General features: G+C 61.7%; 56 protein-coding genes (2 of these 56 running past the window's edge). 30 read left to right on the top strand and 26 right to left on the bottom strand.

Translation table 11 applies throughout. From position 1 onward, the window contains the following. The 4 genes in view from ABD013_RS14495 to ABD013_RS14480 are tightly spaced (at most 59 nt apart) and all read left to right on the top strand, a layout consistent with a single transcriptional unit that may run on beyond the window. A protein-coding gene (locus ABD013_RS14495; protein WP_343807347.1) for an alpha/beta hydrolase crosses the window boundary here: on the top strand, positions 1–692 show its 3' portion. The gene continues 211 nt to the left of window position 1, outside the view; 692 of the gene's 903 nt are visible here — the last part of the coding sequence; its start codon lies beyond the left edge, outside the window; it ends in the stop codon at positions 690–692. Positions 693–702: 10 nt separating this feature from the next. Further along, positions 703–1,293, top strand: coding sequence for a phosphatase PAP2 family protein (locus ABD013_RS14490; protein WP_343807344.1), 591 nt, complete (start codon positions 703–705; stop codon positions 1,291–1,293). Further along, on the top strand, positions 1,293–2,336 hold the full coding sequence (locus tag ABD013_RS14485; RefSeq protein ID WP_343807341.1) for an MJ1255/VC2487 family glycosyltransferase: 1,044 nt from the start codon (positions 1,293–1,295) through the stop codon (positions 2,334–2,336). Before ABD013_RS14490 ends, ABD013_RS14485 begins: the two co-directional genes overlap by 1 nt. A gap of 59 nt (positions 2,337–2,395) precedes the next feature. Continuing rightward, positions 2,396–3,298 carry an EamA family transporter gene (locus ABD013_RS14480; RefSeq protein WP_343807338.1) on the top strand — a complete coding sequence of 301 codons (903 nt, stop codon included), beginning with the start codon at positions 2,396–2,398 and terminating at the stop codon, positions 3,296–3,298. Between the two features lie 338 nt (positions 3,299–3,636). On the opposite strand, the gene elbB is transcribed toward ABD013_RS14480, so the two are convergent. Then, a complete protein-coding gene (gene elbB, locus ABD013_RS14475) occupies positions 3,637–4,290 on the bottom strand; it encodes an isoprenoid biosynthesis glyoxalase ElbB (RefSeq protein ID WP_343807334.1) in 654 nt (217 codons plus the stop codon). Positions 4,291–4,487: 197 nt separating this feature from the next. On the opposite strand from elbB, the gene hemB reads away from it, so the two are divergent. Next, positions 4,488–5,498: a porphobilinogen synthase gene (hemB, locus tag ABD013_RS14470; protein ID WP_343807331.1), complete on the top strand. Its 1,011-nt coding sequence runs from the start codon at positions 4,488–4,490 to the stop codon at positions 5,496–5,498. A 49-nt stretch (positions 5,499–5,547) separates the two neighbouring features. Then, a complete protein-coding gene (gene ppk1 / locus ABD013_RS14465; RefSeq protein WP_343807328.1) occupies positions 5,548–7,722 on the top strand; it encodes a polyphosphate kinase 1 in 2,175 nt (724 codons plus the stop codon). On the opposite strand, the gene ABD013_RS14460 is transcribed toward ppk1, so the two are convergent. Further along, a complete protein-coding gene (locus ABD013_RS14460) occupies positions 7,723–8,556 on the bottom strand; it encodes an SDR family oxidoreductase (protein ID WP_343807325.1) in 834 nt (277 codons plus the stop codon). A gap of 51 nt (positions 8,557–8,607) precedes the next feature. Between ABD013_RS14460 and ABD013_RS14455 the strand changes: the two genes are divergently transcribed. The 3 genes from ABD013_RS14455 to ABD013_RS14445 are packed head-to-tail and all read left to right on the top strand — an operon-like array spanning position 8,608 to position 12,161. Next, positions 8,608–9,525: a hydrogen peroxide-inducible genes activator gene (locus ABD013_RS14455; RefSeq protein WP_343807322.1), complete on the top strand. Its 918-nt coding sequence runs from the start codon at positions 8,608–8,610 to the stop codon at positions 9,523–9,525. Continuing rightward, on the top strand, positions 9,512–11,638 hold the full coding sequence (gene recG, locus ABD013_RS14450) for an ATP-dependent DNA helicase RecG (RefSeq protein WP_343807319.1): 2,127 nt from the start codon (positions 9,512–9,514) through the stop codon (positions 11,636–11,638). The genes ABD013_RS14455 and recG overlap by 14 nt, the downstream gene beginning before the upstream one ends. Next, positions 11,625–12,161, top strand: a complete 537-nt coding sequence (locus ABD013_RS14445; RefSeq protein ID WP_343807316.1) for a DUF501 domain-containing protein — start codon at positions 11,625–11,627, stop codon at positions 12,159–12,161. The genes recG and ABD013_RS14445 overlap by 14 nt, the downstream gene beginning before the upstream one ends. 89 nt (positions 12,162–12,250) lie before the next feature. Here the strand turns inward: ABD013_RS14445 and ABD013_RS14440 are convergent, their stop codons facing one another. Further along, entirely contained in the window at positions 12,251–12,499 is a 249-nt protein-coding gene (locus ABD013_RS14440) for a YfhL family 4Fe-4S dicluster ferredoxin (RefSeq protein WP_343807313.1), read from the bottom strand. Between the two features lie 32 nt (positions 12,500–12,531). Beyond that, the gene (coaD, locus tag ABD013_RS14435; RefSeq protein WP_343807310.1) at positions 12,532–13,014 is read right to left on the bottom strand and encodes a pantetheine-phosphate adenylyltransferase; all 483 of its coding nucleotides are present in this window, start codon (positions 13,012–13,014) and stop codon (positions 12,532–12,534) included. Between the two features lie 276 nt (positions 13,015–13,290). Here coaD and ABD013_RS14430 point away from each other — a divergent pair, with 276 nt between their 5' ends. After that, on the top strand, positions 13,291–13,908 hold the full coding sequence (locus ABD013_RS14430; RefSeq protein WP_343807308.1) for a TetR family transcriptional regulator: 618 nt from the start codon (positions 13,291–13,293) through the stop codon (positions 13,906–13,908). Here ABD013_RS14430 and rsmD read toward each other — a convergent pair. Together rsmD and ABD013_RS14420 are read right to left on the bottom strand one after the other, a co-directional pair. Continuing rightward, entirely contained in the window at positions 13,870–14,502 is a 633-nt protein-coding gene (gene rsmD, locus ABD013_RS14425) for a 16S rRNA (guanine(966)-N(2))-methyltransferase RsmD (RefSeq protein WP_343807305.1), read from the bottom strand. The genes ABD013_RS14430 and rsmD overlap by 39 nt on opposite strands. 11 nt (positions 14,503–14,513) lie before the next feature. Next, positions 14,514–15,689, bottom strand: a complete 1,176-nt coding sequence (locus ABD013_RS14420) for a hypothetical protein (RefSeq protein ID WP_343807303.1) — start codon at positions 15,687–15,689, stop codon at positions 14,514–14,516. 853 nt (positions 15,690–16,542) lie between these two features. Between ABD013_RS14420 and ftsY the strand changes: the two genes are divergently transcribed. From ftsY to ABD013_RS14370, 10 genes are all read left to right on the top strand, one after another. Next, positions 16,543–17,784 (top strand): signal recognition particle-docking protein FtsY, encoded by a 1,242-nt coding sequence (ftsY, locus tag ABD013_RS14415; protein WP_343807435.1) that lies wholly within the window; start codon positions 16,543–16,545, stop codon positions 17,782–17,784. Between the two features lie 8 nt (positions 17,785–17,792). Next, positions 17,793–18,458 (top strand): cell division ATP-binding protein FtsE, encoded by a 666-nt coding sequence (gene ftsE, locus ABD013_RS14410; RefSeq protein WP_343807300.1) that lies wholly within the window; start codon positions 17,793–17,795, stop codon positions 18,456–18,458. Beyond that, positions 18,451–19,569, top strand: a complete 1,119-nt coding sequence (gene ftsX, locus ABD013_RS14405) for a permease-like cell division protein FtsX (RefSeq protein WP_343807297.1) — start codon at positions 18,451–18,453, stop codon at positions 19,567–19,569. Before ftsE ends, ftsX begins: the two co-directional genes overlap by 8 nt. 189 nt (positions 19,570–19,758) lie before the next feature. Further along, positions 19,759–20,616: an RNA polymerase sigma factor RpoH gene (gene rpoH, locus ABD013_RS14400; RefSeq protein ID WP_343807294.1), complete on the top strand. Its 858-nt coding sequence runs from the start codon at positions 19,759–19,761 to the stop codon at positions 20,614–20,616. A gap of 96 nt (positions 20,617–20,712) precedes the next feature. Next, the gene (locus ABD013_RS14395) at positions 20,713–21,090 is read left to right on the top strand and encodes a DUF423 domain-containing protein (RefSeq protein WP_343807291.1); all 378 of its coding nucleotides are present in this window, start codon (positions 20,713–20,715) and stop codon (positions 21,088–21,090) included. A gap of 1 nt (position 21,091) precedes the next feature. After that, complete coding sequence (gene thiS, locus ABD013_RS14390; protein WP_343807288.1) at positions 21,092–21,292, top strand: sulfur carrier protein ThiS; 201 nt, start codon at positions 21,092–21,094, stop codon at positions 21,290–21,292. 52 nt (positions 21,293–21,344) lie between these two features. Then, complete coding sequence (locus ABD013_RS14385) at positions 21,345–22,145, top strand: thiazole synthase (protein ID WP_343807285.1); 801 nt, start codon at positions 21,345–21,347, stop codon at positions 22,143–22,145. Positions 22,146–22,207: 62 nt separating this feature from the next. Then, a complete protein-coding gene (gene trmB, locus ABD013_RS14380; protein WP_343807432.1) occupies positions 22,208–22,900 on the top strand; it encodes a tRNA (guanosine(46)-N7)-methyltransferase TrmB in 693 nt (230 codons plus the stop codon). 21 nt (positions 22,901–22,921) lie between these two features. Beyond that, positions 22,922–23,359: a GlcG/HbpS family heme-binding protein gene (locus ABD013_RS14375; protein ID WP_343807282.1), complete on the top strand. Its 438-nt coding sequence runs from the start codon at positions 22,922–22,924 to the stop codon at positions 23,357–23,359. 9 nt (positions 23,360–23,368) lie between these two features. After that, positions 23,369–24,244 carry a DMT family transporter gene (locus ABD013_RS14370; RefSeq protein ID WP_343807279.1) on the top strand — a complete coding sequence of 292 codons (876 nt, stop codon included), beginning with the start codon at positions 23,369–23,371 and terminating at the stop codon, positions 24,242–24,244. A 58-nt stretch (positions 24,245–24,302) separates the two neighbouring features. Here ABD013_RS14370 and ABD013_RS14365 read toward each other — a convergent pair whose 3' ends face one another. Then, the gene (locus ABD013_RS14365; RefSeq protein ID WP_343807276.1) at positions 24,303–24,779 is read right to left on the bottom strand and encodes a Spy/CpxP family protein refolding chaperone; all 477 of its coding nucleotides are present in this window, start codon (positions 24,777–24,779) and stop codon (positions 24,303–24,305) included. A 138-nt stretch (positions 24,780–24,917) separates the two neighbouring features. Between ABD013_RS14365 and ABD013_RS14360 the strand changes: the two genes are divergently transcribed. Both ABD013_RS14360 and ABD013_RS14355 read left to right on the top strand, forming a co-directional pair. Then, positions 24,918–25,640, top strand: coding sequence for a response regulator transcription factor (locus tag ABD013_RS14360; protein WP_343807273.1), 723 nt, complete (start codon positions 24,918–24,920; stop codon positions 25,638–25,640). After that, positions 25,637–26,911, top strand: a complete 1,275-nt coding sequence (locus tag ABD013_RS14355) for a sensor histidine kinase (RefSeq protein ID WP_343807270.1) — start codon at positions 25,637–25,639, stop codon at positions 26,909–26,911. Before ABD013_RS14360 ends, ABD013_RS14355 begins: the two co-directional genes overlap by 4 nt. Here ABD013_RS14355 and astA read toward each other — a convergent pair. Next, positions 26,883–27,920 carry an arginine N-succinyltransferase gene (astA, locus tag ABD013_RS14350; protein WP_343807267.1) on the bottom strand — a complete coding sequence of 346 codons (1,038 nt, stop codon included), beginning with the start codon at positions 27,918–27,920 and terminating at the stop codon, positions 26,883–26,885. The genes ABD013_RS14355 and astA overlap by 29 nt on opposite strands. Positions 27,921–28,035: 115 nt before the next feature. On the opposite strand from astA, the gene ABD013_RS14345 reads away from it, so the two are divergent. After that, complete coding sequence (locus tag ABD013_RS14345; RefSeq protein ID WP_343807264.1) at positions 28,036–28,194, top strand: entericidin A/B family lipoprotein; 159 nt, start codon at positions 28,036–28,038, stop codon at positions 28,192–28,194. A gap of 54 nt (positions 28,195–28,248) precedes the next feature. Here ABD013_RS14345 and glnK (ABD013_RS14340) read toward each other — a convergent pair whose 3' ends face one another. From glnK (ABD013_RS14340) to glnK (ABD013_RS14330), 3 genes are all read right to left on the bottom strand, one after another. Beyond that, entirely contained in the window at positions 28,249–28,587 is a 339-nt protein-coding gene (gene glnK / locus ABD013_RS14340) for a P-II family nitrogen regulator (RefSeq protein WP_106591655.1), read from the bottom strand. Between the two features lie 141 nt (positions 28,588–28,728). Continuing rightward, positions 28,729–30,003, bottom strand: coding sequence for an ammonium transporter (locus tag ABD013_RS14335; RefSeq protein ID WP_343807261.1), 1,275 nt, complete (start codon positions 30,001–30,003; stop codon positions 28,729–28,731). Between the two features lie 43 nt (positions 30,004–30,046). Next, positions 30,047–30,385, bottom strand: a complete 339-nt coding sequence (glnK, locus tag ABD013_RS14330; protein ID WP_343807258.1) for a P-II family nitrogen regulator — start codon at positions 30,383–30,385, stop codon at positions 30,047–30,049. Positions 30,386–30,679: 294 nt separating this feature from the next. Here glnK (ABD013_RS14330) and ABD013_RS14325 point away from each other — a divergent pair, with 294 nt between their 5' ends. Both ABD013_RS14325 and ABD013_RS14320 read left to right on the top strand, forming a co-directional pair. Further along, complete coding sequence (locus ABD013_RS14325) at positions 30,680–30,973, top strand: accessory factor UbiK family protein (protein ID WP_343807256.1); 294 nt, start codon at positions 30,680–30,682, stop codon at positions 30,971–30,973. A 33-nt stretch (positions 30,974–31,006) separates the two neighbouring features. Continuing rightward, a complete protein-coding gene (locus tag ABD013_RS14320; RefSeq protein ID WP_343807253.1) occupies positions 31,007–32,521 on the top strand; it encodes a YifB family Mg chelatase-like AAA ATPase in 1,515 nt (504 codons plus the stop codon). Here ABD013_RS14320 and ABD013_RS14315 read toward each other — a convergent pair. Continuing rightward, positions 32,490–33,716 (bottom strand): two-component system response regulator, encoded by a 1,227-nt coding sequence (locus ABD013_RS14315; protein ID WP_343807250.1) that lies wholly within the window; start codon positions 33,714–33,716, stop codon positions 32,490–32,492. The two genes, ABD013_RS14320 and ABD013_RS14315, sit on opposite strands and share 32 nt — an antisense overlap. Positions 33,717–33,954: 238 nt before the next feature. Here ABD013_RS14315 and rep point away from each other — a divergent pair, with 238 nt between their 5' ends. Continuing rightward, a complete protein-coding gene (gene rep, locus ABD013_RS14310; protein ID WP_343807247.1) occupies positions 33,955–35,970 on the top strand; it encodes a DNA helicase Rep in 2,016 nt (671 codons plus the stop codon). Here rep and ABD013_RS14305 read toward each other — a convergent pair. The 4 genes from ABD013_RS14305 to ABD013_RS14290 form a co-directional block, all read right to left on the bottom strand. Further along, positions 35,945–37,852, bottom strand: coding sequence for an ATP-binding protein (locus tag ABD013_RS14305; RefSeq protein ID WP_343807244.1), 1,908 nt, complete (start codon positions 37,850–37,852; stop codon positions 35,945–35,947). The genes rep and ABD013_RS14305 overlap by 26 nt on opposite strands. Then, a complete protein-coding gene (locus tag ABD013_RS14300) occupies positions 37,853–40,033 on the bottom strand; it encodes a putative bifunctional diguanylate cyclase/phosphodiesterase (RefSeq protein ID WP_343807241.1) in 2,181 nt (726 codons plus the stop codon). A gap of 111 nt (positions 40,034–40,144) precedes the next feature. Then, positions 40,145–41,524: a TRAP transporter large permease gene (locus ABD013_RS14295; protein ID WP_343807238.1), complete on the bottom strand. Its 1,380-nt coding sequence runs from the start codon at positions 41,522–41,524 to the stop codon at positions 40,145–40,147. Next, complete coding sequence (locus tag ABD013_RS14290; RefSeq protein ID WP_343807235.1) at positions 41,521–42,072, bottom strand: TRAP transporter small permease subunit; 552 nt, start codon at positions 42,070–42,072, stop codon at positions 41,521–41,523. Before ABD013_RS14290 ends, ABD013_RS14295 begins: the two co-directional genes overlap by 4 nt. Before the next feature lie 136 nt (positions 42,073–42,208). On the opposite strand from ABD013_RS14290, the gene ABD013_RS14285 reads away from it, so the two are divergent. The 3 genes from ABD013_RS14285 (at position 42,209) to ABD013_RS14275 (ending at position 43,701) form a co-directional block, all read left to right on the top strand. Continuing rightward, positions 42,209–42,814 carry a YjaG family protein gene (locus ABD013_RS14285; protein WP_343807232.1) on the top strand — a complete coding sequence of 202 codons (606 nt, stop codon included), beginning with the start codon at positions 42,209–42,211 and terminating at the stop codon, positions 42,812–42,814. Between the two features lie 2 nt (positions 42,815–42,816). Then, on the top strand, positions 42,817–43,077 hold the full coding sequence (locus ABD013_RS14280) for a hypothetical protein (RefSeq protein ID WP_343807228.1): 261 nt from the start codon (positions 42,817–42,819) through the stop codon (positions 43,075–43,077). Positions 43,078–43,215: 138 nt separating this feature from the next. Further along, a complete protein-coding gene (locus tag ABD013_RS14275) occupies positions 43,216–43,701 on the top strand; it encodes a hypothetical protein (RefSeq protein WP_343807225.1) in 486 nt (161 codons plus the stop codon). Here the strand turns inward: ABD013_RS14275 and ABD013_RS14270 are convergent. Further along, positions 43,690–44,628, bottom strand: a complete 939-nt coding sequence (locus ABD013_RS14270) for an NADP-dependent oxidoreductase (RefSeq protein ID WP_343807222.1) — start codon at positions 44,626–44,628, stop codon at positions 43,690–43,692. The genes ABD013_RS14275 and ABD013_RS14270 overlap by 12 nt on opposite strands. 111 nt (positions 44,629–44,739) lie before the next feature. On the opposite strand from ABD013_RS14270, the gene cysZ reads away from it, so the two are divergent. Beyond that, complete coding sequence (gene cysZ / locus ABD013_RS14265) at positions 44,740–45,507, top strand: sulfate transporter CysZ (RefSeq protein ID WP_343807219.1); 768 nt, start codon at positions 44,740–44,742, stop codon at positions 45,505–45,507. Here the strand turns inward: cysZ and phoR are convergent. The 9 genes from phoR to ABD013_RS14220 form a co-directional block, all read right to left on the bottom strand. Continuing rightward, complete coding sequence (gene phoR, locus ABD013_RS14260) at positions 45,479–46,792, bottom strand: phosphate regulon sensor histidine kinase PhoR (protein ID WP_343807213.1); 1,314 nt, start codon at positions 46,790–46,792, stop codon at positions 45,479–45,481. The two genes, cysZ and phoR, sit on opposite strands and share 29 nt — an antisense overlap. A 49-nt stretch (positions 46,793–46,841) precedes the next feature. After that, positions 46,842–47,537: a phosphate regulon transcriptional regulator PhoB gene (phoB, locus tag ABD013_RS14255; protein WP_343807205.1), complete on the bottom strand. Its 696-nt coding sequence runs from the start codon at positions 47,535–47,537 to the stop codon at positions 46,842–46,844. A gap of 123 nt (positions 47,538–47,660) precedes the next feature. Continuing rightward, the gene (gene ubiA, locus ABD013_RS14250) at positions 47,661–48,536 is read right to left on the bottom strand and encodes a 4-hydroxybenzoate octaprenyltransferase (RefSeq protein ID WP_343807429.1); all 876 of its coding nucleotides are present in this window, start codon (positions 48,534–48,536) and stop codon (positions 47,661–47,663) included. Between the two features lie 28 nt (positions 48,537–48,564). Further along, on the bottom strand, positions 48,565–49,107 hold the full coding sequence (locus ABD013_RS14245) for a chorismate--pyruvate lyase family protein (protein WP_343807203.1): 543 nt from the start codon (positions 49,105–49,107) through the stop codon (positions 48,565–48,567). Positions 49,108–49,340: 233 nt separating this feature from the next. Continuing rightward, on the bottom strand, positions 49,341–50,102 hold the full coding sequence (gene phoU / locus ABD013_RS14240) for a phosphate signaling complex protein PhoU (RefSeq protein WP_343807199.1): 762 nt from the start codon (positions 50,100–50,102) through the stop codon (positions 49,341–49,343). Between the two features lie 32 nt (positions 50,103–50,134). Then, entirely contained in the window at positions 50,135–50,968 is an 834-nt protein-coding gene (pstB, locus tag ABD013_RS14235; protein WP_343807197.1) for a phosphate ABC transporter ATP-binding protein PstB, read from the bottom strand. 38 nt (positions 50,969–51,006) lie between these two features. After that, a complete protein-coding gene (gene pstA, locus ABD013_RS14230; RefSeq protein ID WP_343807190.1) occupies positions 51,007–52,695 on the bottom strand; it encodes a phosphate ABC transporter permease PstA in 1,689 nt (562 codons plus the stop codon). A gap of 24 nt (positions 52,696–52,719) precedes the next feature. Then, on the bottom strand, positions 52,720–54,984 hold the full coding sequence (locus tag ABD013_RS14225; protein ID WP_343807188.1) for an ABC transporter permease subunit: 2,265 nt from the start codon (positions 54,982–54,984) through the stop codon (positions 52,720–52,722). Positions 54,985–55,119: 135 nt separating this feature from the next. Continuing rightward, a protein-coding gene (locus ABD013_RS14220) for a PstS family phosphate ABC transporter substrate-binding protein (protein WP_343807186.1) crosses the window boundary here: on the bottom strand, positions 55,120–55,422 show its final stretch. The gene runs 666 nt beyond the window's last position; 303 of the gene's 969 nt are visible here — the last part of the coding sequence; the start codon falls outside the window, past its right edge; it ends in the stop codon at positions 55,120–55,122.

Genomic DNA, 55,422 nt, shown 5'->3' with positions numbered 1-55,422 from the left:
CTGGTCTTTGTGAACAGGGCTTTAATGTTGTCGGTGTGGATCTGCGCGGGCACGGCTATTCAGGCGGTCCAAGGGGGCTTTATACCGTGGATCAGGTGGTGGCAGACTGCCGGGACGTGATCGATCATTACCGGCAGACAGTGCGTGGCCCGGTCTATATCTACGGATACTCCATCGGTGCGCTGCTCGCCGTGGCTGCGGCCGAACAGGACCCGCGAATCGAGGCCGTGGTCTGCGGTACGCTGCTGGTGCCTGATGTGGCACCGGACATGATGCATCAGCTGGGCTGGTCGTGGATCTGGGGCAGTGCGCTGCTGATGCCGGGCATGCCGCTGCCGATGAAAAGTTTTATCGACTATGACCGCCTGCTGGCCGGGCACCCCGCCGGCGAGGAGATCAATGCCGATCCGCGCATCGTATTCGATTACCCGCTGAAAACCCTGTCCAGCCTGTTTACCCATAGCCTGGGCGTCCTGCGTGAGCAGTACGGCTTTCGGGGGCTGATTGTTCATGGCGACCGCGATGAGGTATTGCCACTGAGTTACTCAACGCGGGTTCAGGAGGCGCTGGCGCACCCCTTCAGGCTGCAGCCGGTGGCGGGCGAGGGGCATATGCTGCCCTGGGACAACCCCGCTGAGCTGGTTCGGGTCATCAGCGACTGGTTGCAACCGGGGGCTGTCACCAAAGCTTAAAAGGGCGGTCATGGGGCTGTCACTCCCGACTGGCGACAATGCGGTTGAAGCCAAGTCAGAGGTGGTTGCCATGAACCGTCTGCAGAAACTCAGTGCCTTCGATACCCGCGCTTTTCACTGGTGTAACGGCTACGGTCGTTCCTCGCCGGTACTGGTCAGCAGCCGCTGGATCTCCCGGCTTGGCGATGGTGGCCTCTATCTGGTGCTGGGCATCGGCCTGGCGCTCTGGGAGGAACAGGACGGGGAAGCCTTCCTGTTGGCCGGATTACTGGCGTATGCCATTGAGCTGCCCCTCTACCTGCTGCTGAAAAACACTATCCGTCGTGATCGTCCCTGCCACCGTCTGGAAGACTTCCAGGCGGCGATCGAGCCGTCGGACAAGTTCAGTTTCCCGTCCGGTCATGCGGCGGCCGCATTCGTCTTTGCTATGCTGGTGGCCGAATTCTATCCATCACTGATGCTTCCGGCCTTCATGCTCGCCGGACTGGTGGGAGCATCCCGGGTGATGCTGGGCGTGCACTATCCCACCGACATCGCGGCCGGGGCCCTGCTGGGTATTACCACTACGCTGCTGGGGCTCAACCTCTGGGAGGTGCTTTGATGCGCATCCTCTACGGGGTACAGGCGACCGGTAATGGCCATATTACCCGGGCACGGGTGCTGCTGCCGGCGTTGCGAGCCGCCGGGGTCGAGGTCGACATGCTGTTCAGCGGCCGGCAGCCGGACAGACTGTTCAATATGGAGCCCTTCGGTGACTACCGGACCTGCCGGGGCTTTACCTTTGTGACCGATGCGGGGCGGGTGCGTCGGCTCGGCACCCTGAAGCAGAGTCGCCCGCTGCAGTTTTTCCGTGACTACCGCTGCCTGGATCTGAATGGCTATGATCTCGTGCTGAGCGACTTCGAGCCGGTCACGGCCTGGGCTGCGCGGCGGCAACAGGTGCCCTCGCTGGGGATCGCTCATCAGTATGCGTTTTACCACCGTATTCCAGGTACCGGGTCTGCGCCCTTGCTGAAATGGTCGCTGCAGCTGTTTGCGCCGGTGGATGAGGCGGTTGGTGTTCACTGGCACCATTTCAATGCACCCGTGCTGCCGCCGCTGGTGGCGCCATCCCCCTATCCGTTGACGGAAGAAGAGGGCAAGATTCTGATCTATCTGCCGTTTGAATCCATGGACGAGATTCGCTATCTGTTGCGGGCCTTCCCCGAATACCGCTTTCGCATCTACTGCAATATCCCGGCGCCGGAAACACAGGGGCATCTGGAGTTTGAGCCGTTTTCCCGTGAGGGCTTCCAGCAGGACTTGTGCAGCTGCGCCGGAGTGATTGCCAATGCCGGCTTTGGTCTCTGCAGCGAGGCCATTCAGGCGGGCAAGAAACTGCTGGTCAAGCCACTGCAGAGCCAGATCGAACAGCGTTCCAATGCGGTGGTGCTGGAGCAGATGGGGCTGGGCAGGGTAATGCCCAGTCTGGAAACCGAAGCAGTGGAAGACTGGCTGGCCCTGGGGTCAGGAACGCCATCTCCCTGGCCCGATGTGGCGACGGCACTGGCGACCTGGATCAGCACCGGGCGCCAAGTGCCGATTCAGGTACTGACCCGTGAGCTCTGGCGTGCTGAAAGCGGAAACATGCTGTCCCTCTGCTGAACTGGAACTGCCGGCCAGGAGTCGTCAGAATGACGGCTTTTGGCCGGGGGAAAAGCACCATGGCAGCGGGGATCATACTGGGGTTGATGGCGGCCACGTTGCAGGCCCTGAGCTACCTGTTCTCGGCCCGCTTCGGCCTGCGCCATCAGGCCTCCCCGGTGACCCTGCTGGTGCTGATGCATGTCTGGATCGGCATTGTCGCACTGCTGTCATTGCCGTTCCTCTGGCATCCGCAAATCCTGGCCAGCACCGACTGGCTGCTGCCGCTCGGGGTCATGACGCTGTCCTACCTGATTGCCCAGCTGTCCCTGTTTCAGTCCTTGCGGCATGCCGAAAGCTCCAGGGTTTCACCGCTGCTGGGCCTGAAAATTCTGGTGCTGATTCTATTGGGCAGCAGCTGGCAGGGAGAACACTATTCACTGCTGCAATGGGGGGCGGCCGGGCTTTGCGCTCTGGGCGGTGTCTGGCTCAGTCGCTGCGGGGGATCCATTCCCTGGCAGGCAAGCGGCTGGATCGCACTGGCCTGCGTAGGCTATGCCCTGTCTGACCTGTCTGTGGTCTATCTGGTCCGGGCCTTTGATCAACTGCCATTGCTGCAGGCTGCCGGGCTCAGTGTGGCGTTGAGTTATCTGCTCTGTGGGCTGGGGTGCCTGCTCTTTTGGCCGCGGCTAAGGCAGCGCCGGCTGTTGCTGCAGAGCACGCCTGTCGCGCTGAGCTGGCTGCTGGCGATGATCTGCCTGTTCAGCTGCTTTGCCCTGTTGGGGGCTGTGTTTGGTGGTATTGTTCAGTCTGGCCGAGGTTTGATCTCCATCCTGCTGGGGCTGCTGGTGGTGCGCCTGGGCTGGAGTGCAGGGGAGCGGGCTCCGGCATTTGCGGTATTAGTGCAACGGATGCTGGCGGCAGGCCTGATGTTGCTGGCCATCGTACTTTTTGCGCTGGGTGGTAATCCCGGGCCGGCCTGATGGCTGGTTAAGCAGTTTGTCTGGAAGCAGGCGGAAAGAGCAGATGGTGATGGCTGCGCATGGGGGCGCTCGGTGGACAGAAAGAAAGAGGACAGTCAGGCCAGAAAGGTGGGGGCCATCTGAAGAGCTTAAAGCGAAAGAAGCACGTTGATCCTTCAACGCACTTCTTCCTCTGGCTGTCCTATCCGTGCGGTCGAGAGGCGTCCTGCCTGATGCATCCTGTCTTCCTGTACCGCTGCGAGGCCATCCGAGTATTCATTCCCTGAACAGGAGATCCACACTGGTAATTATGACCATCAGGGAAATTCTGGATATAGGAATTTTTCCTATTTTTCACCTCAGGCCAGTTTGACCACCTCATCGACCAGTCGGTTGATGCCTGAGGCCGCTTCGGAAATAGAGCCGGCCAGCATATAGGCCGGCGTACTGACCACCTTGTTGGACTGGTCAACGATGATCTGGTCGACACCACAGTTCTGGTGCTGGCCGCCCATGGCATTAATGGCCCCTGCTACCCCTTCGTCGTTACCGATGGTGCACTGGATGCCGCTGCCGAGCAGCTTGGGCGTCATCGCCGGTGCGATACAGATCAGGCCCACTGGCTTGCCGGCCTGGTGGATGGCGCGAGCAAAGCTCACCAGTTCCTCGTTGATGCTGCAATCGACACCGTTGACGGCAAAGTCACTCAGGTTCTTGGCGGCGCCGAAACCGCCGGGGATGATCAGCGCATCGAATTCGTCGGGGTTGGCCTCGGCCAGATCCTGGATGTCACCACGGGCCAGGCGGGCCGCCTCAACCAGAACATTGCGTTTCTCGCCTTCGGCTACTTCGCCGGTCAGGTGGTTGATAACATGCAGCTGCTCGATATTGGGCGCGAAGCACTGGTAACGGACACCGTTGTGTTCCAGGCGCAGGAAGGTCAGCACCGACTCGTAGATTTCCGAGCCGTCGAACACACCGCTGCCGGACAAGATCACCGCAATATTTTTCATGGCCTCGTATCTCCTCAGTTCCTGACCTTTATGGGGCTGACGGGCATTGCCAAGCGTCATGTCGAAGTTGTCACAGATTACGTTAAGATGGAAAGCAATACCAAATGAAGTGGTGACGCCTGAATGTTGTCAGTTGCCGACTGTCACATAAGTGTCACATATCTATCGTCCAATACTGCCGAGAAAGGAAGTGAGCCGTGGCCTTTACCAATAGCCAGCGTTTCTACCCGGAAACCCGGATGCGCCGCATGCGTGCGGATGAGTTCTCCCGCCGTCTGATGCGTGAGAATACCCTGACCACCGATGACCTCATCTATCCGGTGTTCGTACTCGAGGGTGAAGGGCAGATCGAGGAGGTGCCGTCGATGCCGGGCGTCAAGCGTTACAGCATCGACCTGCTGGTGGAGAAGGCACGCGAATGGCACGCGCTGGGCATTCCGGCACTGGCGCTGTTTCCGGTGACCCCGGCCAGTGCCAAGAGCGAGTTCGCCGAGGAATCGTACAATCCGGATGGCCTGGTACAGCGCACCGTACGTGCGCTCAAGGCGGCATTGCCGGAGCTGGGCATCATGACCGATGTGGCGCTGGATCCGTTCACCACCCATGGTCAGGACGGCATCATTGACGAGGACGGTTATGTACTCAATGACCGTACCGTCGATACGCTGGTCAAGCAGGCGCTGTCCCATGCCGAAGCCGGTGCCGATATCGTCGCGCCCAGCGACATGATGGACGGCCGCATTGGCGTGATTCGCGACGAGCTGGAGAGCCAGGGCTTCGTCAATACTCGCATCATGGCCTATTCTGCCAAGTATGCGAGTGCTTACTACGGTCCTTTCCGTGATGCTGTGGGCTCGGCGGGTAACCTGGGCAAGGGGAACAAGTACAGCTACCAGATGGACCCGGCCAACAGTGATGAGGCGCTGCATGAAGTTGCCATGGACCTGGCTGAAGGAGCCGACATGGTAATGGTCAAGCCGGGGATGCCCTATCTGGACATCGTGCATCGCGTTAAAACGGAATTGAAAGCGCCGACCTTCGTCTACCAGGTCAGTGGAGAGTACGCCATGCATGTGGCGGCGTTCCAGAACGGCTGGCTGGATGAGGAAGCCATCATCATGGAGAGTCTGCTCAGCTTCAAGCGAGCCGGCGCCGATGGCATCCTGACCTACTTTGCGGTCAGAGCGGCGGAGATACTTAACCGCTAATAGAGAATATACTCGGATGGATGACAGCTTGGACCTGGGAGGTTACATCATGAGCGCGACCCCAATGGATCAGGAGATGGTGGTGGAGCAGAGCGAGGCTACGGCTGCGCTGCTGGAGAGCCGTGAGATCCTGCCGACCATCGACCCGATCGAGGAGGTGCCGGTCGATCTCAAGGCACCCGAGCTGTACATCAACCGAGAGCTCAGCCATCTGCAGTTCAACGTGCGGGTGCTGGAACAGGCGCTGGATGAAAGCTATCCGCTGCTGGAGCGGCTGATGTTCCTGCTCATTTTTTCCAGCAATCTGGATGAGTTTTTCGAGATCCGGGTCGCTGACCAGCTGCGCCAGCTCAAGTATGGCCGTGAGGCGGTGGGCCCGGATGCGATGTACCCACAGAAGGTACTGGAGAAGATCAGCGAAATCTGCGCGATCAACGTGGACCGTCAGTACAAGATTCTCAACGACATCATGTTTCCGGCACTGGAAGCGGAGAACATCCGCTTTATCCGTCGTGCCGAATGGACCGAGGCTCAGCTGGCCTGGGTGCAGGAGTATTTCGAGGATCAGGTGCTGCCGGTGATCAGCCCCATCGGGCTGGACCCTTCGCACCCCTTCCCGCGCCTGGTTAACAAGAGCCTCAACTTCATTGTCGAGCTGGACGGCAAGGATGCCTTCGGACGCGAGACCGGCATGGCGATCATCCCGGCGCCGCGTTCGTTGCCGCGCCTGATCCGTTTGCCGGATGAGCTCTGCGAGGGTGGTGACAACCTGATCTTCCTGTCCTCGATCATTCACGAGTTTGCCGAAGACCTGTTTCCGGGGATGAAGGTGGATGGCTGCTTCCAGTTCCGCATCACCCGTAATGCCGACCTGAGCTTCGACTTCGAGGAGATCGAGGACCTGGCGCGTGCCCTGCGGGGTGAGCTGCATTCACGCAAATTTGGTGATGCGGTCCGCCTGGAGGTCGACAGTCGAACGCCGGAGGCGTTGATTGGCTTTCTGCAGGCCGAGTTCAACCTGCTGGACAGTCACGTTTATCGCGTCAACGGCCCGGTCAACCTGACCCGGCTGATGGCGGTGCGTGACTTGGTCGACCGTCCCGAGTTGCGCTGGAAACCGTTTACGCCGGGTATGCCGAACAAGCTCAAGAGTACCGACGATATCTTCAGTGCTCTGCGCAAGAATGACCAGCTGTTGCAGCATCCGTTCCAGTCGTTCACCCCGGTGGTGGACCTGCTGCGCCAGGCCGCCAAGGACCCTCAGGTGCTGGCGATCAAGCAGACCCTGTACCGTACCGGCGTCAATTCCGATATCGTCAATGCGCTGGTAGAGGCCGCACGTAACGGCAAGGAAGTCACCGTGGTGATCGAGCTGCGGGCGCGCTTCGACGAGGAGAGCAACCTGCAGCTGGCCAGCCGCCTGCAGGAAGCCGGCTGTCTGGTGGTCTACGGCGTGGTTGGCTACAAGACTCATGCCAAGATGATGCTGGTGGTGCGCCGTGAAGGCAGTGAACTGGTGCGCTACAGCCATCTGGGTACCGGCAACTACCACTCAGGTACCGCACGCCTGTACACCGACTACAGCTTCATGACCGCCGACCCCGAGATCGGCGAGGATGTACACAAGATCTTCCAGCAGCTCACCGGCATGGGCAAGATCCAGAAGCTGCAGAAACTCTACAACGCGCCCTTCACGCTGCATGCCAAGATGCTGGAGCTGATGCAGAACGAGATTCGCAACGTCAAGGCGGGCAAAAAGGGCCACATCATCATCAAGGTCAACGGACTGACCGAACCCAAGCTGATCCGCGGCCTCTACGAGGCCTCCCAGGCGGGGGTACAGGTCGACCTGATCATCCGCGGCATGTGTCGCCTGCGGCCGGGCCTGGAGGGCGTATCTGAGAATATCCGGGTGCGCTCGATCATTGGCCGCTTCCTAGAGCATACCCGGGTGTACTGGTTCGCCAACGAGGGTGGCAAGCCGGTGGTGATCGGCTCCAGCGCCGACTGGATGGAGCGCAACATGCTCAATCGAGTCGAGACCGGTTTCGAGCTGTCCGGCAAGCACGCCGAACGGATCCGCCGTGAGCTGGATTACTACCTCAGGGATAACACGGGGGCCTGGGAGCTGCACTCCGACGGCAGCTACACCCTGGTGCAGCCGGCCGAAGGCGAAGAACGTTTCAGTGCCCAGCAGGCCCTGCTGGACGGCCTGGCAACCTGATTACTCACGCAGCAGGGCGGCATAGCCACTGCGGTAATCCGGATAGCTGAAGCGGTAGCCGCTGGCCCTGAGTCGGCGGTTGCTACAGCGCTTGCTGCCGCCACGGCGCACCGGCTGGCGCGTTTCGATCTCGACACCCAACTGCTCGGCCAGCCATTCCATGACCTCGTGAATCGGTGTCGGGCTATCGTCACTGGCAAGGTACAGCGGCTTCAGAGCGACGCCATCCTCCGCCAGCTGCAACAGATGCTGCAACACCCCGACACAATCATCCCGATGAATGCGATTGCTGTAATGCAGCGGTTCGGCCGGTGCGGCGATGCCGGCCTGCACCTGACGTTGCAGATGCGTACGGCCAGGGCCGTAGATGCCGCTGAAGCGCACCACCGTAGCGGGAATGCCGCTGTGCAGGGCCAGCTGCTCGCTCTCCAGCAGGATGCGGCCGCGCTCGCTGTCCGGCTGAACCGGTGACTGTTCGTCGACCCAATCGTGCTCGTGCTGGTGGTAGACCCCTGTGCTGCTGGTCAGGAACAGATGGCGTGGCGGTTCCGGCAGGGCGGCCAGCAGGTGCTTCAGGCCATCGACGTAGGTGGCACGGTAAACTTCCGGGTCCGCACTCTTGGCGGCGGCGGTATAAAACAGGTAGTCACAGGCCGGCAGCTCTTGCAGGCTGTCTGGATTGGACAGATCCGCCGCAATGCCATGGATGCCATCGGGCAGCTGGTTTATAGTACGGCGAAGCCCGAACACCTGTGCCCCGGCGGCACTGAGCCGGAGCCCCAGCCGGGTTCCGATATCGCCGCAGCCGGCGATCAGCACTCGTTGTTCCTGCATGTCGACCCCTTATCAATCTGGTTTTGATCATCCTAACAGAGGTACGCCCCGATGACGCTGACGGAGCTTCGATACATTGTCACCCTGGCCCAGGAGCAGCATTTCGGTCATGCCGCCGAGCGCTGTTTCGTCAGCCAGCCGACATTGTCGATTGCGGTCAAGAAGCTGGAAGAGGAGCTGGGCGTCGCCCTGTTTGAGCGCAGCAAGAATGCCGTGCGCGTCACCCCGGTGGGCGAGAAGGTGGTGCGCCAGGCGCAAACGGTGCTGGAACAGGCCGAGGCGGTGAAGGAGCTGGCGCGCGAAGGCAAGGATCAGCTGGCCAGCCCGCTGCGTATCGGCGCCATCTACACCATCGGCCCCTATCTGTTCCCGCAGCTGATCCCGCAGATTCAGCGCCTGGCACCGGATATGCCGCTGTATATCGAGGAAAACTTCACCGACAACCTGCGTACCAAGATCCGCAATGGTGAGCTGGATGCGATCATTATCGCACTGCCGTTCCACGAGGCGGATGTGCTGACTAGGCCGCTCTATGACGAGCCTTTCCTGATGGTGATGCCCAAGGGGCATGAGCTGGCGCAGCAGGACGAGATCGACTCGCACCAGATGAACGAGATCCGCATGCTGCTGCTGGGCGAAGGGCACTGTTTCCGTGACCAGGTGCTTGAGGCCTGTCCGACGCTGAACCAGTCGTTCCATGATCAGCATACGGTCACCGAAGGCAGCTCGCTGGAGACGATTCGCATGATGGTTGCGTCCGGCCTGGGCACCAGTGTGCTGCCGTTGTCGGCGATCGATAACCACCCGACCAGCGACCTGATCGAGATCCGTCCGTTCAAGCAGCCACAGCCGACGCGGACCGTGGCAGTGGCCTGGCGGGCCAGCTTCCCGCGTCCCCAGGCGATCGATGTGCTGGTCGAAGCGATCAATCACTGTCAGGTAAAGGCTGGGAGCGATGCCCAGCACTGAGCAGGACGCCGCGACACAGGGTGTCCCAATACAGGGCGTCCCAGTACAGGGCGTCCCGGTCACCGAACTCAAGGGGGTGGGTACCGCGCTTGAGCTCAAGCTGGAGCGGCTCGGTATCCGTACCGTTCAGGACCTGATCCTGCACCTGCCGTTGCGCTACCAGGATCGCACCCGGGTGGTGCCGATCGGCAGCCTCAGGCCCGGTGACGAGGTCGTGATCGATGCCAGCATTCGTGCCGCTGATGTGGTTCAGGGGCGCCGGCGCAGCCTGCTGTGCCGGGTGCAGGATGGCAGTGGCGCTACCCTGACCCTGCGCTTCTTTCACTTCAATGCCGCGCAAAAAAACAGCTTCCGTCCCGGTAAACGCCTGCTTTGCTTTGGCGAGGCCCGTCCCGGCCCTGGTGGGCTGGAGATGGTGCACCCCGAATACAAGTTGCTCAAGACCGAGGCATCGGCCGTGATGGCCGATCGCCTGACGCCGGTCTACCCGCTGACCGAGGGCATGACCCAGAATCGGATTCGATCACTGATAACATTGGCGCTGGAATGGATGGATAGAGAGGGACTGGAAGACCTCTTGCCAGCCGCGCTCTTGAGCAAGTGGAAGCTGCCTGATCTGCAGCGCTCGCTGTACTACCTGCACCACCCGCCGGTGGATGCTGATCAGACATTGCTTCTGGAAGGTAAGCACCCGGCGCAGCGTCGACTGGCGATGGAAGAGCTGCTGGCGCACCACCTGTCATTGCAGAAAATCCGTCAGCAGGTGCAGCAGCAGGGTGCTCCCGAGCTGAAAGCAACCGGCGAATTGAGTCGGCCTTTTCTGGCGGCCTTGCCGTTCGAACTGACCGGAGCCCAGCTGCGTGTGGCCCGCGAAGTAGCACGTGATCTGCAGAAGCCGGTGCCCATGCTGCGGCTGGTGCAGGGCGATGTGGGCTCGGGCAAGACGGTAGTGGCGGCGCTGGCGGCACTGCAGGCGGTGGAGAACGGTCTCCAGGCGGCAGTCATGGCGCCCACCGAGATCCTTGCCGAGCAGCACCATATCAACTTCAGCAGCTGGCTTGAGCCGCTGGGCATCAAAGTGGCCTGGCTGGCCGGCAAGGTGAAGGGCAAGGCACGGGAAGCCCAGCTGGCAGCGATTCGCAGTGGCGAAGCACAGATTGCGGTCGGCACCCATGCGCTGTTTCAGGACGAGGTGACCTTTGCCGATTTGGGCGTGGTGGTGATTGACGAGCAGCATCGCTTTGGCGTGCATCAGCGCCTGAGCCTGAAAGAGAAAGGACGCAACGGCGAGCGCAGCCCACATCAGCTGATCATGACCGCCACGCCGATCCCACGCACCCTGACCATGAGTGCCTATGCCGATCTGGACTGCTCCATCATCGACGAGTTGCCGCCGGGGCGCACCCCGGTGCAGACGGTGGTGATTGCCGATTCCCGTCGCGATCAGGTGATCGAGCGGGTGCGTCAGGCCTGTGAACAGGGTCGTCAGGCCTATTGGGTCTGCACCCTGATCGAAGAATCGGAAGCGCTGCAGTGTCAGGCGGCCGAAGTGGCGGCCGAGAGTCTCAAGGAAGCCCTGCCGCAGCTGCGCATCGGCCTGGTCCATGGCCGCATGAAACCGGCGGAAAAGGCCGAGATCATGGCCCGCTTCAAGGCCGCTGAGCTCGATTTGCTGGTGGCGACTACGGTGATCGAGGTCGGCGTTGATGTGCCCAACGCCAGCCTGATGATCATCGAGGATCCGGAGCGGCTGGGGCTGGCGCAGCTGCACCAGTTGCGCGGCCGGGTGGGCCGTGGCAGTGTCGAAAGCTTCTGCGTGCTGATGTACCATGCCCCCCTTTCGAAGCAGGGGCGCGAACGGCTGGCGGTGATGCGTGAAACCACCGACGGCTTCCGCATCGCCGAGAAGGATCTGGAGCTGCGTGGCCCGGGCGAAGTGCTGGGCACCCGCCAGACCGGCATGATGCAGTTCCGCATCGCCGATCTGCAGCGTGATGCCGACCTGCTGCCCAAAATTCATCAGGTGGCCGCCGAGCTGCAGCAGCTGCCGGCCCTCAACGAAGCCCTGATCCGACGCTGGCTGGGCAATGGAGACATCTATGCACAGGTTTGATACCCGGCGTCAGCCGCCGACGCCGGCCCAGCTGGAACTGATTGAGCAACAGATCGGCCGTGAGCCGCGTGGTATCGAAGCGGTGGCATGTGCCACCGCCGAGGGCCTGCCACTGGTGCTGCAGATGCGCACTCTGGTGGCGGATCAGCCTTTTCCCACGTTGTACTGGCTCAGCTGTCGTGACCTCTGCCGGGCGATCGGCCGCATCGAGGACAGTGGCTGGGTCAAGCAGATCGAGCAGGAGCTGCAGGATAACGATGAACTGCGCGCCACCTATCTGGCCCAGCAGCAGCGCTATGTAGACCTGCGCTGGCGGTTGATGCGCGACGAGGATCGGCAGCGGATCGAGCAGCTGGGTTTCACTGAACTGTTTGATCGTTACGGTATCGGCGGTATCGCCCAGTGGGACAAGGTCCGTTGTCTGCACATGCAGTATGCGCACTGGCTGGCGGATGGTGACAACGTGATTGGCGAGCGTCTGGAGCAGGAGTTCGAACTGAGCGGTACCGACATCCGGCTCTGAGCGTGATGCGGCTCCGAGCGAGAGACTCGGGGCTTCGCAAACAGAAACGGCGGCCCAGGGGCCGCCGTTTCGGGTCAAGCTGGTCGCAATTACTTGCCGGTCAGCTTGTGATACTTGTCCATCAGCATCTCTTCGCTTTCGACATGATCCGGATCTTTCGGAATACAGTCGACCGGGCAGACTTCCACGCACTGCGGGGTATCATAGTGACCGACGCACTCGGTGCACTTGTTCGGGTCGATCTCGTAGATCTCGTCACCCGGAGCGATCGCTTCGTTGGGGCATTCCGGTTCACATACATCACAGTTGATGCATTCGTCGGTAATCATCAAAGCCATGACTGGCTACCTCACTCAATCTGACAGGTTCTTTATTTCTGGCTCAGGTGCTGCTTTAGCGCACTGGCGACGGCTGGATGCACGAATTCGCTGACATCACCGCCCAGGGACGCGATTTCGCGGATCAGCGTCGACGAGATGAACGACAGGTGCTCCGCTGGCGTCAGGAACAGGCTTTCGGCCTGAGGCGCAAGCTTGCGGTTCATGTTGGCCAGCTGGAATTCGAATTCGAAGTCGGACACGGCGCGCAGCCCACGCAGAATAATGTTGGCATTCTGCTCGCGGACCAGGTCGGCCAGCAGGCAGTCGAAGCCGATCACCTCGACATTGGGCAGGTGTGCCAGTGTGGTCCGGGCCAGCTCGATACGCTGTTCCAGCGGCAGCATCGGCTGCTTCTTGGGGCTGGCCGCCACGGCAAGCACGATACGGTCGAACATGCGCGATGCGCGTTCGACCAGGTCGGAATGGCCGTTGGTGATCGGGTCAAAGGTACCGGGGTAGATCGCCGTATTCATAGCGGTTCAGCTGACCTTGTTGGGGCTAATGAGCAACACTGTTGAGCGGATGTTAGCCGAATTGGCCAAGTGGCACAAATAGATTAGAGGAATGGTAAATATCAAAATGGTTATTAAAAACAAAAACCTTATTTTGATAGGTTATATTTGATTGTGACATATTTGTGACGTTTATATTAAGGTTGGTCTATCGACCTTGAGCTGCAGGGATCAGCTCACTAAGGTGGCGTCCAATACATACCTTTGCCAATGTCAAACAAGGAGGCCCCCCGCACCATGGCAAGAAGAACCCCGCAAGAAGCCGCTCAAACCCGGCAGCATTTGATCGATACGGGTCTGCAACTGTTCAGCCGTCAGGGCATCGAAAACACGACTCTGAAGCAGGTCGCCCAAGAGGCGGGGGTGACGCACGGCGCACTCTACTGGCACTTCCGCAATCGTGCCGACCTGCTGCTGCAGATTCATCATGCCTATGAGTTGCCGTTTGAAGCTCAGTATCTGGAGCAGCGCCAGGGGGTACAGCAGGATGCGCTGGCCGCTCTGAGCCAGTATATCCGTGGCGTACTGGCCGAGTTTGCCCGCAATCCGGCGGCCGGGTCCATCTACCGGGTGTTTTACATGGCGGCTACTCCGGTGACGGATCTGGCCGAGATTGAGTCGGAGCTGAGTGACAACCGCGCGCTTTGGCAGGATCAGCTCAAGTTCTTTCTCAAGCAGGCGCGCAAGCAGAAACAGCTGCGCAAGAACTGTTCACCGACTGCGCTGGCGTTCAGCCTGCAGGCGGCCCTGAGCGGGCTGCTGCAGGAGTGGTTGAGGTCGGATGGCGGTTTTGACCTGAAAGCCGAAGGGCAGGCGTTACTGGGTATCCTGCTGGCCGGGCTGCCGCATAAATAGCCGATAGGCCACCTGTCCCGCCTTCTTCTCGCGATACAGCTGCCAGTTGTGCGGCAGCTGGTCCAGCTGCAACTCCGCCTCGGTTTCGATATAGATCAGCGCCTCGTCGGCGAGCAACTGCTGCTGCTCCAGCAGGGCGCAGACCGGGCCGGCCATTCCCTTGCGGAACGGTGGGTCCAGGAACACCAGGTCATAGCGTACCTCCTCATTGGGTGCACGCAGCTCGAGCCAGGTCGGCACTGAGCTGCCGATCAGCTCGGCATTCTGCGCTTTCAGCGTATTCAGGTTGGTGCGCAGCTGGCTGATCACTTCCGGCGCCTGGTCGATGAAGGTCACCGAAGCGGCGCCTCGGGACAGGGCTTCCAGCCCCAGGGCGCCGCTGCCGCTGAACAGGTCCAGACAGCGGGCACCGGGCAGGTACGCCTGCAACCAGTTGAACAGCGTCTCGCGTACCCGGTCAGGGGTCGGGCGCAGGCCCTCGATCGCCGGGAAGTCCAGCTTGCGGCCGCGCCACTCGCCGCCGATGATACGAACGCTGGATTGGGAAACGGGAGCCGCTGGGCGGCGGGTGCGGTGGTTATTGCGGCGTGGCATCGCGGCGATCCTTAAGGTGAAGCGGGCAGTGAAAGGGTGTGATAGTAATCAGACTCCAGCTGTGCCTGCAACCAGCGTTTCAATGCGTCCGCGTCGATTGCGCCCAGTGCCGCGGGCAACTGCGCCAGGCTATCGGCCGGCAGCTGGTGCAGGGCCAGCAGGTCGATCCAGGCCTGCTGCTGGTCCGGCCGCTGCAGCTGGGCGAGCACGGCGTGCCGGGCGGTCGTCAGGTCAGCAGTCGCCAGTTGGGTTGGCAGCCAGGTGCGTAGCTCCGGCCAATCGTCACCCTGTAACACCAGACTGACCAGCCCCCGAGGCAGAGTGGCAACCCAGTGAAGACTGAAGCCGCCACTATGCTGCGCTTGCCGGCGTTGCGCCAGTGCGGCTGACAAGGGCTGTTGCACCGCCTCTCGTGCCAGCAGGCTCAGGGCCAGCTGGCTGACCGATTCTATTCGGGGCAGGGGCCAGCGGTGCAGCTGCAGAGATGTTGCGGTACTGGGCTCGGGGACCGGCAGCGGCTTGAGCGACAGCAAGGTTCCTGGCAGATGCGGTGGGGCGTTCTCGGTTGCCGCCAGGCGGAGGGGCTGAGAGGCGGGACCAGACAGGGTCAGTTGCCAGTGCTCGGGGGCCAGCCAGTGGTAGTAGGTATCCGCCGGATCAAGGGACTGGAGCGGCTCGGCGGCGGTGGGAAACTGGCTGAGCAGCCAGTGTTCGGGCTGTTGGCGGTGCAGATACTGCTCGGCCTGGACCCGCTGCAACAGGGCGTGCCAGTCCAGCTCGGCTGGTTGTCGCAACTCTGTCAGCAACCGGGCCAGCTGATCCGCGGCGGGCAGATCATCAGACTGCAGTTCAAGCACCAACAGCCCCGGCCGGGACCGCAGCTGTGGCTGAGCTCCCAGGAGGGCATGCCAGAGGGGCGCTGTCCGGCTCAACTGCTGCTGCAGGGCGGTCATGAACAGGCGTTGTTGCAGCTGTTCAGTGGCCGAATGTGCCTGTGGTTGCGGCAGCAACAGATGCAGGCGGTAATCCGCCCGGTTCTGTGACTGCCAATAAACGCGTTGGTCCGGGCTGGCCTGCCAGGGTGCAGGGGCCGGTTCCGGGCCGATCAGGGTCAGCAGCAGGATGAGACCCGGCAGAAACAGGATCAGCAGGCTAAGCTGGCGGCGGCTGAGAAATGGGCGTGTCATGGGCAGAGATACAGCCTGTATTGGCCGGGTTTGTCCGGGGTGGCTCTGTGCTAAGATAGCCGCCCAGTTGGTTAATGAATTTCAGCGGCCCGCCGCCAGGCTGTCGAAAACCTCTCTGCGTTGCCGAATACAGCGTTAAAAACAGGCTCCAAATGCTCATTTAGTTCACTAAATTGCGTTTTCTTGCCTGTTTTTTCCCTTGTCTCGGCTGCCTCGATAACGGTTTTTGACACCCTGTAGGGGCTCTCTACAGCGGATATTACAGATTATGGACGCGCTCTACACCTGGATGACCGAACAGGGTCTTGATCCTGCTACCCTCCCTTACATTGCCGGCGCTCTGCTGGTGGTATTGCTGCTGATTGTGGTGCGCCTGAGTCGCAAGAGCGGCCTCAAGGCCGAGCAGGAAGCCGCCCGCAAGGCGGCGGAGGAAGAGGCTGCTCGGGTAGCGGCAGAGCAGGCCGAGGCAGCCGAGCGTCAGGCGCGTGAACAGGCTGAACAGCAGGCACGAGCAGCTGAGGCGCAGGCGCGTCGGGAAGCTGAACAGGTCGAAGCCGAGCGCCAGGCCCGCGCGGCAGTAGAGGCAGCACGTCAGGCCGCGGAAGCTGAAGCGGCGCGTGTGGCCGTTGAAAGCGATGCGGCCCAAAAGGAGGCGGAAGAAGCCGCAGCTGCGGCGCTCAAGGCAAAAGCAGAGGCCGAAGCTGCAGAGCAGCAGGCAAAAGCGGACGCCGAACGCAAGGCTCAGGAAGAGGCTGAACGCCAGGCGCGGGAAGCGGCAGAGCGTGAACAGGCGGAGCAGGCTGCTGCCGAAGAAGCAGCACGTCAGGCGGCCGAGGCCGCCGAGCGTGAGCGTCTGGCGAAAGCAGAAGAGGAACGTCAGGCTCGCGAGGAAGCTGAGCGTCTGGCCGCAGAAAAGGCCGCCGTCGAAGAGGCTGAGCGCAAGGCTCAGGAAGAAGCGGAGCGTCAGGCCCGTGAAGCGGCAGAGCTTAAGGCCGCCGAGGAAGAGGCTGCGCGTCTGGCGGCAGAGCAAGCTGCTGCAGCAGAAGCCGAACGCTTGGCCGCAGAAAAGGCTGCCGCTGAAGAGGCTGAACGTCTGGCTGCCGAAAAGGCTGCGGCCGAGGCCGCCGAACGCAAGGCGGCAGAAGAGGCGGCGGCCCAGGCGGCGGCTACTGAAGAGAAGAAGGGCGGTTTCTTCGCCCGCATCAAGAGTGGCCTGAGCCGTACCAAGGCCAACCTGACCGAGCAGCTGGGCGATCTGTTTCTCGGCGCCAAGGAGATCGACGAAGATCTGCTGGAAGAGATCGAAACCACGCTGCTGATGGCAGATGTGGGTGTCGAGGCAACCACCGAGATTATTGAGCGTCTGACCGATCGGGTTGAGCGCAAGCAGCTGAAGGATGCCGATGCGCTGAAAGACGCGCTGCAGCAGGAGCTGGCGGCGCTGCTGGGGGGCGTCGAACATCAGCTGCAGTTGCCGGAGAAGAAGCCGGCGGTGATCCTGATGGTGGGCGTCAATGGTGTCGGCAAGACGACGACCATCGGCAAGCTGGCCAAGCGCTTCCAGGCCGAGGGCAAGTCGGTGATGCTGGCGGCCGGCGATACCTTCCGTGCGGCGGCCGTCGAGCAGCTTCAGGTCTGGGGTGAGCGCAACAACGTGCCCGTGGTGGCTCAGCACACCGGTGCCGATTCGGCGTCGGTGATCTTCGATGCGCTGCAGTCCGCCCAGTCCAAGGGCGTTGACGTGCTGATCGCCGATACCGCCGGTCGTCTGCAGAACAAGGACAACCTGATGCAGGAGCTGCAGAAGGTGGTGCGCGTGATGCAGAAACTGGATCCGGACGCGCCGCACGAAGTGATGCTGGTGCTGGATGCCGGTACCGGTCAGAACGCGATCAGCCAGGCGAAGGAGTTCAAGGGCGCGGTGGGTGTCAGTGGCATTACCCTGACCAAACTGGATGGCACTGCCAAGGGCGGCATCATCTTCGCCATCGCCAAGCAGTTCGATCTGCCGATCCGCTTTATCGGTGTGGGTGAGCAGGCGGATGACCTGCGTCCGTTCGACGCGGAAGAGTTCGTCCAGGCTCTTTTCGACTGAGGTGATGCATGGCGGCAATCCGGTTCAGTAATGTCTTCAAACGCTATGCCAGCGGCCAGGATGCCCTGCTGGGAGTGAACTTCGAACTCGCATCGGGTGAGATGGCATTCCTGACCGGTCATTCGGGTGCCGGCAAAAGTACCCTGTTGCGCCTGATCATGTTGATGGAAAGGCCCAGCCGAGGCCAGGTCTGGGTGGGGCAGCAGGACCTGTCCCGCCTGCACCGCTCGCAGATTCCCTATCTGCGGCGCCAGATCGGCGTGGTGTTCCAGAACCATCAACTGCTGTTCGACCGGTCGGTGTTCGACAATGTGGCTCTGCCGTTGCAGATCAGCGGCTACGACCCGGCCGATGCGGCGCGCCGTGCCCGGGCGGCACTGGATAAAGTGGGCCTGCTGGCGCGGGAGAAACACAACCCGGTGACGCTGTCGACCGGCGAACAGCAGCGTGTCGGCATTGCCCGTGCCATCGTGCACAAGCCGAAGCTGCTGCTGGCGGATGAACCGACCGGTAACCTGGACCCGGAGCTGTCCGAAGACATCATGCGCCTGTTTGGCCAGTTCAACAGCATCGGCACCACGGTGCTGATCGCCAGTCATGATCTGTCACTGATCAATCGCATGCAGCATCGGATGCTGACGCTGAGAAACGGGAGGCTCGTAGCCGATGGCTAAACCGGGACGCAATGAACAGGCAAGTGCCGGGCTACGCCAGGCCGGAGGACGTCAGGCGACACCGCGCCAGGCGGAGCGTCGATCGACGGAGCGCAACCCCGTCGATCGCGGCTCGGCGGCCCCGCGCCGTGGTGCCGAGCAGCATCGTATCCAGTTTGCCGATCGCCGCCGCAGCTGGCGCCGTCATCACCTGAATGTGGCGCGGGAGGCGCTGTTGCGCCTGAAACAGACGCCTGTTGCTTCGTTGATGACGCTGGCGGTGCTGGCGATCGCACTGGCGTTGCCGGGCTTCCTGCTGGCGGCGCTGGGCAACCTGCAGACGCTGACCGATGGCTGGGACCCGCAGCCGCGCATCGCCCTGTATATGCAGACTGAACTCAGTGACGCGTCGATCGACAGTTTCAGTCGCGAGTTGCTGCTGCGCGAGGATCTCAGCTCGGTGGAACTGATCAGCCGTCAGAAGGGGCTGGAAGAGTTCCGCCAGTACAGCGCTTTTGCCGACCTGCTGGAGCGTTTTGGCAGCAATCCCCTGCCGGCGGTGATCATGGTATTGCCGCGCGACGGCGACCCGCTGCAGTTGCCGCTGCTGCGCAGCGAGCTGGCCGCCCTGCCTGGGGTCGACGAGGCCCTGCTCGACATGGAGTGGGTGCAGCGCCTGGCCGCCGTGCTGGCCCTGGCCCAGCGTGGCAGCTACGTGCTGGGCGGGTTGCTGGCACTGGCGGTGCTGCTGGTGGTGGGCAACACCGTGCGCATGACCATCGAAAGCCGGCGTGACGAGATCCTGGTCAGCAAGCTGGTTGGGGCCACCGATGCCTGGGTGCGCCGTCCTTTCCTCTACAGCGGCTTCTGGTTTGGTCTGCTCGGCGGTGTGTTGGCCTGGCTGCTGGTGCAGCTGGCGCTGTCGCTGCTGGCACAACCGGCGCAGGCGCTGGCGGATCTCTATCTGAACCAGTTCCAGCTGCAGGGGCTGGGCGTGCAGGGTTCGCTGATCATGCTGGCGACGGCGACTCTGCTGGGCTTGTCCGGCTCCTGGCTGGCCGTATCCCGGCACCTGCGTGAAATAGAACCCGGCGTGGCGATACCCGGCGACTCCGGGTCGGGAGCGGTGTAAGGTTTTTGCAATACTTGCCCCGCAGACTATTTCACGCTAAGTTTTCCTGTCCGTTGATGATGCAACGGGCGCTGCGGCGGTGAACTTTTGCCATGCGGCAGCGTCGAACCATCGAGTTTCGTACGGCACTCTTTTTTTTGAGTGCGCCAAGTTTTGAGTGAACCAAGAGTTTTGCGAGGTCATTCCTGAATGGGCACCAGCTTGCAAGTTGTTGAACAGTTGTCACCGGGCCGCAATGTCGACGCCTACGTTCAGACTGTGAGTGCCATCCCCATCCTCTCCGTTGAGGAGGAGCGGGAGCTGGCAGAGCGCCTGCATTACCAGAGCGATCTTGAAGCGGCACGCCAGCTGGTCATGTCGCACCTGCGTTTCGTGGTTCATATTGCCCGCAGCTATTCCGGTTATGGCCTGCCGCTGGGCGATCTGATCCAGGAAGGCAACGTCGGCCTGATGAAGGCCGTGAAGCGTTTCGACCCTACCATGGGGGTACGCCTGGTATCCTTTGCCGTGCACTGGATCAAGGCCGAGATGCATGAGTTCATCCTGCGCAACTGGCGTATCGTCAAGATCGCCACCACCAAAGCGCAGCGCAAGCTGTTCTTCAACCTGCGTTCGCAGAAGAAGAAATTGAGCTGGATGACCAACGACGAGGTGGCGGCGGTCGCCGAAGATCTGGGCGTGGATGCCAAGGTCGTACGCCAGATGGAAGGCCGTCTGGCCTCCACCGACACCGCTTTCGATGCGCCGGTCGGCGAGGACGAGGAGAGCAGCTACCTGTCGCCCTCGGCCTATCTGGAAGACCACTCCGCTGATCCGGCCCAGCAGCTGGAAGACGCCAACTGGGAAGAAGATTCCCAGCGTCGCCTGCTCAGTGCCATGGAGGCACTGGATGAACGCAGCCGCAATATCCTGGCACGCCGCTGGCTGGCCGAGGAAAAAGCGACCCTGCATGAACTGGCGGCGGAATACAGCGTTTCTGCCGAGCGGATCCGTCAGCTGGAAAAGAATGCAATGAAAAAGATCCGTGGTGCCATGCTGGAAGCCTGATCCGGCGTACCCTGATGCGATAAAGCCGCCGTTGTGCGGCTTTTTTCATTTCGGGCCCTGTCCCCAAACCCGTTATAATGCTGCCCAGGAGAACCGATGTCCGCCCGTTTTACGTTGGTAACCGCTGCCCTGCTGGGGGCGATGGCCGTGGCATTGGGCGCCTTTGCCGCCCATGGCCTCAAGTCCGTGCTCAGCGAGCGCCTGCTGGAGGTATTTCAGACCGGGGTCGATTACCAGTTTTGGCACGTGGGCGCGCTGCTGGTAACCGGGCTGCTGCAGCAGAAACGCAATAGCCGAGGACTGAAGGTCAGTGCGCTGGCGTTCATGGCCGGCATCGCCTGCTTCAGTGGCAGCCTCTATCTGCTGGCGCTGAGCGGTATTCACTGGCTGGGGGCGATCACCCCGCTGGGCGGCACCGCCTTCATTATCGGCTGGCTGAGCCTGGCCGTATCGATTTTTCAACAGGACCAATAGCATGCAGATTCAGGTGAATGGTGAGGCTCTGGATGTCAGCGAGAATGCAACCCTTGCCGAGCTGATCGAGCAGCTCGAACTGACTGGCAAGCGGATCGCGATCGAGCTGAACCTGGAGATCATTCCGCGCAGCGAACATGCCGCGACCCGGCTGGGTGCCGGTGACCAGGTCGAGATCGTGCACGCGATCGGGGGCGGCTGAGGCCGTACCTGTCCGCGCACCATACAACCACATTCATACCAGGGTACAGATGATGTCAGAGCTAGAGAACAACGACCCGCTGATCATTGCCGGACAATCCTTCAACTCCCGCCTGCTGGTGGGCACCGGCAAATACAAGGACATGGCCGAAACCGGCGCCGCGATCGCAGCCAGCGGTGCCGAAATTGTGACCATGGCCGTACGCCGTACCAACCTCGGCCAGAACCCGGACGAGCCGAACCTGCTCGACGTGGTCAGCCCCGACCGTTACACGCTGCTGCCCAACACTGCCGGCTGCTATACCGCCGAGGATGCGGTGCGTACCTGTCGCCTGGCCCGTGAGCTGCTCGACGGCCACGACCTGGTCAAGCTGGAAGTACTGGGCGATCAGAAAACCCTGTATCCCAACATCATCGAAACGGTGAAAGCCGCCGAGACGCTGGTCAAGGACGGCTTCAAGGTGATGGTGTACACCAACGATGACCCCATCGTGGCCAAGCGGCTGGAAGAGATCGGCTGCGTGGCGGTGATGCCGCTGGGCTCGCTGATTGGTTCGGGCCTGGGTATCCAGAACCCGCACAACATTCGCCTGATCATGGAAGAGGCCAACGTCCCGATTCTGGTGGATGCCGGCATCGGCACGCCTTCAGAAGCCGCCATGGCAATGGAAATGGGTTGTGCCGGCGTATTGGTCAACTCGGCGATTGCCGGCGCACAGAACCCGGTGCTGATGGCCAAGGCGATGCAGAAAGCCGTTCAGGCCGGTCGTGAAGCCCACCTGGCCGTGCGTATGCCGCGCCGTGCCTATGCCAGTGCTTCTTCGCCGCTGGACGGCGTGATCAGCGGCAGCTAATACCCTGCGAAATGCAAACACTCGGAGCCCTGAAAGGGCTCCGGCAACTGACAGATGTGATGATGACTGAAGAACAGAAACCTTTGCGCCGGATCCGCAGTTTTGTCGTGCGCGCCGGCCGTATGACCGAAGGCCAGCAGCGTGCCATGGACGAGAACTGGCCCAAGTACGGTCTGGAACTGAAGGACGGCATGATCGATTATGCCGCCGTGTTCGGTCGTGACGCGCCGGTGGTACTGGAGATCGGCTTCGGTATGGGGGACTCCCTGATCGAAATGGCGCGCCGTGCGCCGGAGAAGGACTTCATTGGCATCGAGGTGCATCCGCCGGGCGTGGGTCGCCTGTTGTCTCGCGTGGCCGAGGAAGGCCTGACCAATATTCGGGTCTATTGTGACGATGCCGTTGAAGTGTTGGCACAGTGCATCCCCGATGCCAGCCTGGACACCCTGCAGCTGTTCTTCCCCGACCCCTGGCACAAGAAGCGCCATCACAAGCGCCGTATCGTACAGCCCGAGTTTGCCCAGAAGATTCGCCAGAAGCTGAGTGTCGGCGGTTGCTTCCATATGGCCACCGACTGGGAAAACTACGCCGAACACATGATGGAAGTAATGTCTGCAGCGGAGGGATATCGCAACCATGCCGGTGAAGGGCAATATTCCCCTCAGCCCGAGTGGCGTCCGGTCACCAAGTTCCAAAAGCGCGGCGAGCGCCTGGGGCATGGTGTCTGGGATCTGATGTTCGAACGTATCGCCTGAATAGACAAAGGAGCTGGCCTGATGACGGACACCCTGGCAGTAACACAGCAAACCCTGGATTATCGAGCTGCAATGAAAGCGGTGACGGCGGCCAGCGAGCAGGCCGAGACCCTGGACGTCAAGGTCAGCATTGCCGTGGTCGGGCGTGCCGGCCAGCCGCTGGCCCAGCTGAGCCTCAATGATGCACCGCCGCAGACCGCGCTGCTGGCACTGCGCAAGGCGCGCACCTCGGCAGGTTTCAAGGTGGCGAGCAATTTCTTCCGCGACAATAATGCGGAGGACGTGCATCTGCTGGCGGCGCTGGATACCCATCCGGACCTGCTGATGCTCGGCGGTGGCTTGCCGATCAAGCTGGCCGGTGAGTGCATCGGCGCCATCGGTGTTTCCGGGGCCTCCCAGGCCGAAGATATCGCCTGTGCCGAAGCGGCGCTGGCGGCACTGGGTGTGACTGCGGACTAGGTCTGGTTGGTGAGCAAGCACACACAGGGGGCTGGTTCAGCCCCCTTTCTGTTTATGGCAGTCGCCTCGGCGGTGCTGATGGGCACCATCGGGGTGATCTCGAAGTATGCCGGGCTTAGCGCCGAGACCCTGACCTTTTACCGACTGGGCCTGGGGGCCGCCCTGATGCTGGGTTACCTGCTGCTGGCCGGGCAGGCCAGCCTGCTGCGGATCTGGCCGTCCTGGCGAGTGCTGGTCAACGGCGGACTGCTGGCCGGCTTTATCGTCTGCTATGTGCAGGCGATGCTCTACACCAGCATGGCTAATGCGATCATGATGGTCTACCTGTCACCCGTGCTGGCTTCGGTGATCGCCCATTTCCTGCTCGGTGAGCGGCTGACGCCGGCCGGCGTCGGCTTGATACTGCTGGCGCTGTTCGGTTTTGCCATGATGATGGAGTTCAAGCTGAGCTTCGACAATGTCAACGATGCCAAGGGGATGATGTTTGCGGCGCTGGCGATGCTGGCCTATGCCGGCTTCATGCTGCTCAACCGGGTGATGCCGGTGCATCTGCATGCCTATACCCGTTGCTGGTATCAGTTGCTGGCAGGGGCGTTGTGCATGCTGCCCCTGATGCTGCAGCAGGGGGAAAGCATCAGTCTGGAACAGTGGGGCTGGCTGCTGCTGGCGGGGTTGCTGCCGGGCTTCCTGGCGATCCTGTTCGCGGTGATCGCGCTGCGAGAGCTGCCGGCGGCCACGTTCGGTACCCTGGCCTATATGGAGCCGATCGCTGTGGTGACCTTCGGCTGGGTGCTGTTTGACCAGTCGCTGAATGGGTTACAGCTGGCCGGCTGTGGCCTGATCATGGGCTCAGGCGTGGCTCAGGCGTGGCTCAGGCCTTGCTGAGCCAGCGCCGTGAGCGGCGGTTGCGGGCGCGATTGGCAGGGGCTTCCTGAAGCGAGGCTTACCAGCGGTCACCTGACCTTTCATGGCGGTGGCCATGGTCCCCGTGGTGATGCTTGCCGCGTTTATGCTCACGCATTTCGGCCAGTTTCTGTTCCTGTTCCGGGGTCAGAATGGCAAAGAGCGACGCCTTGAAATCGGCGCGTGCCTGTACTCGCTCGGCCAGTTGCTGCTGCATCTCGCTGATCTGCTGCTTGACCTGCTGCTGGTAATCGGGGGCATTGGGGTCCAGTGCCGCCAGGCCTGCCATCCGTTTGCGGGGGTGTTCCGAGCGCTGTTCGGCACGACCTGTGAACAGCGCTTTCAGCGAAGCCTGCTGCGCTTCGTCCAATTCCAGATGGCGCGCCATGCGCTCCACTCGCTTATCGGTGCGGTCTGTCGCGTTGCACCCTTCTTGCTGGCCAGCCCAGGCCAGGGCGCTGCTGCCGGCTACCAGTGCTACGGCCAGTGCGGATACGATTGTCTTGCGTGCTTTCATCGGAAAGGTCTCCTGTGTTGATCTGCTGGCCAGTATGGGCAAAGTCAGCGCAAAGTTGTGTGCACCGGGAGTAAAGTTAGGTAAAGGCCGGTCAGGCGGGGCGGAGCCCGGGCTAGAATGGCGACAGGAGGAGCGAACATGCAGACCAAGACATTGCTGCTGGTGGACGATGACCGCGAGCTGTGTGCCATGCTGGCCGAATATCTGGGTCATGAAGGCTACCAAGTTGAAACGGTGCACTCGGGCGAAGCGGCACTGGCGGCGCTGGAACAATTCACGCCGGATCTGATGGTGCTGGATATCATGATGCCGGGGATGAGCGGGCTGGAGCTGTTGCAGCAGTTGCGTCCCCGCACGGACGTGCCGGTACTGATGCTGACCGGGCGCGGCGAAGCGATCGACCGTATCCTGGGGCTGGAGATGGGCGCGGATGACTATCTGTCCAAGCCCTGCCATCCGCGCGAACTGTCGGCGCGGGTCAAGGCGATCCTGCGTCGCTGCGACAGCGGCGGTACGGCTGCCGCAACGGAGGATGGCGCCTTCCCGAATCGTCCGCTGGAGATGGAAGGGCTGATGCTCGACCCCGGACAGCGGGAGGTCAGTTTTGCAAGGCAACCGCTGCAGCTGACCAGTGCCGAGTTCAACGTGCTGGCCTACCTGATGCAGCATGCCGGTCGGGTGCTGAGCAAGGCGGAACTGACCCGCTGGGTGCTGCACCGTGAACTGAGTGCCTATGACCGCGCCATTGATGTCCACGTCAGCCGGGTACGGCAGAAGCTGGCGGCGGTGGCGGGTGATGACTGCGAGCTGATCAAGACGGTGCGCGGTCAGGGCTATCAGTTCATCCGGAGTCCTTCATGAAGTGGTATCAGCGCCTGTTCTGGAAAATGTTCCTGGTGATCTGGCTGGTCAGCCTGGTCGGCATGGGCAGTGTGTTTCTGATGCTCAGTAGCCGCTACGATCAGGATCACCGCCTGGAGCTGCTGGAAGCCCGTGCCCGGGGGCAGGCACAGCTGATGGTGGAGCGCTATGAAGATGGTCTGCCGGATTGGCACAAGCTGCCGGGGCGGCGCCATCCGATCCCCTTGTGGCTGTTCGAAGCCGACAGCGGTAAGCCGCTGATGTCGGGGATGCATGAGCCGCCGCGCAGAACGCTGCCGCTGGCGCTGACGACGGACAGTGGCCGGGAATACCTTGCCCAGGTGGCGCTGCCACGCGAGGCGTTTTTCGTCGAGCGCATGCTGGGACGCCTGTTCTCGCTGCAGATGGTGCTGATTCTGGTGGTCTCCGGCTTGTCCGGGCTGGTACTGGGCACGCTGGTGGTGCGGCCGATCAGGCGTTTGCGCGATCATGTGCGAGACCTGCATCAGGCGCAGGACCTGACGCTCAGGGCGGCCCCGGGCCTGAGTCGGCGGCAGGACGAGATCGGTGAGCTGACCCGCGAGTTCGACCGTATGGTCGCGTCGGTGGAGCAGACGCTGATGGCCCAGCAGCGTCTGTTACAGGATGTGTCACATGAGTTGAGAGCCCCGCTGGCACGCTTGCAGGCGGCGGCAGGGCTGATTGAGCAGCGTCTGGCCGCCGATGATCCGATGATGGACAGGATCAATCGTGAATGCGGGCGACTGGATGCGTTGATTGGCGAGATTCTCAGTTTCAGCCGCCAGCAACAGCAGTCCAGCCATACCGAATTTTCGCTCAATGCCCTGTGTCACGAACTCAGGGAAGAGGTGCAGCTGCGCCAGCCCGAGCGGCCGTTCGAGCTGGATCTGCCTGAGGCTGAGGCGCACTACCGGGGGGCTCGTGAGCAGCTGCGTCGGGCATTGCAGAACGGTATTGAAAACATTCTTCGGCACACGCCCGAGGACGTGGCGGCCTATCTGAGCCTGCAGCGGCTGGCCGATGGCCGCCTGTCGCTGCGGCTGGGTGATGCGGGGCCGGGGGTAGACCCTGAACTGCTGCCGCGGCTGTTTGAGCCGTTCGTACGTGACGAGAACGGCAGCGGTGACGGCTTTGGCCTGGGCCTGAGTATCGCTCGGCGAGCGGTCGAACAGCTCGGCGGCGAGATCAGCGCGCACAACCGTCCCGAGGGCGGTCTGGAGCTCAGGGTCCTGTTGCCCCCGGCAGACTGACCAGTCGCACGGGGTCACCATTGTCGACCTCCAGGGCAGCGGCAAGCTCCGGCGTCAGACGCACCCGGTTCAGCGTCGGCTGCAAGCGGGCCTGTACGCAGCGAAAGCCGCTGCTGCCGGTATTGCTGACCAGGTAGTTGCGGGCATCTTCCGGCGCCGGAGTCTCGTCCACCACCGCTTCGACCCTTCGGCTGCGCCGAATCGCGTCGACCTCGTCGGGTCGGGCTGCCAGCGTCGGGCCGGCATCGAAAATATCGACATAGTTCTCGAAGCGGAAGCCCTGAGCCTGGAGTAGCCGGCAGGCCGGCTCGGTGTTCGGATGCACCTGGCCGATGATCGCCTGGGCCTCGGGTGGCAGCAGGTGGATATAGATCGGGTGTTTGGGCATCAGTTCGGCGATCACCACCTTGTTGCCGGAACCGGTGAGGAAGTCGGCCTGCTGGTAGTGCATCGAGAAAAAGTGCTGTCCCAGCCCTTCCCAGAAGGGGTTGCTGTCATGCTGGTCGGTGAAGCCGCGCATCTCGGCGATGATGCGGTCGGCAAAGCGCTGGCGGTGCTCGGCCATGAACAGGAAACGGGCCCGGGACAGCAGGCCGCCGCCACCGCTGCCACGGTAGGCCGGGCGCAGGTAGAGCGAGCAGAGCTCACTGCTGCCGGTGTAGTCGTTGCACAGGTAGAGGGTACGAAACTCGTTGTAGATCCCCAGCTGATGAGAGGCGTGCACGATGGTGCCGATGTGGTAATGGTACCAGGGGGCGTCCAGACCCACGGCCGAGGTGATGCCGCAGGTGCCCAGTACCTCGTTGCTGTCGGTCTCTTCGAGCACGAACAGGTAGGTGACTGGCGAGGGACCGCTGGCCTCCTGGGCCAGATGGCTGACCGACTGCTCGATCTTGCGTTCCAGCAGGTCCTCATTGTCGGGCAGCGAGGTGAACCCCGTGCCGGATTCGATGGCGATCGTCTTGAGCAGGTCGCCATCCGCGGTAGTGATCGGACGTACGCGCAGCATGCTGTTTGCCTCCTGCAACAGGGAACATTCAGCTTAGAGTATAGGCAGGCCGGGCATAATGACAGGCGTGGCGGCACAGGGGTATGATTTACAACACTTTGTCAGTGAGGACGATATGATGCACAAGAAACTGGTCAGCCTGCTGCTGAGCACTCTGATGATGCTGGCAATGGGCAGCGCCGTCAGCGGCTGCAGCACAATCGAAGGGGCAGGTAAGGATATCGAAAAAGCGGGGGAAGCGATTCGAGATGCGGCGCGCAACGCCAGCGACTGATCCCGTGTAATCGGCACCGGCCCGGTCAATGCTGACGCGGGCCGGGCGGGTGTATCAGAGGGCGTCCGGGCCGGTCTCGCCGGTACGAATGCGGATCACTTGCTCCAGCGGCATGACGAAGATCTTGCCGTCGCCGATCTTGCCGGTGTTGGCGGTCTTGCTGATCGCCTCGATCACCTGATCGAGCATGTCGTCGTCGATGGCGACCTCGATCTTGACCTTGGGCAGAAAGTCGACCACATATTCTGCACCGCGATAGAGCTCGGTATGGCCCTTCTGGCGGCCGAAGCCCTTCACTTCCGTAACGGTTACACCCTGAATCCCAATATCGGACAGAGCTTCACGAACGTCATCCAGCTTGAACGGCTTGATCACCGCGGAGACGAGTTTCATCATTCAAGTCCTCATAGATCTGTGGCTGTCCCACTTCGCTCCAGCCGGTAGGCCGGTGGAGAAACCATTGGCGCCAGTATACCCATAATCAAAAGGCTGCGCATAATATGCGCAGCCTGAAAGTTGTCCGATGGCATGAAATTACTTCTTGCCGCCGGAGAATTCGGGGTAAGCCTCCATGCCGCATTCGGCCAAGTCGACCCCTTCGTACTCTTCTTCTTCGCTGACACGGATGCCCATCACTGCTTTCAGGATCAGCCAAACCACCAGACTGGCCACGAACACCCAGCCGAAGATGGACACGATACCCAGCAGCTGAGCGCCGAAGGTCGCATCGGCATTGTTCAGCGGTACCGCCAGCAGGCCCCAGATGCCGACTACGCCGTGGACGGAGATGGCGCCGACCGGGTCGTCGATGCGCAGCTTGTCCAGGGTGACGATGGCGGTTACCACCAGGGCACCACCGATGGCTCCGATCAGAGTTGAGGCCAGCGCGCTCGGTGACAGCGGATCAGCGGTGATGGCGACAAGACCGGCCAGGGCACCGTTCAGCGCCATGGTCAGGTCCGCCTTGCGGAACCAGAGGCGAGCCACGATCAGCGCTGCGATGACACCACCGGCAGCAGCAGCGTTGGTGTTGACGAACACTTCAGCCACGGCGTTGGCTTCACCGACATCAGACAGTTTCAGCTCGGAACCACCGTTGAAGCCGAACCAGCCCATCCACAGGATGAAGGTACCCAGGGTCGCCAGCGGCAGGTTGGCACCCGGAATGGCGTTGATCTCGCCGTTCTTGCCGTACTTGCCTTTACGAGCACCCAGCACCAGCACTGCCGCCAGGGCGGCAGACGCGCCTGCCATGTGCACGATACCGGAACCGGCAAAATCGGAAAAGCCCGCTTCGCTCAGGAAGCCACCGCCCCAAGTCCAGTAGCCGGAGGTCGGGTAGATGAAGCCGGTCATGACTACGGCGAAGATCAGGAAGGCCCAGAGCTTCATGCGCTCGGCTACGGCACCGGAGACGATCGACATGGCAGTCGCCACGAACACGACCTGGAAGAAGAAGTCGGAACGGGCCGAATAGTAGGGTGCGTCCTCACCGCCGGCCAGTACGGCATCGACGGCGTTTTCGTCACCGATCAGTGCGCCGAGGCTCGGCAGTACGCCGCCGGCGTCGGAGCTGTACATGATGTAGTAGCCGCACAGCAGGTACATGGTGCAGGCGATGGCATAGAGTGCGATGTTCTTGGTCAGGATTTCGGTGGTGTTCTTGGCACGCACCAGGCCTGCTTCAAGCATGGCAAAGCCGGCCGCCATCCACATCACCAGTGCACCACACACCAGGAAGTAGAAGGTATCGACCGCATATTTCAGCTGGGCCAGATCCCCGGCTGTAGCGTTCAGTAATTCTTCCATTGTTATATCCTCCAGAGATAAACGGAATCGTATTCAGTCGGGGTCAGAGCGCATCGTGGCCGGTTTCACCGGTACGGATACGGATCACCTGTTCCAGTGGGATGACGAAGATCTTGCCGTCACCGATCTTGCCGGTATGGGACGCCTTGGTGATCGCTTCCAGCACCTGGTCGACGATGTCGTCGGCCACGGCCGCATCGATGCGGACCTTGGGCAGGAAGTCGACAATGTATTCGGCACCGCGGTATAGCTCGGTGTGGCCCTTCTGGCGGCCGAAGCCCTTGACTTCGGTGACCGTGATCCCCTGCACGCCGATGTCGGACAGGGCTTCGCGAACGTCGTCAAGTTTGAATGGCTTGATGATCGCTGAAATCAGTTTCATGGCATCAGTCCTCTGCTCAGTGTTCAGCTAGCGGCCACTCCGGAATGGGTGGCTGGCTCTATGCCCGGTATAAGCGAAGGCTGTGCCAACTTCTTTTTATCTTTACAAAACAGAGGTTTGTGCGGCATCGACAGGACTGGAGGCCGATGCAGGGCAGGAAAAAGAGGGGTAGAGTGTATTTTTTTATGCACCAGTATGGTGCGTGCACTGCCAGGGTGCGTGGCTTTCGGTCTGACCTGGCCGGCGTTCTGGTTTATAGTGACGGTTGAGACCCCTTCGACCCTGGAGACCCGGATGATTCACCAAAAACTGATCGATAGCCTGTCCAGCCAGTTCAGCCAGCTGCTGAGCCATCGCCCTGAAATGCCGGGACAGCAGGAGTTGCAGGGGCAGATCCGCACGGTGCTGCAGAGCAGCTTTGCCAAGCTCGACCTGGTAACCCGGGACGAATTCGATGCCCAGCAGGCCGTACTGATGCGAACCCGTGAGCGCCTGGAGCAGCTGGAAGCACGCCTGGCGGCGCTGGAATCCGAAGGCATGGCGGCCGCGGAAGCGCCAGCGACCGATACGTCCGAACCCCGCGACTGACCCTCTTAATGCATCTGAGCCAAGGATGGCCTTATGTCTCTTGCCGTGATTCATACCCGGGCCCAGCTCGGGGTCGAAGCGCCTCCCGTTGCGGTCGAGGTGCACCTGTCCGGAGGCCTGCCCTCCATGTCAATCGTTGGCCTGCCGGAAACGGCGGTCAAGGAAAGCCGTGAGCGAGTCCGCAGCGCGCTGATCACCGCCGGCTTCGACTTTCCGCAACGCCGCGTCACCATCAACCTGGCACCGGCCGATCTGCCCAAGGAGGGCGGACGTTACGACCTGGCCATCGCCATCGGTATCCTGTCGGCCTCGGGTCAACTCAAGGGCTGGAAGGCCAGCCCGGCGACCGAAATGATCGGCGAGCTGGCGCTGTCCGGTGATATCCGCCCGGTACGCGGCATCCTGCCGGCAGCGGTGGCGGCCGGCAAGCTGGGTCGGGCGCTGGTGGTGGCGAAGGAAAATGCCGAGGAGGCCGTGATGGCGGAGGGCACCGAGGTGTTTGCGGCGGCTCATCTGCTGGAACTGGTGGCACACCTGTGCCGGCAGCAGCCCTTGCCAGCCCAGGTGCCTGCAGACTGCACCGAAAGTGTGCGTCCGGTACCGGACCTGGCCGATGTCAAAGGGCAACTGCAGGCGCGACGGGCGCTGGAGGTGGCTGCCGCCGGAGGTCACAATCTGCTGTTCTCGGGGCCGCCGGGCAGTGGCAAGAGCATGCTGGCGGCACGCCTGCCCGGTTTGTTGCCACCATTGGAGGTGGGTCAGCGACTGGAGGTGGCGGCGATCGCCTCGGTCTCGGGACAGAGTGTGGCGCCGGCCTGTGCCGGCATTCGTCCGTTTCGCAGTCCGCACCATACGGCGTCGGCCATAGCACTGGTCGGCGGCGGCAGTCATCCGCGTCCCGGCGAGATTTCGCTGGCCCACCAGGGCGTGCTTTTCCTCGATGAGTTGCCCGAGTTTCCGCGCCGGGTGCTCGAGGTGCTGCGGGAGCCGCTGGAAACCGGTGAGATCCTGATCTCGCGGGCGGCGCGCCAGACGCGCTATCCGGCCCGTTTCCAGCTGGTGGCGGCGATGAACCCCTGTCCCTGTGGCTATCATGATGATGGTACCGACCGCTGTCTCTGTACGCCGGATCAGATTCGCCGCTATCAGATGAAGATCTCCGGCCCCTTGCTGGACCGTATCGATCTGCAGCTGCAGGTGCCGGCCCTGCCGGCCGAAACCCTGCTGCAGCCGGGGGCGGCGGGGGAGTCCAGTGCCGCAGTGCGAGAGCGGGTCATGGCTGCGCTTGAGCGGCAGCTAGGGCGTCAGGGCAAGATGAATCGGGAACTGTCCGGGCGTGAACTGGAGCAGGTGTGTGCCCTGGATGCGAGTACCGAAGCGCTGCTGGTGCGGGTGATGCAGCAGAGCCAGCTGTCGGCCCGTGCCTGTCACCGGCTGCTGCGCGTGGCGCGTACGCTGGCGGACCTCGCCGGCCGGGATACTGTGGCGCGGCAGCAGCTGCTGGAAGCGCTGGCGTTCAGAGGGCTTGCTGGCGGCGGTTGGTGCTGAGCAGGTTGAGGAACTGGTCGAGGGGAACCGGACGGCTGAAGAAATAGCCCTGCACCTGGTCACAGTCGTGGCGGATCAGGAATTCCAGCTGGGCCCGGGTCTCGACCCCTTCGGCGATCACCTGCTTGTTGAGGTTGTGGGCCAGGTTGATCACGGCTCTGACGATCTCCTCGTCATCCTGGTTGCCGGGAATGCCGTCGACGAAGGACTTGTCGATCTTCAGCGTGGTGATGGGCAGTTTCTGCAGCAGGCTGAACGACGAGTAACCGGTGCCGAAATCGTCCAGCGAGAACTCCACGCCCTGGTTGCTCAGCTGGTTGATCGTGGAGCGCACATGCTCCTCGTCACTGCACAGCGCGGTTTCGGTCAGTTCGAACTCCAGCGTGCGGGTGTCCATCAGGTGCTCCTGCATCAGCCGCTCGATGGTCGGGGCCAGATAGCGGTCCTGGAACTGGCGGAAGGAGAGGTTGACGCCGATACGGCCATCAAGGCCGGCCTCCTTCATCGCAGGCAGGGTCTTGCCGACTTCCTGAATGATCCAGTAGCCCAACGGGACGATCAGTCCCGAGGCCTCGCAGGCGGGAATAAAGCTGCTGGGCTGCTGCAGACCGCGCTCGGGGTGGCGCCAGCGAATCAGCGCTTCGGCGCCACAGATGGAGCCGCGGCGCAGGTCGATGCGTGGCTGGTAGAACAGCTCAAACTCCTCGCGCTGCAGGGCGCGCCAGAGCTCGGGGTCATAGCCGTTCATCAGGCTGGCTTCCAGTGGCGGGGTAGTAGCGCCCTGGCCGTTATGCTGCAGCTGCTGGCAGTAGCGCAGAATGCGGCGGATGGTGTCCAGGCTGCTGCCGGGCAGATAGAGGTAATCGTTCCAGGGGTCGGCCAGCAGTGCTTGCCAGTCGGACTGCTGCGGGGATGAACTCAGCAGGACCACCGGCAGCTGGGGCAACTGGCTGCGCAGCCGCTGCAGCGCCTGTTCGGCCTGCTCGGGGCTGGCGGCGTCGAGCAGCACGATGGGCGATTCCAGGTGCTGCAGCACCGGAAGGGCGGCGTCGATCGAGTGGCAACGGCAAAAACGGCCGCTCCACCAGGGCTGTAACCAGTCCTGCCAGCACACCTCCAGGGCTTCGGAGTTGCTGATCAGGACCAGCGGTGGCTGGGCGAGAACTGTATCTGTCTGCGCTGTGTCTACCTGCATGGTACTGCTTCCCCGTCACACCTGAATAAATCCCATCCAGAGGGAACTGAATTTCATCAGGGGGCCATGTCATAATAGGCGATGGCTTTATCGCCCGAGCGAGAGTAGCACGGTTTTTCAGTGTCCAGAAACAGCGTGGTGCTGCGTGGGCCAGGACGGTGGGAATCCGGCGCCAATAGCAGCCACTTAATTCCTTATCGACCGTTTTTTGATCAGGTTTAATGTTTTTTGAGGTGTCATGAGCAGACTCAATCCCCGTCAGCGTGAAGCGGTGCACTATATCGGCGGTCCCCTGCTGGTGCTGGCCGGTGCCGGCTCGGGCAAGACCAGCGTGATAACCCGCAAGATCGCCTGGATGATTCAGGAGGCGGGGTTCGAGGCGCGCCGTATAGCGGCTGTGACCTTCACCAACAAGGCGGCGCGCGAAATGAAGGAGCGTGTCAGCCAGCTGTTGAACGGCCAGGAAGGACGTGGACTGACCGTGTCCACCTTCCATACGCTGGGACTGTCGATCATCCGTCGCGAACGCAAGCACCTGGGGCTGAAGGCCGGGTTTTCGCTGTTTGACGATCAGGACACCAGGGCCTTGCTGCGTGACCTGATGCTGCAGAATGATGAAGATACCGACCAGATCAACGAGGTCCAGCACCAGATTTCCAACTGGAAAAACGACATGGTGACGCCGGATCAGGCACTGGCCACTGCCGAGCTGCCCCAGGATATCCTGGCGGCCCGTGCCTACGAGTCCTACAACAGCCACCTGCGTGCCTACAACGCGGTCGACTTTGACGACCTCATCCTGCTGCCGGTACAGCTGTTCAGTGATTATCCCGATGTACTGGAGCGCTGGCAGCGCCGCATTCAGTACCTGCTGGTGGATGAATACCAGGACACCAACCTGTCGCAGTATCGGCTGGTACGCCAGCTGGTCGGACACCGTGGCGGCCTGACCGTGGTGGGCGATGATGACCAGTCGATCTATGCCTGGCGTGGTGCCCGGCCGGAGAACCTGGCCCAGTTGCAGACCGACTTCCCCAGCCTGAAAGTGGTCAAGCTGGAGCAGAACTATCGTTCCACCAGCCGTATCCTCAAGGCGGCCAACACACTGATCGCCAACAATCCGCACGTGTTCGAGAAGACGCTGTGGAGCGAGATGGGCTTTGGTGAGCCGCTGCGGGTGATCCATGCCCGCAACGACGATGCCGAGGCCGAGCGGGTGGCCACCGAGATCCTCGATCGCCACCTGCGCCAGCGCATCGCCTTCCGCGATTTCGCCATTCTCTACCGCGGCAACCATCAGTCGCGGCTGGTGGAAATGAAGCTGCAGAGTTACCAGATCCCCTACAAGCTCAGCGGTGGTACCTCTTTCTTCGCGCGCGCCGAGATCAAGGACCTGATGAGTTACCTCAAGGTGTTGATCAACCGTGATGACGACAACGCCTTTCTGCGCATTATCAATCTGCCACGGCGGGAGATCGGACCCAGTACCCTGCACAAGCTGGGTGAATATGCCTCGGCACGCGAGGTCAGTCTGTTCCAGGCCTGTGATGAGCTGGGTTTGGAACAGGTCCTGCCGGCACAGGGTGTAGATCGGCTGCGTCGCTTCTGCGCCATGATCGACCGGCTCTACGAGCGCTGCCGTGACGGTGACCCCATCGCGGCCATCCACGAGCTGATCGATGAGATCGATTACCCCGGCTGGATCCGCCAGAACGCCTCCAGCGATGTGGTGGCGGAAAAGCGGATGCAGAACGTCTACTTCCTGATCGAATCGCTGCAGTCCACGCTGGAGCGGCTGCAGGAAGAGGATGAGGGGGCCGGCATCGAGGATGCCATCGCCCGCCTGGTACTGCTCGACATGCTCAACCGTCAGGAGGAGGAAGACGACTCCGACCGGGTGCAGTTGATGACACTACATGCGTCCAAGGGGCTGGAGTTCCCGCATGTGTTCCTGCTCGGCATGGAGGAAGAGCTGCTGCCACACCGCAACAGCATTGAGATGGATACCATTGAGGAAGAGCGCCGGCTGGCCTATGTGGGTATCACTCGGGCGAAAGAAACACTGACCATGACGCTGGCCAAACAGCGCCGCCAGTTCGGTGAGTGGATGGAGTGCATGCCCAGTCGTTTCCTGGAAGAGCTGCCGCCGGAAGATGTCGAACATGAAGGGCGGGGGGATGCACGTCCGGAACAGAACCGGGCGCGCGGCCGGGCGACGCTGAGCAGCCTCAAGGGGATGTTTGACGATCTCTGAGATCGGTTGGCAGACGCAGGATAAAGCAGCACCCCTGCCCTGGCGCACTCTCCACGCGGATCGATCCCTGCAGGATCTTTGATACCCACTGGTGCACCAGATGCAGGCCCAGGCCGGTATGGCCGTGGCCACGACCGCTGGTGACAAAGGGGTCAAACAGGCCCGGCAGGATGGGTTCGGGAATGCCGCGGCCGTTATCGCAGACCTCCAGCTCCAGTATGCCTCCCTCCAGCTGCCGACCCTGCAGTTGGATCTCTCCGGTGCCGGGTGTTTCGAAGGCATGCTCCAGTGCGTTGTCGATCAGGTTCTGCAGCACCTGCGAGAGGATGCCGGGGTGGCTGAACAGGGTGCAGTGAGACAGCTGTAATGCCAATTCTACGCGGTGCTGTTTCAACCGCGGCTGCAGGCTGGTGACCAGATCCTGCAAGCAATCGTTCAGGGTAAAACTGACCGGGGCGTCCAGACTGCGCTCAAGGGCGAGACGTTTGAAGCTGCGGATCAGCCCCGAGGCCTTGCGAATATTCTGCTCGGCCAGCCTCAGCCCCTCATCGGTGTGCTGCAGATAGGTCGCCATCTGCTCCCGTGTCAGCTGGTTTTGATCCACCGACTGCTGCAGCTGATCCCGGTCCTGGCGCAACGTTGATACGGTCATCAGCACGGCGCCACAGGGGGTGTTCAGCTCATGGGCGACCCCGGCCACCATCATGCCCAGTGATGACAGTTTGCGTGTCTCGACCAGTTCATCCTGCAGCAGTTGCTGCCGCTGCAAGGCCAGGTCCAGTTCGCTATTGCGCTGGTTGAGGCTGTCGCGTTCCTGTGCCAGCTGGTCGATCAGCCGCAGGCGCTGATGCTCGCCACCGGCCAGGCGCCAGAGTAGCCCGCCGCCCAGCAGCAGGATGCCCCCGGCAATGCCGGCCAGTGGCAGCCGCAGCGCAGCTCGCTTTTGTGCCAGAAATTCCGGCGGTGTACTCAGTACCAGGTACCAGCGAGCTTCGGTCTGCTGGTATACCCCGGGCTCGGGGTCGATACGGGTATAACTCCAGAGTCGATCCTGGAGTCGCAGGTCGCGCTGGGAGGGCCGCTGCTGCATCTGCTGCCAGAGCTGGGGGAAGTCCTCGGCCACGACCAGCTCCGGCTGCCGGTAAATGAAGCCCCAGCGGCGCCAGTCATCGGGGTGGATCAGCCAGTACCCATCAGAGTTGACCAGCCAGACATCCAGCTGCTCGGACTGCAGCTGCTCCAGCTCGGCGAAGAACTGGTGCAGGCTGAAGTTGATCACCAGTATGCCCGGCAGCAGGCCGTCATTAAGGCCGGTGTGGGCCAGGCTACGGATGGTGGGCTTGGGGGGGATGGATATCTGGCCATGCTCGACATTCAGGTCCAGCGGGGACAGCTGTACCTCGTCACTGGTGATGCTCAGGGCGCGCTGGAAGTAATCCCGGTGTGCCTTGTTCTGCAGGGCTTGAGGGGGCTGGAGGTACGGACCGTCCGGGCCGGTATCCAGGCGCAGGCGCTCCTGTCCGCTCAGGTCGAGCCAGCGCAGCTGGTCAATCAGTGGCGAGGTTTGGCTGACACGCAGAAACAGCTGACCCAGCATCTCCGGGTTGAAGCCGGCTTCGGCGTCCAGCGCCTGGCGCAGCGGTTGGCTGTGCTGCAGCAGGCGAGTCAGCTGGATCAGGTGAGCCTGGTTCTGGCTCAGCCGCTGGGTAATGCGGTCCAGCAACTGGCTGTGCTGTACGCTGATCGGGTGGCGCTTAAGCTGGGTCAACTTGGACCAGATCAGCCCCGATGCCAGCGCCACCAAGCCTATCAGAGGCAGCATCAGCACCAGCCAGATCAGCCAGCGGGGCGGTCGGCGGGATGGTCGCTCCGCCCGGCGCATTTAGAGGTGTTCCCGCGCCCAGAGAATGGCCTCATCCAGGCTCAATGCCCGGGCGTACAGGTAGCCCTGGCCGAGGGTACACCCCTGTGCCAGCAATAGCTGCTGCTGTTGCTCGGTTTCGATCCCTTCGGCGATCACGGTGCAGCCCAGCTGTCGGCCGAGCTGGATGATCATCTCGGTGATGTGCTCAATTTCGCGTGATTGGCCGAGGCGACGGGTGAAGCTGCGGTCGATCTTAAGTGCCGAGGCGGTCAGGTTACTGATGTGCGCCAGCGACGAATAGCCGGTGCCGAAGTCATCGATGCTGACGCCAACGCCCAGCTGCATCAGCCGGGTCAGCTGGGCCGCAATCTGGGCATATTCCGGTACTGCCTGACTTTCGGTGATCTCCAGCTCCAGCAGCTGAGGCGGCACGGATGAGGCCTCGATGCGGGCCAGCATCTGTTCGAAGTAGCCGGGCCTGAGCAGATCGATGGAGGAGGTGTTGAACGATAAAGGCACACGAATGCCGGCGGCGATCAACTGTTCTTGAGCGGCCAGCGTCTGGTGTAGCACTTCCATATCCAGTTCGCTGATCAGGCCGCCGGCTTCGGCAATGGGGATGAAACTGTCCGGCATGCGCACACTGCCGTCCGGCTGAGGCCAGCGCACCAGCGCTTCGAATCCGGCCAGGCGTCCACTGGTCAGCTCGACCTTGGGCTGGAAAACCAGGCGGAAGTCGTTCCCGGACAGCGCCTGGCGCAGCTCCTGCAGCTGGGTATAGCGCTCGCGCACCTGTCGTTCCAGTTCGGGGTCGTAGACCGACCAGCGCTGATGGGTGCTCAGGCCATCGGCCAGTGTCTGTTCGGCGATGCGCAGCAGGTGTGCGGCGGGACGTTCGCTGGCCAGCGCCAGTGGCAGTAGGGCCATGAACAGGGTGATCAGGTGTTCACCACCCTCAATACGATAGGGCAGCTGCAGCGTCTGAGTGATCGCTTCCAGGTCGCTGTCCGGCGGCAACAGCAGGGCGAAGCTGCTGCGATCGGTGCGTGCCAGCACGGCTTGTTCCGGCAACTGGCGCTGCAGCCGGTCGCTGACCGCGAACAGTACCTGGTCACAGAAGGCTTCACCGAAATGCAGTGCAATTTCGTTGAGTTCGCGCAGGGTCAGCATCAGCAGCTGATACTGGTTGCGCTGGTCCTGCGTCAGGCTGTCCAGGGTACGCTTGAAGGCGTTGCGGTTGGCGATACCCAACAAAGGATCATGAAAGGCCAGCTCTGCCAGCTGGTCATAGAGCGACAGGTTGGCCAGGCTGGTGCTGAGCTGTTCACCGAACAGTTGCAGCAGCTTTTGATCGGCCGGTTCAGGAGGCCTGGCCAGGCTGACCAGTATGCGGCAGCGACGCTGGGATGAGCCCAGTGCACCGGCATCCAGCAGCAGTGCGTTGTCCCGGTATTCCAGACCCTCACTGCTGGTCAGGTGGAGCTGGCATGCCAGCTGATCCAGCTGCTGCTGATCGGCGTGGCGCAGTGGCTTGAAGCAGCCATGGGCTGCCAGAACCTGCGGCCGCTGGCCGTTTTCCGGTAGGGCCGCAATCAGGATGCCTTGTTGGCTGCGCAGCAGTGCCGACAGGGTATCGCGGATACAGTCGAGGTAACCATTGAGGTCCTGGTGCCGGCTGTATCTCTGCACAGCATCGAGCAGCAGCTGCAGGCCCTGGCGGGCGTGCTCGAGCTGGGAGGTTCGTTCCCAGGTCCGGATGTTGCCGGTCAGCACCGAGGTGAGGTGCTCGACGGTCAGCTCCGATTTGCACCAGTAGTCATCGATATCGAAGCGGCGCATCACCTCGGTTTCCGGTGCGACCCCGGGTTGTCCGGTCAGCAGGACGATGCGGACCTGGTTGTTGCAGATCACCTTGCGGATGGTGTGCACCAGCCGCAAGCCGGCATCATCCTGCTCCAGTACCACATCGAGCAGGACGACACTGATATCGGGGTGCTCGGGCAGCAGCCGAGCGGCCTCGACGGCCGAGTTGACTCGCAGTATCTCCAGCGGCCGGTCATCGACCCGGATCCGGGACAGAGCGTGCACCAGCGAAGATTGATAACCGGGGTCATCCTCGACGCTGAGCACCTTCCAGGGCGGTGCTTCCGTCGAGGATGTCTGAGCTGGGCTGAATTGCAGCAATTCGGTGGCTGACATGCATTAAGTCCCTTTATACCTGCCCAGTGAGTATTGCCGCAGCGGGCAGGCTGCTTTCACAGAGTGGCCCAGAAGCGGCCACTTGTAAACAGGTCTTCCTTATCCTCTTTTTCAGCCGTAGACCAGCTCCGGCAGCCAGGTTGCCAGTTCTGTCTGCCAGGCCAGCAGCGCCAGCATCACCAGCTGGATCAGGATGAACGGGATCACCCCCTTGTAGATCTGACCGGTGGACACATGTGCCGGAGCCACGCCGCGCAGGTAGAACAGGGCAAAACCGAAGGGCGGTGTCAGGAAGGAGGTTTGCAGGTTCAGCGCCAGCATCACGCCGAGCCAGACCGGATCCAGTCCCATGCTGAGCAGAATCGGTGCCACGATCGGTACCACCACGAAGGTGATCTCGATGAAGTCGAGGAAGAAGCCGAGCAGGAACACGATCAGCATCACGATCGCCATGGCGCCGACCACGCCACCGGGAAGGTCGTGCAGGAAGTCACGCACCAGGTCATCACCGCCATAGCCACGGAACACCAGCGAGAAGATGGAGGCACCGACCAGAATGATGAACACCATGGAGCTCACCTGGGTGGTGGAGCGCATCACCTCGTTCAGCGTCTTCAGAGTGAAGGCACGGCGCATTACGGCCAGGCCAATGGCACCAACGGCGCCGACGGACGCGGCTTCGGTCGGAGTGGCAAAACCGCCCAGAATGGAGCCCAGTACCAGACCGATCAGCAGTACCGGCGGTACCAGTGCCTTGAGGGCGCGCAGCCAGAGGTTGGTGATCTGGCTCAGTTCCTCTTCCGGAATGGCCGGCACGGCCTGGGGGCGGGTGATCGAGACGAACACCATGTAGCCGATATAGGCGACGACCAGCAGCAGGCCTGGAATCAGGGCGCCGAGGAAGAGGTCGCCGACGGTGACGGTTTCCGGCGAGAAGATACCCTGATCGATCTGCGACTGCTGGTAGGCGGAGGAGATGACGTCCCCGAGCAGTACCAGCACGATCGATGGCGGGATGATCTGGCCCAGGGTACCGGAGGCACAAATGGTGCCGGTAGCCACCGCCGGGTCATAGCCACGCTTGAGCATGGTGGGCAGCGACAGCAGGCCCATGGTGACCACGGTGGCGCCGACGATACCGGTACTGGCGGCGAGCAGCATGCCAACCAGCGTCACCGAGATACCCAGGCCGCCACGCATGGAGCCGAACAGGGCGGCCATGGTGTCGAGCAGCTCCTCGGCGATTCTGGATTTCTCCAGCATCACCCCCATAAACACGAACAGGGGCACGGCGATCAGCACTTCGTTGTTCATCACGCCAAAGATACGGTTGGGCACCGCTTCCAGGAAGACGCTGTCGAAGTGGCCGGTCAGGGCGCCGATGGCGGCGAATAACAGGCCGGTACCGGCCAGAGAGAAGGCTACCGAGTAGCCCATCAACAGGATGAAAATGGCGCCGACAAACAGCAGCAGGGGCAGCAGTTCGATCACAGGGCGTGCTCCTCTTCAGCGGGCAGCAGGTGGCCCTTGCCGGTCAGTACCAGCAGGTTGCGCAGCAGTTCTGTCACACCCTGCAGCACCATCATGGCGGGCATCACCAGTAGGGCGGATTTGAGAATGTAGCGATAGGCGATGCCACCGGCTTCCTGTGAGCCTTCCTTGAGTTCCCAGGAGGTGGCGACATATTCCCAGGAAATCCAGAATAGGAAGACGCAGACCGGCAGCAGCAGGCACAGGGTGCCGAACAGGTTGATCCAGGCCTTGCCCTTCTCGCCCAGTGGGCGATAGAAAATGTCGACACGGACGTGACCATCGTGCTTCAGGGTATAGGCGGCCCCGAGCAGGAACACGAAACTGTGCATGTAGATAACCGACTCCTGCAGGGCGATATTGCCTTGTTCAAAGACGTAGCGCATGACCACGACGACAAAGGTAACCACGACCATCAGCAGGGTCAGCCAGGCAATCAGGCGACCGGTCCATTCGCTGAAACCGTCCAGCAGCCTGACCAGGGCAGCAGCAGGGTGGGATTGACTCATTGTTGTTCTCGTTTTGGCTAGACAAACGCGTGAAAGTATATCAGCAAAATCCACTATAACGGCATCAGCCCATGACTACTGCTCGGGCCGGCAAAACCGTACAATAGGCGGACAGACACCAAGGTGGAGACTTCCCATGACTGAACTGCTGAATCTGGAGCCTGAGCTGGAGACCTTCGAGCCCTGGCAGCTGACAGCCTTCTCGGCGGCGCTGACCGAGCGTATGTTCCCCAACTTCGCGCTCTTCGCACGTTTGGTCGAGTTTGGCGATGCCGCCAAGCTGCGCCAGATTCTCGATGGCGTCTGGAGCAGCCTGTCCGGGCAGGGCGCGAAGATGAACTTCGAAGTGCAGCTTGATGCCGTCGATGCCAACATGCCGGACCTGGACGAGTACGACATGTACGGTGCCTGGCCGGCGCTGGATGCCGTGGTGGCACTGACCGCCACGCTGAACTGTATTCTGGAAAAGGATCATTCGGTGGCTGCCAGCATCGGCCAGCTGTCGCGCGAATGCGTGGCCACCTTCCTCGAAGTCACCGAAGGTGACGACCAGATGTCGGACGAAGAGCTGGTCAAGCTGATCAATACTCATGACCTGATGCAGGCGGAAGACGGCTTTCGCGACGAAGTAATCGAACGCCTGCGTAGTCAGAAGCACCCCAACCCTGACTTTATTGCGGCCTTGCGTGAACTGGCGCGCAATGAAGGGGTCAGTAACATCGGCATCAGCGACGACGACTGATCATGTTGCGTCTGGGACTGATACTGCTGGTGGTGCCTGCGGTCCTGTTGATGGCCGGTTACATGTATGACCTGTCGCTGGCCGATGCCTGCCTGGATCAGGGCGGCTCCTGGGACTATCGCGCGGCTCGCTGCGATCAGGCCGGAGCCGACCATCCGTTCGTGCCGTTCATGGTGCGTCATCCGCTTTGGGTCAACGGCGGCATGCTGCTGTCGGTGCTGGGGTTGTTGCTGTGTATCGGCGGGCTCTATCGCCGCCGCTGACAAAACCGGCTGGGTGACCCGGATTCGGCGTTGCACGATCCCCTCATGTGTCGATGAATACACGGCGGTTCCTGCATGCCCTGCGCCTTGCCTCCGGGCTACTCGAGAGGTTTTGAGGCTTTCAATTAGGAGTGTTCAATGCTGAAAAAGATCATCCTGGCGCTGGTGCTGATCCCGGTGCTGGTGGGCGTGTTTTTGTGGCAGGTGCAGCCGGCCTGGTGGCAGGCTGCCAAGGCTGAATGGCTGGCCGGCTTCAATGCCGAGCGGGCTGAGCTGGCAGCGACCTGGCGCAATGAAGGCCTGGCCTTTGGTCGCCAGCATGATCAGGCGGCATGCCTGGACAAGGCCTTGACCGAGTTTGACGGTTGCACCGGCTTTGAATGCACGGTCAACCATGGTCGTTATCTCAGGGCATGTCTGGAAACGGCGACCCCCAGTGACGGTTTTTGCGAGGGCGTGCCGGCATTTCGCGAGGAGCCGACCGAAGATGACAAGAGCTGGGCCAAGTACGGCTGCTGGGACCGCAACATCCGCGGTGAAGGCTGCCGCCTGCTGATGCGCCAGCAGCAGCTGTTCTGCAGCGCCGCCGGGGAGGGCGCTGCTGCCAAGGCGTCAGAGGGTTAGCACCAGCTTGCCGCGGACATGGCCCTGGGCGCTCAGCTGGTGGGCCCTGGCCGCTTCGTTCAGCGGCAGACTGTCGCTCAGGTTCAGCATTACCTTACCGCAGGAAGCCAGCTTGGCCAGCTCCTGCAGCTGGTCACCATCCGGGCGGGCGCGGATGCCACTGACCTTCAGTCCCCGGGCTTCGCCGGCCGCGATCACTTCGGCGGCGGTGACGGACGGCAGAGTGATCATCTGCCCCTGAGGTGTCAGGCAGTCGAGTGCCTTGATGGCCGTTTCGCCGCCGACGCCGTCGATAATCAGGTCGGCATCGTGGATCAGGCTCTCGGCCTGCTGGCGGCCATAGTCGAGGGTATCGTCACAGCCCAGGCTCTGCAGAAAACACTTGTTGCCGGCTGAGGCAGTCCCGATCACATAGGCACCCTTCCACTTGGCCAGTTGTACCGCCAGATGCCCGACGCCCCCGGCCGCGGCCAGTACCAGCACCGACTGACCACTCTTCAGCTGCCCCACCTCGAACAGCGCCTGCCAGGCGGTCAGGCCGGCCAGACCGAGGCCCGCGGCAGAGACTGGATCCAGGGCTGCCGGGCGCAGTGCAAGCTGATCGGCCGGGGCCACCAGATACTCGGCATAGCAGCCGGCTTCCTGCGGAAAGCGGGTGAATCCCAGCACCTCGTCGCCGACCCGGAAGCGATCGACGCCCTCGCCCAAGGCGTCGACAGTACCGGCAAACTCCCAGCCGGGGCAGAAGGGCAGGGCTTCGATAAACGCGCTGGCGCCGCCACCGGAACAGGTTTTCCAGTCGATCGGGTTGACTCCCGCGGCCCGGTTGCGGATCAGCACCTCGCCTGGCCCGGGGCTGGGCTTGTCGATCTCGTCCAGATGCAGGTTTTCAGGGCCGCCAAAGGCATGGATGCGTATCGCTTTCATGTTAATCTCCCCGGTTTCTCGGCCAGTTCACCGGCCGGTAACAATCATCTACTGACCGCAAGAGTAAAGTGATCCCGCGTGATCTGGCAAACATTGTTACAAGGAGAATAGATGAAAGGTAACCCCGTTCGTGGCGCCGGCTATCTGCTGCGTGGTGCCGCCATGCTGCCGCAACCCGGTATCCGGCATTTCGTACTGGTGCCGCTGCTGGTCAATGTGTTGCTGTTTATCGGCGCCATCTGGCTATTGGTAGGCCAGTTCAGTGTCTGGGTCGACTACTGGTTGAGCTTTCTGCCGAGCTGGGCCGATTTTCTCTACTGGCTGTTCTGGCCGGTGTTCGCCTTGCTGGTGCTGGTGGCGGTCTACTACGGCTTCTCGATTGTCGCCAACCTGATCGCGGCACCGTTCAACGGTTTCCTGGCGGAAAAGGTGGAGAAGCAGCTGCGCGGCGCGCCGGTGACCGATGAAGGCTGGGCCGAAGTGGTGAAGATGATTCCGCGGGCACTGCAGCGTGAACTGCACAAGCTGGCCTATTATCTGCCGCGCTTTCTGCTGTTGCTGGTGATCACTTTTATCCCGCTGGTGACCCCATTCGCGCCGCTGCTCTGGTTCCTGTTCGGCGCCTGGATGATGTCGATCCAGTATTGCGACTATCCGATGGATAACAATAAGGTCAGCTTTCACCAGATGAAACAACTGATGAAAGCGCGCCGCGTGACGTCTATCGGTTTTGGTGGTCTGGTGCAGCTCGGTATGCTGGTGCCGGTGGTCAACCTGATCCTGATGCCGGCAGCAGTGGTGGGTGCCACCATTTTCTGGGTCGAGGAGTATGCCAGCGAGGCGCGGGAGGTTAGCCCGCGTCGGAGCCCACAGCCCTGATCGGCACCACCATGTCGGGCGGGAAGTGGCAGGTGAAGGTGCTGCCCTTGCCCGGCTTGCTGTCGATACTCAGGTGGGCGCTGTGGCGTACCAGTACATGCTTGACGATGGCGAGGCCAAGGCCGGTGCCGCCACTGGCGGAGGAGCGGCTCTCGTCGATGCGGTAGAAGCGCTCGGTCAGGCGCGGAATATGCATCGCCTCGATGCCGATACCGTCGTCGCTGACCGAGAAGTGGCCGCCCTTGTGGTCCACCCACCAGCGCAGACTGATGGTGCCGTTGTCCGGGGTATAGCGTACGGCGTTGAATACCAGGTTGGAGAAGGCGCTCTGCAGTTCGGTGGCCTGACCGAGCAGGTCGTATTCGCTGTCCACGTCCAGCTGGAATGAGTGGCCACGGCCGCTGGCCAGGGCTACGGCATCCTGATGCATGTGCTGAATCAGGTCCTGGATCAGGATCGGGTGCTCGTCGCTGATATGCTGGCTGGCTTCCAGCCGAGACAGCAGCAACAGATCGGTGACCAGGCCTTCCATGCGACGGGCCTGCTGCTGCATCTGTTCCATGCCGCGCTGCAACGGGCGAGGCAGCTCCTGATCGAGAAAGGTCTCCAGATAGCCGCGGATCACCGTCAATGGGGTGCGCAGTTCGTGGGAGGCGTTGGCCACAAAGTCCTGGCGGGTCTGCTCCAGCCGCAGCAGACGGGTGATGTCGCGGGCCACCAGCAGGCGGTCGCCTTCACCGAACTTGCTGATCTGGTACTGCAGTTGCAGGTCGCTGTTGACCGGTGACGGCAGCTCCAGCGGCTCCTGATAGTGTCCCTTGCGGAAGTAGCGCACGAAGCGAGGGTCGCGCATCAGGTTGATCAGCGGCTTGCCGCGGTCGGAGATGGCCTTCAGGCCCAGCAAACGGTCGGCGGAGCGGTTCCACCATTCCAGGTTGTTCTGACTGTCGATGATGACGATGGCATCGCTGAGTGCGGCCGAAGACTGCTGAAAGCGGGAGATGATGCCACGCAGATACTGTTCACGGGAGCGGCTGCGCTTCTGCATCCGGGACAGCTCGTCGAACAGGTCGCCCCAGGCGCCGTCCGCTTCGGGTGGCTCGGAACCATCCTCGCGCTGCAGCCAGTCATTGAGCCGATTGAACTGGCGCACCTGCTTCAGGCTCCAGGCCAGTAAACCCAAGCTCAACCCCAGCATGGGGTAGCTGAACAGGGTGCCAACCAGCAGGCCGGCGCCGGCCAGGGCCAGCAGGCTGATAATCAGGGCGTGTCGTGATACATGCATCGAATAGGCTCCATCCTGGGGTCGATCATGCCGGTGGGGGCCGGCGGACTCAGGCGACCTGAGCCGAGAAGCGGTAGCCGGTGCCGCGCACGGTCTGAACCAGGTAGTCGTGACGCTCGCCCAGTGCCTTGCGCAGACGGCGGATGTGCACGTCGACAGTGCGCTCCTCGACATAGACATTACCGCCCCAGACCATGTCCAGCAGCTGGCTGCGCGAGTAGGCGCGGTCGGGGTGGGTCATGAAGAACTGCAGCAGACGGAACTCGGTAGGACCCAAATCGACCGGCTGGCCATCGGCCGTCACTCGGTGGGAGACCGGGTCCAGGGTCAGGCCATCGACGCTAACCGGTTCCTCGACACCCTTGGGCGTGGTGCGGCGCAATACGGCTTTCAGGCGAGCGACCAGCTCACGGGGCGAGAACGGCTTGGTGATGTAGTCATCGACGCCGGTCTCCAGTCCCTTGATCTTGTTATCCTCTTCCGTCTTGGCGGTGAGCATGATGATCGGAATATCCGCGGTCACCTCTTCCTTGCGCAGGCGACGGGCGAACTCGATGCCGCTGGTGCCGGGCATCATCCAGTCCAGCAGGACCATATCGGGCTTGTTGTCCACGATCTGGGCATGGGCGTCCTGGGCGTTATCGGCTTCGCTGCATTCGTAGCCGGCCATTTCCAGCGCAACGGCGATCATCTCGCGGATCGGTGCTTCATCGTCGACGATCAGCACACGTTTGGATGCAGACATCGTTCTCTGCCTCATCTACAGGAATTATCGGAGGCCACTATTACAAGACGTTTCCGTTACACTAATATGACACAGATGCTGGTAATGCGATATCCGCCTGGAAAGCTCATTTTTTTCAGATGGTTACAGGCTGGTGTAGTCCAGTATTATGCCGCCCAGTACGACCAGTTCGGCGTAGTGGTTGTTGAGGAAGGCGCGAAAACAGGGCATCCGCTCGCGATGACGGATCAGCCACTGCTGATAGATGAAAAAGCCCACTGAGGCGGCCAGCCCCAGGTGATACCAGAGCCCCAGCTGCTCCAGCTGTCCCACCCAGATCAGCAGGCCCAAAGCGGCCAGTTGCAACAGCCCGATAATCAGTTTGTCCTGGTGGCCAAAGAGCACGGCGGTGGACTTGACGCCGATCTTGAGGTCGTCGTCGCGATCCACCATGGCGTACTGGGTGTCATAGGCCACGGTCCAGAGCAGCTTGGCGGCATAGAGCAACCAGGCGGTGAGCGGGATCTGTTCCTGAATGGCGGTGAAGGCCATCGGAATGGCCCAGCCAAAGGCGGCACCCAGCACCAGCTGCGGCAGGTGAGTGTAGCGCTTCATGAACGGGTAGACGAACGCCAGCGCCAGACCGCCGAACGACATCAGGATGGTCATCGTATTGGTCAGCAGCACCAGCAGGAAGGCGACCAGCATCAGGCCGACAAACAGTCCTATCGCCTCGCGTTCGGTGACCCGGCCGGAGGGCAGGGGGCGCTGGTGGGTACGTTTGACGTGGCCATCGATATGGCGGTCGGCATAGTCGTTGATCACGCAGCCGGCGGAGCGGGTCAGGAACACCCCCAGAGAGAAGATCAGCAGCAGCTCCAGCGAGGGCAGGCCTTCAGCGGCGATCCACAGCGCCCAAAGCGTGGGCCAGAGCAGCAGATAGGTGCCGATCGGCTTGTCGGCGCGCATCAGGTGGACGTAGGCCAGCAGGCGCTCCTTCAGTGGGCGTGGGGCTGAAATCTGCAATGGGTGACTCCTGCACTGGGGATCAGAGCGGATATTGTACGTGCTCCATGGCGGGGAGAAAAACCTCACACACCAGCAGCGGCTTGTCATGCAAACGGAACACCGAGCGTCGTGCCCAGTAACGGCAACCAGCTTCGTCTTGCAGGCAGCTGGCCATCAGCGGGCTGCGGCTCAGGCTGGGGTCGCTGAACATCAGCGAGCCCAGCGAGCGGTTGCCGAGCAGCCTCAGACGGCGCTCGCGACCGGTCAGGGTGCTGGCAGGCAGCACCGAGCGGGCATAAACCCAGGGCGTGCCCTGTCGGCCGAGCAGCTCCACTTCGCGGATCAGCGCCAGCTGGCGCGGCGGCATGCCCAGTGCCCGCGCTTCATCGGGGGTGGGGGCGTGCCAGCGCTGGGACAGCACACGCACGGCAAATTCGCCGCGGGCTGCACGGGTCAGGCGTTGGGTCAGGGAGCCGCTGTCCTGCAACCAGGGGCGCCAGTGACGGGGTGCCCGGTGCGCACCCTCGGCGAGGGTCCAGCGTTTCAGGTTGAGCGGATTGAGAAGGGCACTGCGGGCTGACACGTACGAGTTTCCGTCAGTTCGAAAGTGCCAGAGTGTACCACCTTGAGTCGTTTACTGCCCGGTGGCGAAGAGGTTTGGCTGGGGCAGGGCAGAGTTCCTGTGACCAGGCCGGGAATATCGCCCACAGAGTGGATGCCTGCAGTAAGACCTCAGAGCCAGGTCCATACAGAAAGACTCCCTCAGGTGGCAACACCGGGGGGAGTCGATGGGCGCTGTCTGTGCGAAGGTGAGGGTTATTCCTCGCCGCTTTCGTCGTCCTGCAGGCTGCCTTCGGCTTCTTCCTGAACCGTCTGCTTGATCTGCTTCAGGCTCTGGTGGCGCACGTCGGTGCCGCTGACCTGATAGATCAGGTGCTCGGACAGGTTGCGGGCATGGTCACCGATGCGCTCCAGGCTGCGCAGCGCCCAGATCACGTTGAGCACGTTGGAGATGGCACGGGCATCTTCCATCATGTAGGTCACCAGGGAGCGCATGGCAGTGCGGTATTCCTGGTCCACGCTTTTGTCCTGCTTGGCCACACGGTAGGCCATCTCCAGGTCGTTGCGGGCGAACGCGGTCAGTACATCCTTGACCATGTCACGGACGAGGTTGCCGATATGGCGCACTTCCTGGAAGCCGCGCTGGTTGGCGCCGCTGTCGGCCAGTTCGATCGCCATCTTGCAGATACGCGTGGCTTCGTCGCCGATGCGTTCCAGGTCAGACACGGCACGGCTGATCGATACGATCAGGCGCAGGTCGCTGGCCGCCGGCTGGCGACGTGCGATGGTAGTGGTGCACTGCTCGTCGATCATCAGTTCCATGGCGTTGGTCTGCTGATCGATGCGACGGGACTGTTCGGCCAGTTCCACATCACCGTTCAGCAGGGCCTCCACGGCATCGCTGACCTGACGCTCCACGATGCCGCCCATGGTCAGCATCTGCGTGCGGATTTTCTCCAGCTCTTCATTGAACTGCTGGGAAATATGGGTCGAGTAATTAGCGTTTTCGAGTTCCACGATCGGTTTCTCCGTTGCTGACGCGGGCCAAATTAACCGTAACGGCCGGTGATGTAGTCTTCAGTCTGTTTCTTTTCCGGTTTGGTGAACAGCGCATCGGTGGCACCAAACTCGATCAGGTCACCCATGTACATGAAGGCGGTGTAGTCGGAGACACGGGCCGCCTGCTGCATGTTGTGGGTGACGATGACGATGGTGAAGTCGTCCTTGAGTTCGTGGATCAGTTCCTCGATCTTCAGCGTGGAGATCGGGTCCAGCGCGGAGGCCGGTTCGTCGAGCAGCAGCACTTCCGGCTTCACTGCCACGGTACGGGCGATAACCAGACGCTGCTGCTGACCGCCGGACATGCCGAGGGCGCTTTCGTGCAGGCGGTCCTTTACCTCATCCCAGAGTGCGGCGGAGCGCAGCGCCCATTCGACGGTCTCGTCGATCACCCGCTTCTTGTTGATCCCCTGGATACGCAGGCCGTAAGCCACGTTCTCGTAGATCGACTTGGGGAAGGGGTTCGGCTTCTGGAACACCATGCCGACGCGGCGGCGCAGGTCGGCCACGTTGACGGTACGATCATAGATGTTGTCACCGTCCAGCAGCAGCTGGCCGGTGATGTTGCAGCTGTCGACCAGGTCGTTCATGCGGTTGAAGCAGCGCAGCAGCGTGGACTTACCACAGCCGGACGGACCGATGAATGCGGTGACGCGGTTCTTCGGGATATCCATGTTGATTCCGTGCAGGGCTTCCTTGTCGCCGTAGCTCAGGCGCAGGTCCTTGACCTGCAGCGTGATGTGCTCGTCGGCCAGGTTGAGATTGCTCTCGCCGCGCTGCATGGAAGAGATATCGATGGCGTGGGTTTTGGCTTCGCTAGTCATATCGGTAAACCTTCAAATTCTGAGTTCTTTAGCAGCGATTACATCTCAAGCGCTTTGTATTTTTCACGCAGGTGGTTACGGATCGCAATAGCTGAGAAGTTCAGCAGGGCGATCACCACCACCAGCAGGAATGCGGTGGCGTACACCAGCGGACGGGCCGCTTCCACGTTCGGGCTCTGGAAGCCGACATCATAGATGTGGAAGCCCAGGTGCATGAACTTCTGGTCCAGATGCAGGAACGGGTAGTTACCGTCCAGCGGCAGGCTGGGCGCCAGTTTGACCACGCCCACCAGCATCAGCGGTGCCACTTCACCGGCGGCACGGGCGATCGCCAGGATAACACCGGTCATCATCGCCGGGCTGGCCATCGGCAACACCACTTTCATCAGGGTTTCGAACTTGGTTGCACCCAGCGCCAGGGAACCTTCGCGTACCGAGCGCGGGATACGGGCCAGGCCTTCCTCGGTGGCCACGATTACCACGGGCACGGTGAGCAGTGCCAGGGTAATGGAGGCCCACATCAGGCCGCCGGTACCGAAGGTCGGCGCCGGTTTGGCTTCCGGGAAGAACAGGTCATCGATGCTGCCGCCCAGGAAGTAGACGAAGAAACCGAGACCGAACACACCGTATACAATGGACGGTACACCGGCCAGATTGTTCACCGCGATGCGGATCAGTCGGGTGATAAAGCCCTGCTTGGCGTATTCACGCAGGTAGACGGCGGCAATCACGCCGAACGGGGTTACCAGCACGGACATCAGGATCACCATCATCACGGTGCCGAAGATGGCCGGGAAAATACCGCCTTCGGTGTTGGCTTCACGCGGCTCGTCAGACAGGAACTCCCACAGCTTGGCGCCATAGTGTACCAGCTTGTCACCGGTGCCCATGTTGTTGGGCAGGAAGGCGCGTACCACCTTGGCGATCTGGATCTCGACTTCGCGCCCGTCGGCGATCTCGGCGGTGAAGCTGTCACGGTTGATCTGGGTGTAGAGGTCAATCAGGTCCTGCTGCAGCACTTCGTAATCGGCGTTCAGCTCCGCACGGCGTGACTCGATGTCGGCATAGGCCTGGGCATCGGTAGACTGTTTCAGCTCCAGTGAACGTTCTTTCAGACGCAGGCGCTCCAGCGCGTAGTTGATGCTGCCGATCTTGTGCTTTTCGATGTCCAGAATCTGGTCACGGATCTCCAGTGCGCGGTCGAGACGCTGCTGGAACTCGGCCCAGACCTTCAGGTATTCGTCCGATTTGGCATGGCCTTCGTGACGGGCCACGACTTCACCGCTCTGGCGAATCTCGCGCAGGTAGCCGTAGAAGTTGCCCCACTCGAGACGTTCCGCGGCCATGATCATTTCCGGGTAGGCCTTGTCGGTGACCAGGTGGTCCATCGCCCAGACGAAGTCGGCGGAGCCGAAATCACGGTTGCCGACCTTGAGCAGGTCACGGCGCATCGCCTCGATACCCTGAGGCACCTCGATTCCGGCACCACGCAGCTGTTCGGCGGGAACCATCTCCTGCTGCACCAGTTCACCCATGATACGGCGGCTTTGCTCGCCCTGGGTGTAGGTGGCCTGCATCACATCGGCGGGCCAGAAGTGAGCCAGGCCGCGTACGGCGATCAGCCCCAGCAGGCCGATGACCATGATCACGCAGATCGCGACCGCACCGGCATTGAGCCAGACCCAGGGTGAGCCGGATTTGGTCCATTCGCTTACTGAATAACGCATCTATCTAATCCTCACTCTCACCGATCACAGGGAACCGTATTTCTTGCGCAGGTGCTGACGAATACTTTCAGCCAGGGTGTTCACCACGAAGGTAAACAGGAACAGCACGAAAGCGGCCAGGAACAGGGTGCGGTAGTGGGTGCTGCCCACCTCGGATTCCGGCATTTCAACGGCGATGTTGGCGGCCAGGGTACGCATGCCCTCGAAGATGTTGACGTCCATGATCGGCGTGTTGCCGGTGGCCATCAGCACGATCATGGTTTCGCCCACGGCACGGCCCATGCCGATCATCAGTGCCGAGAAGATACCCGGGCTGGCGGTCGGCAGCACGACGCGGGTCAGCGTCTGCCAGGCGGTGGCACCCAGTGCCAGGGAACCATAGCTTAGGTGCTTGGGCACTGCGAAGATGGCGTCCTCGGTGATCGAGAAGATGGTCGGAATGACGGCAAAGCCCATGGCGATACCGACAACCAGGGCGTTACGCTGGTCATAGGGGATGCCCACTTCGTTGGTCAGCCAGGTCGGCATATCGCCGCCAAAGAGCACATGCTCGATCGGGCCGGCGATTGCCAGGCCGAGCCAGGTTGCCAGGATGACTACCGGCACCAGCAGTGCCGCATCCCAGCCTTCCGGGATCAGGAAGCGGATCTTGTTGGGCATGTTGTTCCAGGTGAAGCCAAACAGGACCACGGCCACCGGAATCACCAGCAGACAGGTAAAGATACCGGCCAGATTGGCTTCCATGAACGGCGCCAGCCAAAGGCCGGCGAGGAAGCCGAGGATAACGGTCGGCAGGGCTTCCATCAGTTCGATGAACGGTTTTACCTTGCGGCGCATCGCCGGCACCATGAAGTAGGCGGTGTAGATGGCACCGCAGATTGCCAGCGGGGTCGCCAGCAGCATGGCGTAGAAGGCTGCCTTCAGGGTACCGAATGCCAGCGGCATCAGGCTGTACTTGGGTTCGAAATCATTGTTGGAAGCGGAAGACTGCCAGATGTATTCCGGCTCCTCGTAGCCTTCATACCAAACTTTCTCCCAGTAGGCGCTCCAGGAAATTTCCGGGTGCTCGTTGTCTACATGCCAATAGCTCAGGCGATCGCCGTGCTGTACCAGCAGGGCGTCGGCGCGCGGGGCCAGTGCGATGGCGTCGGCCGCGCCGTTAAACAGCGGTTCGCTCAGTGCCTGGCGGTTGGCGGTGCTGCTGTACAGGTTCAGCGTGCCATCGGCGGCCAGGGTGACGATGCCCTTGCGGCGCTGCTCAGTGGTCAGGTTGGTAATAGCACTGTTGTCGTGTTCAAAGTTGCGGATATGGGTCAGCTGGAACTGGTTGGTTTCATCACGGACGAAGAACCACTGTGACAGCTGGCCCTTGGCATCACCGATGATCAGCGAGTTGCCGCCGAGCAGCAGCTCGAAGCTGGTGATTTCGACCTTGGAAGCCTCGACCAGCTGGGTGATTTCAGGGCTGTTGCCCAGTGCCATGACGGCAACCTTGCCCTGCGGCAGGCTGGCCATCAGCCAGCGCTGATCCGGTGTCATCAGCAGTTTGTTTGGCTTAACGCCAATGGCAGGCAACGTGCGGTGGCTTTGCTCGACTTCGACCTCACCGGTGAGAAAGTTTTCGCTCATCGACAGCTCCAGCTCATTCAGCTGGCCCTGGCTCAGTGCGATCAGGCTCCACTCGTCGCTGTCATGGGCAAGCGCCAGGCGTTCTACCGGTCCTTCGCTGATCTGCAGCACGGCTTCACCCAGCGGGTAGACCAGCTCGGGGGTCAGGACGCGTTGGCCATTGGGGTAGGTCGCCTTGTAGGCATGCTTGATCACCTTGACGCTGCCGTCGCTGAGGCCCAGCGCGAAGGTCTGGCTGGCTTCAGACAACAGGGCAAAGCTGGTGATTTCGACACCTTCCGGTAGTGCCAGCTGTTCCTCTTTCAGCACGCGACCACTGGTGGTATCGAAAAACACCATGGCGCCGCTGTCCGTGGCGCGAAAACCGATCTCGGCCTGTTCTTCGACCGCGAGATAGAGTGTGCGTCCCTGGCCGGGCACGGCATAGCTGACCTCCTGCTGGCCACCCCAGGGCTCGATGCTGGCCGAACGGAACAGCGGCGCAACCTCGTACAACAGGTAGAAGAAGATCATGACGACAGCGAGGATGACGCTGATACCGCCGATGGCAATGCCGCTGGCCGCCAACTTGTCCTTCAGCATGCGCGCCTGTCGCAGACGGCGCTGAGCGGGGGTGTTGAAGTCCAGCTCCGGCACGGTGTTGGTTTGCTCAATACTCATGGTCGAGGGTCCTGAGAAGTGTCGAACTTGATATGGCGGGTACAATAAGTCAAATAGATGACTGTTTTGTTACAGCTGTCACAAAAGCAAAAAGGGGAGCCCGAGGGCTCCCCTTCAAGGAGGCGGTTCGGAGTCTTACAGACCCAGATCCTTCATCTGTTTTTCAACAACCTTGGCCGGCAGCGGGATGTAGCCATCCTTCACGACTACTTCCTGACCAACCTTGGACAGAACCAGCTTCAGGAACTCACGCTCCAGCGGCTGCAGGTCCTGGCCCGGCTTCTTGTTGATGTAAACGTACAGGGAACGCGCCAGCGGGTACTTGCCAGTGATGGCGTTTTCCGGAGTCGGCTCGACGAAGTCGGTGCCAGACTTGGACAGCGGCAGAGCGCGTACGGATGCAGTCTTGTAACCGATGCCGGAGTAGCCCAGAGCGTT

Origin of the sequence: Marinobacterium maritimum (genome assembly GCF_039523155.1) — a bacterium.
Classification (GTDB): Bacteria; Pseudomonadota; Gammaproteobacteria; order Pseudomonadales; family Balneatricaceae; genus Marinobacterium; species Marinobacterium maritimum.
Note: the sequence above shows the minus strand (reverse complement) of the source record. Positions and strands in the feature narration are given on the sequence as shown.

What these genes read in the sequence shown, in the direction of transcription:
- ABD013_RS14360 (WP_343807273.1), top strand. Translation starts at nt 24,918, where the DNA reads ATGCAGACCAAGACATTGCTGCTGGTGGACGATGACCGCGAGCTGTGT.
- glnK (WP_343807258.1), bottom strand. Translation starts at nt 30,385, where the DNA reads ATGAAACTGATTTCAGCGATCATCAAGCCATTCAAACTTGACGACGTT.
- ABD013_RS14460 (WP_343807325.1), bottom strand. Translation starts at nt 8,556, where the DNA reads ATGCAGGAACAACGAGTGCTGATCGCCGGCTGCGGCGATATCGGAACC.
- ABD013_RS14355 (WP_343807270.1), top strand. Translation starts at nt 25,637, where the DNA reads ATGAAGTGGTATCAGCGCCTGTTCTGGAAAATGTTCCTGGTGATCTGG.
- ABD013_RS14335 (WP_343807261.1), bottom strand. Translation starts at nt 30,003, where the DNA reads ATGGAAGAATTACTGAACGCTACAGCCGGGGATCTGGCCCAGCTGAAA.
- pstA (WP_343807190.1), bottom strand. Translation starts at nt 52,695, where the DNA reads ATGCGTTATTCAGTAAGCGAATGGACCAAATCCGGCTCACCCTGGGTC.
- trmB (WP_343807432.1), top strand. Translation starts at nt 22,208, where the DNA reads ATGACTGAAGAACAGAAACCTTTGCGCCGGATCCGCAGTTTTGTCGTG.
- cysZ (WP_343807219.1), top strand. Translation starts at nt 44,740, where the DNA reads ATGAAAGGTAACCCCGTTCGTGGCGCCGGCTATCTGCTGCGTGGTGCC.
- ABD013_RS14430 (WP_343807308.1), top strand. Translation starts at nt 13,291, where the DNA reads ATGGCAAGAAGAACCCCGCAAGAAGCCGCTCAAACCCGGCAGCATTTG.
- ABD013_RS14455 (WP_343807322.1), top strand. Translation starts at nt 8,608, where the DNA reads ATGACGCTGACGGAGCTTCGATACATTGTCACCCTGGCCCAGGAGCAG.
- ABD013_RS14270 (WP_343807222.1), bottom strand. Translation starts at nt 44,628, where the DNA reads ATGAAAGCGATACGCATCCATGCCTTTGGCGGCCCTGAAAACCTGCAT.
- ABD013_RS14320 (WP_343807253.1), top strand. Translation starts at nt 31,007, where the DNA reads ATGTCTCTTGCCGTGATTCATACCCGGGCCCAGCTCGGGGTCGAAGCG.
- ABD013_RS14445 (WP_343807316.1), top strand. Translation starts at nt 11,625, where the DNA reads ATGCACAGGTTTGATACCCGGCGTCAGCCGCCGACGCCGGCCCAGCTG.
- ABD013_RS14485 (WP_343807341.1), top strand. Translation starts at nt 1,293, where the DNA reads ATGCGCATCCTCTACGGGGTACAGGCGACCGGTAATGGCCATATTACC.
- ftsX (WP_343807297.1), top strand. Translation starts at nt 18,451, where the DNA reads ATGGCTAAACCGGGACGCAATGAACAGGCAAGTGCCGGGCTACGCCAG.
- pstB (WP_343807197.1), bottom strand. Translation starts at nt 50,968, where the DNA reads ATGACTAGCGAAGCCAAAACCCACGCCATCGATATCTCTTCCATGCAG.
- ABD013_RS14285 (WP_343807232.1), top strand. Translation starts at nt 42,209, where the DNA reads ATGACTGAACTGCTGAATCTGGAGCCTGAGCTGGAGACCTTCGAGCCC.
- ABD013_RS14420 (WP_343807303.1), bottom strand. Translation starts at nt 15,689, where the DNA reads ATGACACGCCCATTTCTCAGCCGCCGCCAGCTTAGCCTGCTGATCCTG.
- ABD013_RS14385 (WP_343807285.1), top strand. Translation starts at nt 21,345, where the DNA reads ATGTCAGAGCTAGAGAACAACGACCCGCTGATCATTGCCGGACAATCC.
- glnK (WP_106591655.1), bottom strand. Translation starts at nt 28,587, where the DNA reads ATGAAACTCGTCTCCGCGGTGATCAAGCCGTTCAAGCTGGATGACGTT.
- ABD013_RS14290 (WP_343807235.1), bottom strand. Translation starts at nt 42,072, where the DNA reads ATGAGTCAATCCCACCCTGCTGCTGCCCTGGTCAGGCTGCTGGACGGT.
- ABD013_RS14325 (WP_343807256.1), top strand. Translation starts at nt 30,680, where the DNA reads ATGATTCACCAAAAACTGATCGATAGCCTGTCCAGCCAGTTCAGCCAG.
- recG (WP_343807319.1), top strand. Translation starts at nt 9,512, where the DNA reads ATGCCCAGCACTGAGCAGGACGCCGCGACACAGGGTGTCCCAATACAG.
- ABD013_RS14375 (WP_343807282.1), top strand. Translation starts at nt 22,922, where the DNA reads ATGACGGACACCCTGGCAGTAACACAGCAAACCCTGGATTATCGAGCT.
- astA (WP_343807267.1), bottom strand. Translation starts at nt 27,920, where the DNA reads ATGCTGCGCGTACGTCCGATCACTACCGCGGATGGCGACCTGCTCAAG.
- thiS (WP_343807288.1), top strand. Translation starts at nt 21,092, where the DNA reads ATGCAGATTCAGGTGAATGGTGAGGCTCTGGATGTCAGCGAGAATGCA.
- ABD013_RS14480 (WP_343807338.1), top strand. Translation starts at nt 2,396, where the DNA reads ATGGCAGCGGGGATCATACTGGGGTTGATGGCGGCCACGTTGCAGGCC.
- ABD013_RS14300 (WP_343807241.1), bottom strand. Translation starts at nt 40,033, where the DNA reads ATGTCAGCCACCGAATTGCTGCAATTCAGCCCAGCTCAGACATCCTCG.
- rep (WP_343807247.1), top strand. Translation starts at nt 33,955, where the DNA reads ATGAGCAGACTCAATCCCCGTCAGCGTGAAGCGGTGCACTATATCGGC.
- ABD013_RS14280 (WP_343807228.1), top strand. Translation starts at nt 42,817, where the DNA reads ATGTTGCGTCTGGGACTGATACTGCTGGTGGTGCCTGCGGTCCTGTTG.
- rsmD (WP_343807305.1), bottom strand. Translation starts at nt 14,502, where the DNA reads ATGCCACGCCGCAATAACCACCGCACCCGCCGCCCAGCGGCTCCCGTT.
- ABD013_RS14225 (WP_343807188.1), bottom strand. Translation starts at nt 54,984, where the DNA reads ATGAGTATTGAGCAAACCAACACCGTGCCGGAGCTGGACTTCAACACC.
- phoB (WP_343807205.1), bottom strand. Translation starts at nt 47,537, where the DNA reads ATGTCTGCATCCAAACGTGTGCTGATCGTCGACGATGAAGCACCGATC.
- ABD013_RS14490 (WP_343807344.1), top strand. Translation starts at nt 703, where the DNA reads ATGGGGCTGTCACTCCCGACTGGCGACAATGCGGTTGAAGCCAAGTCA.
- ABD013_RS14275 (WP_343807225.1), top strand. Translation starts at nt 43,216, where the DNA reads ATGCTGAAAAAGATCATCCTGGCGCTGGTGCTGATCCCGGTGCTGGTG.
- phoR (WP_343807213.1), bottom strand. Translation starts at nt 46,792, where the DNA reads ATGCATGTATCACGACACGCCCTGATTATCAGCCTGCTGGCCCTGGCC.
- ABD013_RS14395 (WP_343807291.1), top strand. Translation starts at nt 20,713, where the DNA reads ATGTCCGCCCGTTTTACGTTGGTAACCGCTGCCCTGCTGGGGGCGATG.
- elbB (WP_343807334.1), bottom strand. Translation starts at nt 4,290, where the DNA reads ATGAAAAATATTGCGGTGATCTTGTCCGGCAGCGGTGTGTTCGACGGC.
- ABD013_RS14315 (WP_343807250.1), bottom strand. Translation starts at nt 33,716, where the DNA reads ATGCAGGTAGACACAGCGCAGACAGATACAGTTCTCGCCCAGCCACCG.
- ABD013_RS14440 (WP_343807313.1), bottom strand. Translation starts at nt 12,499, where the DNA reads ATGGCTTTGATGATTACCGACGAATGCATCAACTGTGATGTATGTGAA.
- ABD013_RS14305 (WP_343807244.1), bottom strand. Translation starts at nt 37,852, where the DNA reads ATGCGCCGGGCGGAGCGACCATCCCGCCGACCGCCCCGCTGGCTGATC.
- ftsE (WP_343807300.1), top strand. Translation starts at nt 17,793, where the DNA reads ATGGCGGCAATCCGGTTCAGTAATGTCTTCAAACGCTATGCCAGCGGC.
- coaD (WP_343807310.1), bottom strand. Translation starts at nt 13,014, where the DNA reads ATGAATACGGCGATCTACCCCGGTACCTTTGACCCGATCACCAACGGC.
- rpoH (WP_343807294.1), top strand. Translation starts at nt 19,759, where the DNA reads ATGGGCACCAGCTTGCAAGTTGTTGAACAGTTGTCACCGGGCCGCAAT.
- ppk1 (WP_343807328.1), top strand. Translation starts at nt 5,548, where the DNA reads ATGAGCGCGACCCCAATGGATCAGGAGATGGTGGTGGAGCAGAGCGAG.
- ABD013_RS14345 (WP_343807264.1), top strand. Translation starts at nt 28,036, where the DNA reads ATGATGCACAAGAAACTGGTCAGCCTGCTGCTGAGCACTCTGATGATG.
- ABD013_RS14365 (WP_343807276.1), bottom strand. Translation starts at nt 24,779, where the DNA reads ATGAAAGCACGCAAGACAATCGTATCCGCACTGGCCGTAGCACTGGTA.